The 48,405-nt window shown below is 42.1% G+C and carries 19 protein-coding genes; all 19 read left to right on the forward strand.

The genetic code is table 11. The features are described 5' to 3' along the window. The first annotated feature begins 84 nt into the window (after positions 1-84). Positions 85-519 (forward strand): AMP-binding enzyme, encoded by a 435-nt coding sequence (locus tag QUA02_RS23485; RefSeq protein WP_333031222.1) that lies wholly within the window; start codon positions 85-87, stop codon positions 517-519. A gap of 32 nt (positions 520-551) precedes the next feature. Beyond that, positions 552-1,925 (forward strand): salicylate synthase, encoded by a 1,374-nt coding sequence (locus QUA02_RS23490; RefSeq protein WP_333031225.1) that lies wholly within the window; start codon positions 552-554, stop codon positions 1,923-1,925. Between the two features lie 79 nt (positions 1,926-2,004). Further along, positions 2,005-3,513, forward strand: a complete 1,509-nt coding sequence (locus QUA02_RS23495; protein ID WP_333031228.1) for a 3-oxoacyl-[acyl-carrier-protein] synthase III C-terminal domain-containing protein — start codon at positions 2,005-2,007, stop codon at positions 3,511-3,513. A 61-nt stretch (positions 3,514-3,574) separates the two neighbouring features. Further along, a complete protein-coding gene (locus QUA02_RS23500) occupies positions 3,575-7,045 on the forward strand; it encodes a non-ribosomal peptide synthetase (protein ID WP_333031230.1) in 3,471 nt (1,156 codons plus the stop codon). Between the two features lie 130 nt (positions 7,046-7,175). Beyond that, positions 7,176-12,101, forward strand: coding sequence for a type I polyketide synthase (locus tag QUA02_RS23505; protein ID WP_333031233.1), 4,926 nt, complete (start codon positions 7,176-7,178; stop codon positions 12,099-12,101). Further along, the gene (locus tag QUA02_RS23510; protein WP_333031237.1) at positions 12,088-13,713 is read left to right on the forward strand and encodes a zinc-binding dehydrogenase; all 1,626 of its coding nucleotides are present in this window, start codon (positions 12,088-12,090) and stop codon (positions 13,711-13,713) included. Before QUA02_RS23505 ends, QUA02_RS23510 begins: the two co-directional genes overlap by 14 nt. Further along, positions 13,710-17,987 (forward strand): non-ribosomal peptide synthetase, encoded by a 4,278-nt coding sequence (locus QUA02_RS23515; protein ID WP_333031238.1) that lies wholly within the window; start codon positions 13,710-13,712, stop codon positions 17,985-17,987. The genes QUA02_RS23510 and QUA02_RS23515 overlap by 4 nt, the downstream gene beginning before the upstream one ends. Positions 17,988-18,045: 58 nt before the next feature. Beyond that, a complete protein-coding gene (locus QUA02_RS23520; protein WP_333031241.1) occupies positions 18,046-22,722 on the forward strand; it encodes a type I polyketide synthase in 4,677 nt (1,558 codons plus the stop codon). A gap of 17 nt (positions 22,723-22,739) precedes the next feature. Further along, positions 22,740-23,615, forward strand: a complete 876-nt coding sequence (locus QUA02_RS23525; protein ID WP_333031243.1) for a 3-hydroxyacyl-CoA dehydrogenase family protein — start codon at positions 22,740-22,742, stop codon at positions 23,613-23,615. A gap of 19 nt (positions 23,616-23,634) precedes the next feature. Continuing rightward, positions 23,635-23,886 (forward strand): acyl carrier protein, encoded by a 252-nt coding sequence (locus QUA02_RS23530; protein ID WP_333031244.1) that lies wholly within the window; start codon positions 23,635-23,637, stop codon positions 23,884-23,886. Positions 23,887-23,931: 45 nt separating this feature from the next. After that, on the forward strand, positions 23,932-25,116 hold the full coding sequence (locus QUA02_RS23535; protein WP_333031247.1) for an acyl-CoA dehydrogenase family protein: 1,185 nt from the start codon (positions 23,932-23,934) through the stop codon (positions 25,114-25,116). A 4-nt stretch (positions 25,117-25,120) separates the two neighbouring features. Then, entirely contained in the window at positions 25,121-26,191 is a 1,071-nt protein-coding gene (locus QUA02_RS23540) for an HAD-IIIC family phosphatase (RefSeq protein ID WP_333031249.1), read from the forward strand. A gap of 67 nt (positions 26,192-26,258) precedes the next feature. Then, positions 26,259-29,633 carry a non-ribosomal peptide synthetase gene (locus QUA02_RS23545; RefSeq protein ID WP_333031251.1) on the forward strand — a complete coding sequence of 1,125 codons (3,375 nt, stop codon included), beginning with the start codon at positions 26,259-26,261 and terminating at the stop codon, positions 29,631-29,633. Positions 29,634-29,707: 74 nt separating this feature from the next. Next, positions 29,708-32,551, forward strand: a complete 2,844-nt coding sequence (locus QUA02_RS23550) for a type I polyketide synthase (RefSeq protein WP_333031267.1) — start codon at positions 29,708-29,710, stop codon at positions 32,549-32,551. A gap of 53 nt (positions 32,552-32,604) precedes the next feature. Continuing rightward, complete coding sequence (locus QUA02_RS23555; protein ID WP_333031253.1) at positions 32,605-37,875, forward strand: non-ribosomal peptide synthetase; 5,271 nt, start codon at positions 32,605-32,607, stop codon at positions 37,873-37,875. Between the two features lie 61 nt (positions 37,876-37,936). Next, positions 37,937-39,607, forward strand: coding sequence for a pyridoxal-dependent aspartate 1-decarboxylase PanP (panP, locus tag QUA02_RS23560; protein WP_333031257.1), 1,671 nt, complete (start codon positions 37,937-37,939; stop codon positions 39,605-39,607). Between the two features lie 43 nt (positions 39,608-39,650). After that, positions 39,651-40,103, forward strand: a complete 453-nt coding sequence (locus QUA02_RS23565) for a class I SAM-dependent methyltransferase (RefSeq protein WP_333031261.1) — start codon at positions 39,651-39,653, stop codon at positions 40,101-40,103. Positions 40,104-40,480: 377 nt separating this feature from the next. Beyond that, on the forward strand, positions 40,481-43,753 hold the full coding sequence (locus QUA02_RS23570; RefSeq protein ID WP_333031262.1) for a type I polyketide synthase: 3,273 nt from the start codon (positions 40,481-40,483) through the stop codon (positions 43,751-43,753). Positions 43,754-43,930: 177 nt separating this feature from the next. Next, positions 43,931-48,025, forward strand: coding sequence for a non-ribosomal peptide synthetase (locus QUA02_RS23575; protein ID WP_333031266.1), 4,095 nt, complete (start codon positions 43,931-43,933; stop codon positions 48,023-48,025). Positions 48,026-48,405 lie beyond the last annotated feature (380 nt).

Consider the following 48,405-nt stretch of genomic DNA (forward strand, 5'->3'; position numbering starts at 1 on the left):
AGCTGGATGCACGGAAACGGGCACGTCCAGTTCTAACTGAGAGGTGCTGGGGATAATACCCCACATCGACTCAACCAAAGCCTCATGCTGGGGTATTGGAATCGCCTGCGGGAAACGCGACAAGCTCTTTACGGGAACGCGATGCGAACGGGGGATAAATATCTGCGCGATGCGGATGGTTATTTCTGGTTTATGGGACGTAAGGATGATTTCTTCAAAGTAAATGGGATGTGGGTATCGCCGTTTGAAGTGGAAGATGTCTTACTCCAGCACGAAGGAGTTCTTGATGCGGCGGTAGTTCCAGAATGCGATCGCGGCGAACAATTAACTGAGATTATCGCTTACGTCAGCCTTAAACCCGGCTTTGAGAAATCTCCCGATTTAGAAGAGAAGATTCGACAATTAGCTAGGGCTCGATTACCCCATTTTAAGGCTCCTAAAATAATCCACTTTTTGGAAACATTACCGCGCACGCCCACCGGAAAAATTCATCGCAAATCATTGCTGAAAACGCATTAATGTTTAACTCTCTTCACCAAAAATTTTACCCCATGTATCAGGTAGCGAGCAACTTATTAACTTATCACGAACTATTCATACCAGGTCAGAGAGATGCTCTGGTTGTGTTGCAGAATCTATTAGATGCTGGGATTTTTGCCAAATACGTAATGTACAAAAGTGAAAACGAAGTACGTATTGCTGGGAATGTTTTAGCGGAAATATCGGTAAGTTCTCACGATGTTTCGCTCGCTTTTCAGGGTGAGATTAAGTCAGAACCGATTGTCGATCCGCTAAAGCAAGTAGAATCAGCCTTAGCATCTTTGCCGATCGAGAATTGGACTGCTTATGGTTACATCGGCTTTGATGTGGCTCGCTTCTACTACTCCTACTCCAAGGCAATTGAACAACCGCTGCTCTATTTTTTAGTTCCAGAAATCGAACTTTTTATCGCTCCTAGAGGAGTTCATATCAGAAGCATAAAGTCGCCAACAAAAGTTCTGGAAGCGTTATCAATAAATAGCGAATTGAGAGACTATGTAGCGACACCGCCAGTTGTAGATTTCGCCGATCGAGAACAGTATCAAAACCAGGTAGGCGAGCTGATTCAAGCCATCCAAAGCGGCGATTTACATAAAGCGATTATTTCCCGTTCCGTGAAAGTGAAAGCGGAGATGGATTTGCTGGGAACTTATGCTTTAGGAGCCAAAAACAACAATTCAGCGCGATCGTATTGTTTGCACGCTGGCGAAGTAAGTGCGGTAGGCTTCAGTCCAGAAATTTTAATGGAAGTTAGTGCTGATGGCTTTGTAGTTACTAATCCATTGGCGGGAACTAGACCGAGATCGGAAAATTTGGCAGAAGATTTACAATTGGAAAGTGAGTTATTTACCGATGCTAAAGAGGTAAAGGAACACGCGCTTTCGATCTGGCTGGCGCAAAGCGAGATGGCTGACGTTTGTCTGCCAGAAACTATTCGGATTTTTGACTTCATGCAGGTGAAGCAATACAGGTGCGTGCAGCATCTATCATCGCGAATTGGCGGTCAGCTAAAAGGAGAAAAAACTTTATGGGATGCTTTGAAAGTGTTATTTCCGGGTGTCACCGTATCCGGTATTGACAAACACAAAGCTCTCCAATGGATTGAGCGACTGGAAAAAGAACCGAGAGGAATTTATGCTGGGGGGATCGGTTGGGTTAATAGCAATGGCATGGCAGATATCGCTATCGCAATTCGCTCGGCTTACCAATATGGTGATTGGGTTTACTTAAATGCTGGCGCAGGAATTGTCGCCGAATCTATTCCCGAAAATGAGTATGTGGAGTCTGTTAATAAGATGAATACGATGTTAACAAATTTAGTTTTAAAGGCTCCTTTGGCGGTTGAAACCGCTACTACACAAACGAAGTCCGCCTGCGCGGACTAAGAGATAACAGGGATATTTAACGACCTTTAGCGCTTTAGCGCAACTACGTACCTAAGAATCACTCCTAGTTTTAATGGTTATGATCAATCCTTCAGTCGGTATTCGATCGCTTGCACTCAGTTTTCCCAGCCTAATTCGGACAAATGATTATTGGTTGGAAAAGTTTCCTCATTTGTTTGCTGTAACTTCGCCCAGAAGAACGAGGTTATTTCAGTCTAATGAATTCACCTCTAACGATGATGGACTTGCTATCTGGTCGCAAGAGGTAGCACCATATTTATCAGACCCTTTTCGGGGTAATGTGGAGCGACGGGTGCTGGGTACAGGCGAGTCGTCGCTGATGCTGGAATGTCGCGCCGCTAGGGAGGCGCTGGATGCAGCAAAACTTTCTACTGATGAAGTGGAATTGGCGATCGTTGCTTCTATTTTTCCCGAACAATTGGTTCCTGGCAATGCCTCTTATCTCGCAGGTGAATTGCAATTGAAATGTCCGGCTTGGAATCTGGAATCAACTTGTTCGAGTGCATTAATTGCGCTGCAAAATGCGCGTGCTTTGGTGCAGATGGGAGAGTATCGTAATGTTTTAGTAGTTGTTTCCCATATCGAATCTAACTCTATAGATGATGAAGATACTTTATCGCGGTCTATGGGAGACGGTGCTGGAGCTTTTGTGGTGGATTCGCTCAACTCTAATCAAGGAGTTTTGGGCACTAAAATAATTAACACTGCTGCTACTTGTGGTGCGTATTTACACGAACTGATAACAGACGCGCAAGGTAAGCCTGGAATGCGTACTCGGACGGGTGAGAATGCCAGCAGTTTTGCCGAAACAAGTGTGGAGTTTGTTCGTACTTGCTGTGAGGGGGCTGTAGCGGCGGCTGGCGTGAGTCTCGAAGAAATTGACTTTTTTGCCTTCAATACTCCGACAGCGTGGTATGCGAGGCTGTGTGCTAGGGCTTTGGGTATAGATTTGGAGCGGACGATCGATCTTTATCCTTGGTATGCGAATATCGGTTCTGTATTTGCGATCGCTAATTTATACCATGCCGCTCTTGCAGGTAAAATTCGCGAAAATGATTTAGTTCTTGTTTACACCAACGGCGCGGCTGCAACTGCGGCTGCAACGGTAATGCGCTGGGGTGATGTAGCGCTAGGAACTGCTCCTGCTCCCCCAATTAATGTTAATCGAGAAGAAGAAAAGAGCGCAGTCAATCTTTTTGATGTCCAAAAAGCTGTTCTATCCAAGGAAAAACTATTCGCCGCTGCACCGAGAGAACAGCAGCAAATATTGGAAACTTATCTAATAGAATGGCTAACCAACTCTTTACAATTGCCTTTCGATCGTCTAACTCCGCAGCATTCTCTGGCTTTACTGCTTGATTCCTTAATGGCTTTTGAACTCAGGAGTCGAATCGAGACGGATCTACAAGTGCGAGTGCCAATAGAAAGATTCTTTGGCGACAACAACATAACTCAATTAGCAGAACTGGTGCTTAATCAATTAGCTTTGGCAAACTTAACCGCATCAGAATCGGTTTTTGTTACAGAATTTAAAGCAGAGGAAGAAAGGGAAGTATTAAGTATTTGATTTGAACACCTAAGAAAAAAATAATTGTCAATTGGTGCAATACTAACTTCAAGCTAAAAATATGAATCTACATTTACTTTTAAACACTTTATCTAACCAAGGCGTAAAACTTTCTACCAATGGAAGTTCGCTAGAAATTGATGCGCCGAAAGGAGCAATTACTCCCGAATTGCGTAACTCATTAATTGAACATAAAGCAGAACTGATCCTGTTATTGCGCCAGAACAGCATGAGTGCTAGTTCTACTTCTTTACCAGTAATTAAGCCAGCACCAGACTTGCGCTATGAACCTTTTCCTTTGACTGATATGCAGCACGCATTTTGGGTAGGGCGTAGTGGGGTATTAGACTTAGGAACTGTCGCCAATCACGGTTACTACGAGATTGAATGTCACGCCTTAGACGTGGAAAAATTGAACGAGGCGTTGCCCAAATTAATCGATCGCCACGATATGCTGAGGGCAATAGTATTGCCAGATGGTCAGCAACAAGTTCTCAAACAAGTTCCTGTATATCAAATGGAGGTTTTGGATCTTAGGGGACAGGAGAAAGAAGTTGTAACCTCTCAGATTGAAGCAATTCGCGATCGCCTATCCCATCAAGTTTTACCTGCTGACCAATGGCCTTTGTTTGAGTTTAGAGCAACGCGGTTAGATGGGGATGTAGTTCGGCTGCATATCAGCTACGATTTGCAAGTATTTGATGCTTGGAGTTTGTTTCGTTTATTTGATGAGTGGTTTCACCTGTATCAAAATCCTGATGCGATATTGCCACCGTTAGAAATAACATTTCGAGATTATGTTTTGGCAGAACAAGCGTTGCAAGATACGGAATTATATAAGCGATCGCACGAATATTGGTTGAGTCGTCTGGATAGTCTATCTCTAGCACCGGATTTACCTCTCGCCAAAAATCCTAAAGAACTCAAAGAGCATCGCAACAGGCGCTACGAAAGCGGACTGGAACGAACTGATTGGCAACAGTTAAAGTTGCGATCGGCGCAAGCGGGTGTGACTCCTTCTGGGCTATTACTGGCCGCTTTTGCTGAAATTATCGCGCTTTGGAGTAAAAGCCAAAAATTTACAATTAATCTGGCTTTATTTAATCGTTTACCGCTACATCCTCAAGTTCATGACATCTTAGGAGACTTTACGTCCGTCACCCTTTTAGCAGTAGATAATTCCGCTCGCGAATCGTTTATCGATCGAGCCCTTCGCCTTCAGAAACAACTTTGGCAAGATTTAGAACATCGCTATTTTAGTGGAGTCAGCGTGACGCGGGAATTGGCTCGTCAGAGAGGAACAACTCCTAGCGCAATGCCGATTGTTTTTACCAGCACTCTCGGCTTCCGTTCCCTGGGACAAGAAACTTTAACGTTCAGTCATTTTGGGGAATTGGTATATGGAATTAGTCAAGCATCCCAAGCTTGGATGGATATTCAAGTTTGGGAAGAAAAAGAAAGGTTGACATTTAATTGGGATGTCGTTGAAGAACTTTTCCCGTCTGGTGCGATCGCAGATATGTTTGAATCATATTGCAGTTTTCTCAAGCAACTTGCTACTTCTGAATCTGCCTGGGTGCAAACGAATCGGCAACTTTTACCTTCGGCGCAATTAGCGCAAAGAAATGCTATTAATTCTACAGACGCGCCGATTCCCGACGATTTACTGCATAGTTTGTTTGCCGCGCAAGTCAGGGAGAGAGGAGGTGAAAAGGCGGTCATTTCATCCGAACGAACATTAACTTATCAGGAATTATTCGAGCGATCGAATCAAGTCGGTCATCGACTGCGCCAATTAGGGGTTATTCCCAATCAGCTAGTCGCTATAGTAATGGAGAAAGGATGGGAACAAATTGTCGCAGTTATGGGTATTTTGGCTTCCGGTGCTGCTTACGTTCCCATCGATCCCGGATTACCTGAAGAACGCTTATCTTATCTGTTAGAGAATAGTGAAGTTCAGATCGTTCTAACTCAATCTCGGTTGAAAGAAAAGCTTACTTGGCGATCGGGAATTCAACTAATATGCGTAGATAGTGAAGACTTAGCCCGAGAAAGCAAGCAAGCATTAAATCCAGTTCAAACAGCCGACGATTTAGCTTATGTTATCTATACTTCTGGGTCTACGGGATTGCCGAAAGGGGTGATGATTACTCATCGCAATGTGGCGAATGTTGTTGTTCATACGAATCAGCGTTTTAATGTTACTTCGCAAGACCGAATTTTAGCTTTGACCGCTCTCAATCACGATTTGTCAGTTTACGATATCTTCGGTATTTTGAGTGCTGGCGGCGCGATCGTTTTGCCGGATGCTGTTGATGTGAAAGATCCCCGTCATTGGGTAGATTTAATGGTAAGAGAAGGAGTGACATTATGGAACTCAGTTCCGGCAATGATGGAGATGTTGGTAGATTACATGGAGGGGGAATCTGGAGCGCTACTAAAAAGTTTGCGTCTGGCAATTTTAGGAGGAGATTGGCTGCCGATTTCTTTGCCCGATCGCATAAAATCCCTAGTACCAAATACCCAAATTCTCAGCATTGGCGGCCCGACTGAAACGACTATTTGGAATATTGGCTATCTCATTGAAAAAGTCGATCCAAGTTGCAAGAGCATTCCCTACGGTCAACCGATGGCGAACTCGAAATATTATATTTTGAACGACGCTTTAGAAGACTGTCCGGTGTGGGTTTCGGGACAAATGTACTGTGCTGGAGTGCAGTTGGCAAAAGGCTATTGGCGCAATGAAGAAAAGACTGGCGACAGTTTTATTAATCATCCGCGCACGGGAGAACGTCTGTATCGGACAGGAGATTTAGGGTGTTATCATCGTGATGGCAACATTGAATTTTTAGGACGAGTTGATTTCCAGATCAAGATTCGCGGACACCGCATTGAAGTGGGAGAAATTGAGGCTGCTTTGACACAGCATCCTAATGTGAAAGCTGCGGTAGTTGCAGCAATTGGGGAACAGCATAAAGAGCAGTTGGTAGCATACCTGGTTTCCGACAGAAAGCCAAACCCTACTATTGAAGAAATTAGCGAATTTCTTAAAAAGAAGTTACCCGATTACATGATGCCATCAGCCTTTACATTCATTGATGTTTTACCGCTTTCTGCTAATGGGAAAGTAGACCGCCGTACTATTCTTATTCAAGAGAGTATTTTCCAAAAAGTAGAAGTTGCTTACGTTCCCCCAAAAAGCGAAGTTGAACAAACAATTGCTACCGCTGTCAAAGAGATTTTGGGACTAGAAGAGGTAGGCATAAACGATAATTTCTTTGATTTAGGAGGAAATTCATTACTGCTAACAAAAATTTACAGGAGGTTGCTAGATTTATTGCCAGATATGTTACAATCTATTGCATTAACTGATTTGTTTAAACACTCAACAATTAGTGCTTTAGCAAAGCGCTTAGACCCAAAATCAGTCTCCTTATTGCACGAGTCAAAAGCTGAAGCTGAAGAGAAAATCCAACAAGGGAAAAATCGGCTCCAGCAAAGATTTCAAAAATCCAGACTTATGAATCTTTGAAAGTTATTTACTCCACTTTACGAGTGGAATAATAAGCATTGCCTTTATTTATGGTTAGGGATATTACCTAAGTGCTTAGTTTAAATTTTTACGACAGATGAACGCAGATGTTAGGAGGAAATAGAAGCCGATGAGTTACGAAAAAAATGGATTAGAAATTGCAATCGTAGGTATGTCTGGAAGATTTCCCGGTAGTAAAAGTCTTGATGACTTTTGGGAGAAGTTGAAAGAGGGGGTAAATTTAACTTCAACCTTTCCAAATTCAAGACCAAGTAAATTAGGCGATCGCACAAAAAAAGTAGGCTCTATTCTCGATAATATAGAACTATTCGATGCTTCTTTCTTTGGCTTTAATCCTAGAGAAGCAGAAACGATGGACCCCCAACACAAAATGTTTTTAGAGTGTGCTTGGGAAGCGCTGGAAAATGCTGGTTATGACTCTGAAATCGAACAAAGACCGATCGGAGTTTATGCGGGAACGGGAATTAGCACTTACTTGCTTTATAACCTTCATCCCAACCGAGAATTGATGGATTCAATGAGTTTCTTGCAAACTCTGGTTGGAGTCGATAAGGATTACGTTCCCACTCGCGTCTCCTACAAATTGAATCTGAAAGGGCCGAGTGTTAGTGTAGGAACAGCTTGTTCTAGTTCATTAGTGGCAGTTCATTTAGCTTGTCAAAGCTTATTAAGTGGCGAATGCGATATGGCTTTGGCGGCTGGTGTTGCTGTCAAAGTTCCTCAAAACGAACTAACACTATCGCCCGAAGGAATTATTTCTCCTGATGGAAAGTGCAGAGCTTTTGATGCCAAAGCAAACGGCACAATTGGCGGTAATGGAATTGGTGTTGTTGTTCTCAAGCGGTTGGATGATGCGATCGCAGAGCGAGATTGCATTTATGCTGTTATTAAAGGATCGGCTATTAATAATGATGGTGGATTAAAAGTTGGCTATACTGCTCCCAGTGAAGAGGGTCAATCGAGGGTAATTCGATCGGCTCAAATTATGGCGGAAGTTGAGCCAGAAACAATCAGTTATATAGAAGCTCACGGAACCGGAACTCCTTTAGGCGATCCGATCGAAATCGCGGCGCTGACACAAGCTTTTCGAGTCAATACTGATAAGAAAGGTTACTGTGCAATTGGCTCGGTCAAAACAAATGTCGGGCATTTAGATGCGGCGGCTGGAATTGTAGGTTTAATCAAAACAGTTCTATCACTCCACCACAAATTACTGCCTCCCAGTATCAACTTCGAGGCACCAAATCCGCAGATAGACTTTGAGAATAGTCCGTTTTATGTCAACAGTAAACTTTCGGAATGGAAAGCTAACGGTAATCCTCGCCGTGCTGGAGTGAGTTCTTTTGGGATCGGCGGTACTAATGCTCATCTAATTCTTGAAGAAGCTCCTGCACCAGAAGTGTCTAGTCCTGATCGCGCCAAACAATTATTAATACTTTCAGCTAAAACTAATTCGGGATTAGACACAGCTACCACTAATTTAGTTAACTATTTAGAGCAGTATTATGATGCCAATATTGCCGATGTAGCTTACACTCTGCAAGTTGGTCGTCGAGGATTCAATTATCGCCGGACGATCGTAGCAGATAACCTTGAAGATGCAGTAAAAACTCTCAGATCGAACAATCCCCAGCGAGTATTTACTAATTTTATCGAATCAAGCGATCGCGCCGTCGTTTTCATGTTTACAGGACAAGGCTCGCAATATGTCAATATGGCGCGGGAACTTTATCAGAGCGAATTAATATTTCGAGAAGAGTGCGATCGCTGTTTTAAATTACTTCAACCCCATTTAGGGTTAGATTTGCGCCAGTTGATTTACCCAAGTAAGGAAGAAACCGAAAAAGCAACGCAACAATTACAGCAAACTGCTATTACTCAACCTGCACTATTTGTTATTGAATACGCGCTCGCCAAATTATTGATATCCTGGGGAATACAACCCCAATCGATCATCGGTCACAGTATTGGCGAATATGTAGCAGCTTGTATCGGTGGCGTGTTCTCTCTCGAAGATGCTTTGTCCCTGGTAGCTACTCGCGGAAAAATGATGCAGCAATTACCTTATGGGACGATGATTTCTGTAAGCTTATCTGCGGAAAAAGTTAAATTATTTTTGAATGAAAACCTCTTTCTAGCCGCCAGTAATAGTCCATCTTTGAGCGTGGTTTCAGGAACGATAGAAGCGGTAGAAAACCTCGAACGTCAACTAGCAGAAAAGGGTATAGAATATCGCCAATTGCATACCTCTCATGCGTTTCATTCCGCAATGATGGATTCGATGATCGAACCGTTTGTGCTAGCACTTAAAAAAGTAAAATTCACTCCTCCTCAAATTCCCTTTATCTCCAACCTTACTGGTACTTGGATTACCGCTGCTGAAGCTATCGATCCGAATTATTGGGCGCGACATTTGCGGGAAACCGTGCGATTTTCTGAAGGAATTGCCGAGTTAATTAAAGATTCTCAACTCATTTTCCTCGAAGTTGGGCCAGGACGGACATTAACTACGCTGACTAAACAGCAAGCATCTGGACGAATCGTACTTTCTTCGCTTCCTCATCCCAAGGATAAAGAGTCAGATTCAGGATTTTTACTGAATACTCTGGGTAAACTTTGGCTAGCAGGAGTGCGGGTAGATTGGTCGGGATTTTATGCAAGTGAAAAACGCGATCGCATCCCCCTACCAACGTATCCTTTTGATCGTCAACGTTATTGGATAGATCCACCAGCAGAATCAGCTAGTAATCGCCAAGTAACGTTGGAGCGAAAACGCGATATTGCAGATTGGTTTTATATTCCATCGTGGAAACGTTCTCTGCTCTCAACGCCTAAATCGAATACCATGCAAGTTCAGTCATCCTATCTGGTATTTATCGATGAATGCGGTTTGGGTGTCGAATTATTGAAACGATTAGAGCGGCAAAATCAAGAAGTAATTACCGTCAAAATCGGGTCAGAATTTACCAAATTGGGGAAAGATATTTATACTGTCAATCCTCAACAACCAAATGATTACAAAGCTTTAGTTAAAGCACTTTTTGAGCGAGAGAAGATTCCCAAAACGATCGCACATTTGTGGACTGTTACAAAAGATAGTAAATTAGACTGGGAACTGATCGATAAAGCTCAAGAAACAGGATTTTATAGTCTACTATTTCTAGCGCAAGCATTGGGGGAAGAAAATTTAAGTGATGAGTTGCAAATTGTGGTTGTTTCTAATAACCTACAGGAAGTAACTGGAGATGAATTACTCTGTCCAGAAAAAGCAACTTTGCTGGGAACTGTGAAAGCGATCGCGCAAGAATATCCAAATATCAATTGTCGCAGCATTGATGTTGTTCTTCCATCTTCGGGAAATTGGCAAGAAAAACTCCTAGAACAATTATTTACAGAAATAATTGTTGACTCTTCTGATTCGATCGTTGCTTATCGTGGTAATAATCGCTGGTTACAAACTTTTGAACCAGTTAAACTAAATGAAGCACGAGAAGAAACACCAGTTTTGAGGGAAGGAGGAGTTTATTTAATTACAGGTGGACTGGGGGGGATTGGTCTTGTTTTAGCAGAGAATTTGGCGAAAACTGTCAAAGCAAAACTTGTTTTAGTAGGACGTTCTGCGTTTCCAGATCGAAATGAGCGATCGCAATGGTTAGCTACTCACGATCGGCAAGATAACATTAGCCGCAAGATTCGCAAACTACTCGAATTTGAAGAGTCTGGCGCAGAGATTTTGGTAGCTACTGCTGATGTTACTAATTTAGAACAAATGCAGGTTGCGATCGATCTTGCTCAGAAACAATTTGGTCACATCGATGGCGTTATTCACGCTGCGGGAGTCCCTGGAGGCGGTATAATTCAACGCAAAACGCGGGAGGAAGCTGAACGTATTTTAGCTCCTAAAGTAAAAGGTACTTTGGTGCTCGATATTCTCCTCAAAGATGTCGAGTTAGATTTCTTTGTCTTGTTCTCTTCTCTTGCTTCGGTGATAGGCGGAGTTGGACAGGTGGATTATGCTGGAGCAAATGCTTTTCTGGATGCTTTTTCTCACTATAAAAACTCCACAAATGGCACGTTCACCACTTGTATTAACTGGGATGCTTGGCAAGAAGTGGGAATGGCAGCGTCAACAGTGAAGCAGTTGCATCGAACTCCCGATATTGCTCAACAAAAATTAAGATCGGTAGAACATCCTTTGTTTGAAAACTGTTTAGTTGACAGTTCGGGAAAAGAAATATATATTTCCAAGTTTAACGTTCGCGATCGCTGGGTTTTAAACGAACACCGATTTAAAGGAAAAGCCATACTTCCAGGTACAGCCTACTTGGAAATGGCGATCGCGGCTGCGGAAATTCACGCTAATAATAGAATTGTTGAATTGCGACAAGTCTATTTTCTGTCTCCTTTAATTGTAGAAGGGGATGAGGAAAAAGAAGTTCAAACAATTCTTACCAAAAAAGAAGATGGCTTCGAGTTTGTGGTGATGAGCAAATCTAACTCTAAGTCAGATGAATGGCAGAAACATACTATTGGGGAAATAGCCTACAGGGAGTTAAAAATATCTGAAAAATTTGACATTCAAGAAATAGAACGAGAGTTTAGCGATCGAGAAATAATTATTCCCCAACAAGGGAGTGAAACAGTAAAAGGAGCGATTGAGTTTGGAGCGAGGTGGCACAACTGTAAATGGATAAAACTGGGCAGCAATCAAGGATTAGCACTTCTTGAATTACCCTCAGTATTTACTAGCGATTTAAAGTCATATAAATTGCATCCAGCTTTATTAGACTATGCTACGGGTTTCCTGATGATGCAATTAAAAGATGAAGGGGCGACTTACTTACCTTTTTCTTATAAAGCATTACGGATTCAAGGAGATTTATCTGGTCGGATATATAGTTACATCAGGTTGATAGAAAATAAGCAATCTCAAAAAGAAACGATGAAATTTAATATCACGATTTTGGATGAAATGGGTACGAGATTGATGGAAATTGAAGAATATACTTTGAGGTGTTTAAATGAAAACATTTAATGATACGATAAAGAACGATAAACCAAACCAAACTGCCACCAGTTCGGAAAGCCAAAACGTCTATTTAACTATCTCTTCTCCTGGCTTATTAGACACTCTAATATTTCGTCCTATTCCGCGTCAAAAGCCCGGTGTAGGTGAAGTAGAGATTGAGGTGATCGCAACTGGGCTTAACTTTAAGGAAGTGCTTCTTGCTCTTGGTTTGGTTCCCGTTCCAACTGATTTTAATTTCAAGTTTGGACTCGAATGTGTCGGCAAAATAACGGCTTTGGGGAAAGGCGTTGATGGCTTGGCACTTGGAGATGAAGTAATTGCTTTTGGTACTTCATGCTTTAGCCGATTTATCACCACTTCTGCTCAGTTAGTAGCGCCAAAAACAGCACATCTCAGTTTAGAAGAAGCGGCGACAATTCCAGTTGCTTTCGTAACCGCTTATTATGCTCTAATTAAATTGGGCAAATTGCGCCAGGGTGAAAGAATTTTGATTCATTCAGCCGCTGGCGGTGTGGGGATGGCTGCCGTACAAATTGCTCAGTGGATAGGTGCGGAAATCTTCGCTACGGCGGGCAATGATGAAAAACGAGAATTTTTGCGATCGCTCGGCATTCAACAAGTAATGGATTCCAGGTCTTTGACTTTTGCTGATGAAGTGATGAAACGCACAGAAGGCAAAGGCGTAGATGTAGTTTTGAACTCATTAGGAGGCGAATTCATACCAAAAAGTCTCGCGGTTTTAGGACGTTACGGACGGTTCTTAGAAATCGGTCAACGCGATATCCTTAATAATAGCCAATTAGGTCTGCAACCTTTTGAAAAACGGTTATCATTTTTTGCGATTCAAGTAGAGCCGGAACTACCTAATTTCAGCGAACTTTGGCGAGTAGTAGTGCAACACTTTAACAATAAAAATTTCACTCCCCTACCTCATCAAGTCTTTCCCATTTCGGAAATAGTTCGCGCTTTTGAATACATGACCGTCGGCAAACATATTGGCAAAATTGTGATATCATGGCAGGATAAAAGGGAAGTAGAAGTGGAAAAAAATAACGTATTAACTTCTACAAATTCCCAGTTTTCTGCAAAAAGTTTGCCAAGAAATTTTCTAGAAGATGGATTGTTACCGTCAGAAGGTATCAACGTTTTCAGGCGAATTTTAGAGAGTAAACTGCCCCAAGTTTTAGTATCAACCCGCGATTTGACGACCTTAATTGAGGGGCATAATTCGGATAGCATAATAAATTTCTCAGAAACCGGAGAAAATACTAATTTATCCCAAGCAACGCACCCCCGACCCGAATTAAGCAATGCTTATATTGCTCCCATCAACGATCTCGAAGAAACGATCGCTAACATTTGGCAGAAGTTTCTAGGTGTCAAGCAAGTGGGTATCCATGACAACTTTTTTGAATTAGGAGGACATTCCTTATTAGCCACCCAAGTTATTGCTCAGATGCGCCTAGCCATCAAGATGGATTTGCCGTTAAGCATCCTGTTTGATGCACCCACTGTAGCCGACATTTCCCAGTACATCGAGAAGATTCGTTTGACTACTCAAAAATTCCAAGCGCCTATTAATACTGAATTAGATGACAGAACGGAGATCGAATTATGAAACAATCTATTGACGAATTTTTATTCAACCTCAGCGAACTCGGTATCAAACTTTGGGTAGATAACGATCGCCTGCGCTGCAATGCTCCCACGGAAATTTTGACACCTGCGTTGCGCGAACAATTGACCGATCGCAAAACTGAAATCCTGACATTTCTAAATAAATTTAGCGAAGATTCCAGTATTCAAGACCAAACATTGCCTTTGATTTCACCCGACCTCAAAAATCGGTATCAGCCTTTCCCGCTCAACGATATGCAGCAGGCTTACTGGATCGGCAGAACGGATTATTTTGATATGGGGAATGTGTCCATCCACAGCTATACAGAAATCGAGATCGTCGATCTAAATATAGACCGATTAAATTTAGCTTGGCAGCAGTTAATTAACCGTCACGATATGCTGCGAGCGATCGTTTTGCCGGATGGACAGCAGCAAATTTTGCCGCAAGTACCGCCTTATGAAATTCAGGTATTAGATCTGCGGGGAAAAGACGCTGAGGCTGTAGCTTTTCAAATAGAAATGATTCGCGATCGCCTCTCGCACCAAATGTTATCTCTCGAACAGTGGCCTCAATTTGAAATCCTCGCCTCTCAATTAGATGAAAATAGCAGCAGGCTTCATATCAGCATTGATGGCTGGTGTCTTGATGGCAGGAGTTTACAGCTTTTATTTCGAGAGTTAAAAGAACTCTACGACAAGAGCGATCGACACTTACCTCCTCTAGAACTTTCATTCCGAGACTACGTTTTAGCTGCGATCGCTCTAGAAAATTCACCTATCTATGAAAAATCTTTAAAATATTGGCTATCTCGTATTCCCACGTTACCGCCAGCACCGGAATTACCCCTAGCGCAAAATCCCGGCAATCTCAAAAACCCTCGATTTGTTAGTCTCAAATACAAATTAGAATCTCAAACGGTACAAAGACTAACAAATAGAGCGGCTAAAGGCAGTTTAACCTTAGCTGGAACATTGCTTGCAGTCTACGCGGAAGTGATAGGACGCTGGAGTAAAACCCAGAGATTTACTATCAACGTGCCGCGATTCAATCGCCTACCATTGCATCCTCAAGTCAACGATATTATGGGAGAGTTGGTATCATTTACGCTTCTAGAAGTAGACAACTCAGGAAATGAATCATTTGAAGCGCGATCGCAGCGCATTCAGTCGCAACTTTGGCAGGATTTAGAACACGACTATGTAACTGGCGTGCGAGTCCTGCGAGAATTAGCTAAGGTTCAAGGCAAGGCGGGAGGAGTCGCAATGCCGATCGTATTTACGACTACTCCTCAAGATGTGGATGGTAATAATGCGATCGGAGATATTCCTCTGGGAAAAGTTGTTTATAACGTCTATCAAACCCCGCAAATTTGGATAGATAATATCTATTTTATGGAGTCTGATGGCTCTCTAATCTACACTTGGCAAGTCGTAGACGAACTATTCCCAGAAGGGATGATCGATGATATGTTCGACGCAGCTTGTAGTCTCCTGCAACGCTTAGCTGATGAAGAAAACACTTGGCAAGAAACAGCGCCGCAATTAATACCATCTGCACAATTAGAACAACGCGCAGCCATCAACAATACTGCGGCTGAAGTATCAGATACCTTACTTCACAGTTTGTTTGCAACTCAAGTTAAACAGCGACCGGAAAAAATTGCTGTGGTAACTTCCACTAGCAGCTTAACCTATCAGAAATTATTCGAGCGATCTAATCAAGTCGGTCATCGACTGCGCCAATTAGGAGTTCTTCCCGATCGGTTGGTCGCAATAGTAATGGAGAAAGGATGGGAACAAATTGTCGCAGTCATGGGTATTTTGGCTGCTGGTGCTGCTTACGTTCCCATTGACCCAGGATTGCCTGAAGAACGCTTGTTTTATCTCCTAGAAAACAGCCAAGTTGAAATTGTTTTGACTCAATCTTGGTTAAAAGAAAAACTTACTTGGCGTGAAGGAATTCAACTACTCTGTTTAGACAATGAAGACTTAGCAAAAGAAAGCAAACAAGCATTAGATCCAATTCAAAAACCAGACGATTTAGCTTATGTAATTTACACCTCTGGTTCCACAGGCAAACCCAAAGGCGTGATGATTACTCATCGCAACGTGGTGAATGTGGTTATCCACACTAATAGACGCTTTAATGTCAGTTACCAAGACTCTATCCTAGCTGTAACCGCGCTCAATCACGACTTATCTGTTTACGACATTTTTGGGCTTTTAAGTGCTGGCGGTAGCATTGTCATGCCAGATGCTGAAGCGGTGAAAGATCCCTCTCACTGGATAGATTTGATGTTGCGAGAAAGAGTGACTTTATGGAATTCAGTTCCGGCGATGATGGAGATGTTGGTTAGTTATGTCGAACAGCAATCGGCAACTATTCCTTTAAGTTTGCGTTTGGCAATTTTAGGTGGAGATTGGCTCCCGATTTCTTTGCCAGAGCGACTAAAATCTTTACTGCCAAATATCCAAATCCTTAGTATTGGCGGGCCGACTGAAACTACAATTTGGAACATCGGTTATCTCATCGAAAAAGCCGAACCTAACTGGAAGAGTATTCCTTACGGTCAACCGATGGCTAACGCAAAATATTACATTTTGAACGAATCTTTAGAAGATTGCCCGGTGTGGGTTCCCGGTCAAATGTACTGCGCTGGCGTACAATTAGCAAAAGGTTACTGGCAGGATGAAGAAAAGACTAAAACTAATTTCATCACTCATCCGCGCACGGGAGAACGGATTTACCGCACGGGAGATTTAGGTCGCTATTTACCAGATAGCAACATCGAGTTTTTAGGACGAGTAGACTTTCAAATTAAGATTCGAGGACAGCGCATTGAAACCGGAGAAATCGAAGCAGCATTAACCCAACATCCCAATGTAAAAGCTTCTGTAGTTACAGTTGTGGGTAACGAGTCTAACCAACAGCGCTTGGTAGCTTACATCGTTCCCAAACAGAAAATTTATACCGAAAATAAGCTGGCTGAAGCTTATGAGCCTGGTCAACTTGAAGGAGTGTTAATCGATCCGGTAGAACGCATTGAATTTAAGTTCAAACAACTAGGATTGCGACAGCTTCAACCCACTCAACCCAGTATTGAGTTGCCAAAACCTGAGTTTGATGAAATTATGAACCAGGCTTATTTGCAGCGTCAGAGTTATCGGCAATTTTTAGATAAAGCCATTTATTTGAAACAGTTAGGTGAGTTTTTAAGCTGCTTGCTACCCATAACGCTGGATAGTTCCCCTTTACCTAAATATCGCTATGCTTCCGCTGGTGGCCTCTACCCCGTGCAGGCATATTTGTATGTTAAACCCAACCGAGTGGAAGGGTTAGAAAGTGGATTTTACTATTACAATCCTACTTACCACCGTTTGGTATTTGTGAGTGCTGCTAGTGAGATTAACAGCAGGATCTATCAAAAAAATCAGCTAATTTTTGAGGAAGCGGCTTTTTCCCTATTTTTGATCGGGCAACTGAGTGCGATCGCGCCGATGTATGGAGAAGTGACGCGAGATTTTTGTATGTTGGAGGCGGGTTATATCAGTCAGTTACTGATGGAAACCGCGCCCAAGTATGAAATTGGTTTGTGTCCTATAGGTTCGATAGAATTTGACCAATTGCGAGATTTATTTGCACTCGAATCCAGTCAAATTTTACTTCACAATATGGTAGGCGGAGGAATAGATCCAAGTTGGACTAAGCAGTGGTTGGAGGAAAAACCTGCAACATTTCAGAACGATCGGTCAGAATCATTAACTGATGAATTACGCGATTTCTTGCAGCAAAAACTTCCCGAATATATGGTACCTTCTGGTTATGTGCTACTAGACGACTTACCATTAACACGGAATGGTAAGGTCGATCGCCTCGCCTTGTCTGCGCTAGAAAGTCTGCTTCCCCAACAGAGTACGGCTTACGTTGAGCCAGTAACAGATTCCGAACAACTCATTGCAGGGGTTTGGCAACAGGTACTTCAACTCGAAAAAATAGGAATTAATGATAATTTCTTTGAGTTGGGGGGTAATTCGTTACTCATGGTCAAGACTCAACTCAAATTGCAAGAAATATTGGGTAAAAAAATACCGATCGTTGATATGTTTAAAGCCCCAACGATTTCTTCTTTGCTCAAATACTTAAATCCAAATGAAACTACAAAAACCTCGACCGAACAAGGTCAAGAGCGAGGCTCAATACGGAGCGATCGCCAAACTTTACGAGGTCAACAACAACAATCCAGACAGAAGCATCGGGGGAAGAAATTTTAGATTTTGAAATTTGGATTTTAAATTGCTAATTGTCAATAATCAAAGGAGTTAAAATTAGATGAGCGCAGTGCATTTACAGAATGATATGAATGGGTCGGAAATAGCCATTATCGGAATGGCAGGTCGTTTTCCAGGGGCAAAAGATATCGATATTTTCTGGCAGAATCTGCGAGAAGGTGTAGAGTCAGTTGAATTTTATTCAGATGAAGAACTACTCTGTTCAGGTGTAGACTCAACTTTGCTGAACAACCCCAATTACGTCAAAGCTAATCCTGTTCTATCAGACGTTGAAGGATTTGACGCTGAGTTCTTCGGCTTCAGTCCGAAAGAAGCTGAAATTTTAGATCCCCAGCATCGATTATTTATCGAATCTGCTTGGGAAGCACTCGAAAATGCAGGTTACAATTCGGAAACTTACCAAGGTTCGATCGGTGTTTACGCAGGTTCAGAAACTAACACTTATCTGCTCAACAATATCTATCCTAATTTTGGTCTATCAGATTTACAAACGCTGCTAGGAAATGATAAAGATTATCTATCTTCCAGAGTTTCTTATAAATTGAACCTCAAAGGACCGAGTGTCAGCGTTCAAACCGCCTGTTCTACTTCATTGGTGGCTATTCATATCGCTTGCCAAAGTTTATTGAATGGCGAATGCGATATATCTTTGGCGGGTGGCGTTGCAGTTCGCGTTCCACAGAAGGTTGGGTATTTGTCTCAAGAGGGATTTGCTTCTCCCGACGGACATTGCCGATCCTTTGATGCTAAAGCGCGGGGAAGTATTTTCGGTAGCGGTGTAGGAGTTGTGGTTCTCAAACGGTTGGCAGATGCGATCGCAGATGGAGATTCCATTCATGCAATTATCAAAGGTTCGGCAATTAATAACGACGGCGCGTTGAAAGCTGGTTATACTGCTCCCAGTCCAGATGGTCAATCAGCAGTGATTTCCGAAGCTCAAGCGATCGCGGGAATTGAACCTGAAACAATAAATTATATTGAAGCTCACGGAAGCGGAACACCTTTAGGAGATCCGATCGAAATTGCCGCGCTGACACAAGTTTTTCAAAGTCGTACTGCACAAAAAGCTTTCTGTGCAGTTGGTTCCGTTAAAACTAATTTCGGACATCTCGGTGCTGCTGCTGGCGTAGCAGGTTTAATTAAAACAGTTTTAGCGATCGAACATCAGTTAATTCCACCGAGTTTGCATTTTGAAGCATCCAATTCTAAAATTGATTTTGCTAACAGTCCGTTTTACGTCAATACCAAACTTTTAGAGTGGGAAACGCAGCAAAATCCTCGCCGTGCTGGGGTTAGTTCTTTAGGAATTGGAGGTACGAATGCTCACGTAATTCTCGAAGAAGCGCCGCCTGCTCAAACTTCTGAAACGTCTCGGACTTGGCAATTACTAATGTTATCTGCCAAAACTAACTCGGCTTTGGAAACGGCGACGGCAAATTTAGCCGAACATTTAAAACAGCATCCCGACCTCAACTTAGCTGATGTCGCTTACACCTTGCAAGTAGGTCGTCGAGCTTTTGAGCATCGGCGAACGCTGGTTTGCAAAGATATTCAAGATGCGATCGCTGCACTTCAAAATCCCAAACGAGTTCTCAATAATATTCAGGATGGAATCGAACGTCCAGTCGCTTTTATGTTTACAGGACTGGGAACTCAATATGTCAACATGGGTTGGGAATTATACCAAGTTGAACCGACATTTCAAGAAACAGTCGATCGCTGTTGCCAATTTCTCAAACCTCTGCTGGGGTTGGATCTGCGAGATGTCATGTATCGCGATCGCAATGATATGAAAACTGCTTCAACATCAGGTTTCGATCTGCGAAAAATGCTCGGTCGCGGCGAACAAGAAGCGGGTGAAACTACTCAAAAACTGAATCAAACTCATCTCACTCAACCTGCTATTTTTGTACTCGAATATGCTTTAGCTCAGTTGTGGATTTCCTGGGGAATTCACCCTGTGGCGACGATCGGTTACAGTATCGGTGAATATGTCGCCGCAACCCTAGCAGAAGTCTTATCTCTAGAAGATGCTCTTACTCTCGTCGCCAAAAGAGCGCAGATGATTCAAGAGTTACCAAGTGGAGCGATGTTGGCGGTTCCTTTGAGTGAGGAAAAGGTGCGTCCTTTGCTGAATAAAAACCTCTCTTTATCGGCAATTAATGGTTCTGCTTTTTGCGTAGTAGCGGGAACTACAAACGCTATAGATGAATTGGCTGTTCAACTAACTGAAAAAGGTTTAGCTTGTCGGCGCTTGCAAAGTTCCCATGCTTTCCATTCCTACATGATGGAAGCGATCGCTCAACCCTTCACCGAATTAGTAAAAACCGTCAATCTTCAACCACCAAAAATTTCTTATATATCAAACGTTACCGGAACTTGGATTACCGCCGAACAAGCTACCGATCCTAATTATTGGACGAAGCATTTGTGTCAACCCGTGTTATTTGCTGATGGGATGCAAGAGTTGTGGAAAAAACACAAACCGATTCTATTAGAAGTTGGGCCGGGACAGACCTTGTGCAGCTTGGCGTTACAGTGTTTAGAAAATGTTGCGATCGCGGATAAAGTCGCGTTACCCTCGCTGCGAGATGCTTACAATCAACAGTCAGATTTGGCTTTCTTGTTCAATACTTTGGGTCAGCTTTGGCTTTCAGGAGTCAAGATAGATTGGTCGGGATTTTATACTAGCGATCGCCGTTCTCGAATTCCGTTACCGACTTATCCGTTCGAGCGTCAGCGTTACTGGATTGAACCTCCCAAAAATACGCCAAATCTCCATCACGTTCGGAAAAATTTAGAACAAAAACTTGATATTTCCGATTGGTTTTATATTCCATCTTGGCAACAATCCCCGTTATCAATATCGTTGGAAACGGAGAAATTAATTGCTCAAAAACAATCGTGGCTGGTGTTTATCGATCGCTGTGGGGTAGGATCTCAACTCGTAGAAAGACTCGCTCGCGAGAATCAAGATGTAATAGTGGTGAGAAGTGGCGAGCAATTCGATAAGATAGGCGATCGCGAATACGCGATTAACCCTGAAAAGAAAGAAGATTATGATACTTTATTGAATGAGATTCAAAGCTTGGGTAAACTTCCGCAAATTATTGCCCATTTGTGGAACGTAACACCAAGCGATCGCATCCCTAAAAGACTTGATGATTTTGATAAATTTCAACAGCTTGGATTCTATAGTTTGCTGTTTTTGGCAAAAGCATGGGGAGAACGTAATCTGACTGACTATATGCAACTTTGTGCGATTTCCAATAATATGCAGGAGGTATTTGACGAAGAGGAGTTGTATCCTGAAAAAGCCACGATTTTAGGAATATGCAAAGTAATTTCCCAGGAATATTCAAACCTTGCCTGTCGTAGCATTGACATCACGCTTCCCGGAACGGAAACTCGGAAATGGCAGCAATTAATAAACCAATTGTTAGTAGAATTGACTGCGGAAACTCCCGATCGCGTTATCGCTTATCGCGGCAATCATCGCTGGGTACAAGACTTTAAAGCTTTGCCCATGAAAGGTCAAACTCTACCTACAGTTAGATTACGGAAAGGAGGAGTATATGTAATCACAGGAGGATTGGGAAAACTCGGACTAATTGTAGCAGAATACTTGGCAAAAACCGCCCAAGCTAAGTTAGTATTAATTGGTCGCTCGGAATTACCCTCAAAAGCTGAATGGCAACATGACGAACAAAACAGATTGAAGGTTGAAAAAGTTAAGTTTTTAGAAGAATTGGGCGCAGAAATTCTCACGATCAAAGCAGATGTTTCTAACTTTGAACAAATGCAAGCGATGCTGAATCAGGTGCGCGATCGATTTGGTAAAATTAATGGAGTAATTCACGCCGCCGGAACTGCCAGTGCCAGTTTTATTCAGCAGAAAAATCCCGAAGCAGCCAAAAGTGTTTTTGCACCTAAAGTGAAAGGAACATTGGTAATAAATGAGGTATTGAAGGATGAAAAGCTCGATTTTCTAGTTCTATTTTCTTCAATTTCTTCAATTGTCGGTGGATTAGGTCAGGCAGATTACTGTGCAGCAAGTTCTTTTCTGGATGCCTTTGCCCATTATAATTTCTTCAGGCGTGAAATGCTGACAGTTTCTATTAATTGGGATGGTTGGCAAGAAAATAACTTGCAAGATGAATGGCTTTCATCATTGCCTCCAGAAGTACAAGTTCAGATTAAGCAGGCGCGAGAGAAATACAGCATTACCTCTCAAGAAGGTGTAAAAGCGTTAGACTATATCTTGTCTAATACATTTCCTCAAGTCATAGTCTCAACGCGAAATCTCCAAACAGTTATCGAACACGACCAGATTTCAACGCTAGCAAATGTACTGGAAAATTTAGAAACTTCTCGTACCAAATCAACGCACAAACGACCGATTCTAAAAACTGCATACGTCGAACCTAGCAATGATACTGAGTACAGAATTGCTGGCATTTATCAAGAGTTACTGGGAATCGATCGCGTAGGCATAAATGACAGCTTTTTTGACTTGGGAGGAAACTCTTTGATCGGGATTCAGTTAATTTCTCGGCTTCGCCAAGACTTCCAGATAGAACTATCTATTCCTTCCCTTTTTCAGTCACCATCTGTAGCTGAATTAGCTTTTGTTATTGAGGAAATCATCATCAACGAATTAGAAAGATTAACTGAAGATGAAGTTCGCGAACTTGAACCAGTTAATTCCATGATATGACCAATGACTAATGACCAATGACCAAAGGATTAAGTATGAACATTCAAACAGTCGGTGTAATCGGAGCAGGTGTTATGGGAGTTGGGGTAGCGCAAAATCTAGCGCAAACCGGACATCATGCAGTGCTTTTAGATATTTCAGATAATATTCTGGAACGAGCGAAGCAGGAAATCAAAAATAATATCCGTTTTCAAGGGTTTTTCAACAAAAATGAGAAAGCCGATAGTCCAAATGACATTTTGGATAAAATTACTTTTTCCAGTAACTATCAGTTTCTAGAAAAAGCGGAATTCGTCGTTGAAAATGTTACCGAAAAATGGGATATTAAAAAGGAGGTATACAGTAAAATAGACGCGATTTGCCCGGAAGAAACTATTTTTGCCGCCAACACATCAGCCATTTCCATTACTCGGATCGCTTCCGCTACCAAGAGGGCAGATCGAGTGATTGGCATTCATTTCATGAACCCCGTGCCGATGAAGCCGATGGTGGAAATGATTCGCGGATATCATACTTCTGAGCAGACGATCGAAACCGCCACAAAATTATTAGCGAAGATGGGAAAAGAATCTATCTTAGTTAATGATTCGCCTGGTTTTGTTTCCAATCGGGTGCTAATGTTAACCGTTAACGAAGCAATTTTTCTGTTGCAAGAAGGAGTAGCTTCAGCCGAACAGGTTGATAAAATTTTTAAATCCTGTTTCGGTCACAAAATGGGGCCCTTAGAAACAGCAGATTTAATCGGATTAGATACAATTCTCTTCTCGATAGAAGTCTTGTACGAAAGCTTCAATGACAGTAAATATCGCCCCTGTCCTTTACTCAAAAAAATGGTAGATGCGGGATTGCACGGGCGAAAAAGCGGAAAAGGTTTCTATACCTACAATCATTAGTCATTAGAAATTACAGAACATGAAAGCAGCTAAAGACCAAATCAAAAAATTCCTTTGTCAGTTTTTCGGCAACCATGACTTGCAGGATGATGAAGACATATTTGCTTTGGGATTCGTCAATTCCATGTTTGCCATGCAATTGGTGTTGTTTATAGAAAAAGAGTTTGAAGTGACGATCGAAAATGAAGACCTGGAATTTGCTAACTTCAGGAGTGTCAACTCGATGGCGGCGTTACTAGAACGGAAAACTACCGTACTGGCGAGAGAGTAAAAAATAGGATTTTAATGTTGACATTTGGAGGAATTAAGTGATACAATGAAAATAGAATTAAGTTCTCAGCAAAAAGACAATCGCTCCACTTTTAGAGCTTTCGTAGATGAAGAAATAGTTCCTCATGCCGATCGCATCGATCGCGAAGAAAGAACTCCCCCCGAAATCATCCAAAAACTAGCTCAAAAAGGATATTTAGGAGCCATATTACCCGAAGAATGGGGCGGCATTGGCATGGATGCGATCGCCTACGGTCTCCTAAACGAGGAAATCGGACGGGGATGTTCTTCGCTAAGGTGTTTGCTAACAGTTCATTCTATGGTCGCGCATGGTATTCTCAAATGGGGCAGTAAATTTCAAAAAGAACATTGGCTGACTAAATTAGCATCCGGCGATGCGATCGCAGCTTTCGCATTGAGCGAACCTAACGTAGGTAGCGACGCCAAAGCCGTAGAGACGACAGCAACACTTTCTGGCGACTCTTATATCTTAAACGGGCAAAAAAAATGGATTACTTACGGACAAATTGCCGATGTTTTCTTAGTTTTTGCCAAGTGGGAAGGTAAACCCTCTGCTTTTTTAGTCGAAAAAAACAGTCCGGGACTCTCAATTAAACCAATTTTTGGAATGTTAGGTGTCAGAGGTTCGATGTTAGCAGAACTGCACCTAAATAATTGTCAAATTCCCCAAGAAAATCTCGTGTGCAGACAAGGTTTTGGTTTCTCCCACGTAGCATCTTCTGCACTTGATTTGGGACGGTACAGTGTCGCGTGCGGTTGTGTTGGTATTGCCCAAGCTTGCTTAGAAGCCTGCATTGAATATACAAGTAAACGCAAGCAATTTGATGTTTATCTCAAAGAGCATCAACTAATTCGACAAATGATTACTGAGGCGCTCGCGAATATCAAAGCCGCCCGATTACTATGTTATCAAGCAGGTTATCTCAAAGATATTGGCGACCCCAACTCAATTATGGAAACCTCGATCGCCAAATATTTTGCTTCTACGATCGCAACCAAAGTAGCTAATGATGCCGTCCAAATTCACGGGGGAAATGGTTGCAGCAGCGAATACCCAGTTCAACGGTATTTACGGGATGCAAAAATCATGGAAATCATCGAAGGTAGTACCCAAATTCAAGAGATTACCATCGCTGAATACGGTTATCAAGAATATAAATTCTCACAAAATCGCAGTTCGATAGCTCAAGAATTAGTAGCAAGGACGTGAAAACATGATTAGTTTAAATTCTGCGCCAACAGACAACAAACAAGAAAAAACACGCTCCATCAAATGTGTCGTTTGGGATTTAGATAACACCATCTGGAACGGCATATTGTTAGAAGGAGATCGAGTTTGCTTGCGACCCGATATACTCGACATCATCAAAACTTTGGATAGTCGAGGCATCTTACAATCGATCGCTAGCAAGAATGAATATAGTAGTGCGATCGAAAAACTTGAAGAATTAGGATTGCACGAGTATTTTATCTATCCTCAGATCCATTGGAATTCTAAGGTTTCTTCGATTAAAGAAATTGCTAAATTAATTAATATCGGGACGGATGCGATCGCTTTCGTTGACGACCAAATTTTTGAACTTGAAGAAGTAAATTTTTCACTCCCTGAAGTCCTTTGTATTAATGTCGATCGCCTAGAATATCTACTAGAAATGCCAGAAATGAATCCTCGTTTTATCACAGAGGATTCCCAAAAAAGAAGGCAGATGTATATCAGCGATATCCAGCGAAATCAAGCTGAATCAGAATTCATCGGTTCGCAAGAAGAATTCTTAGCTACCCTAAATATGCACTTGACCCTTTCTGATGCTAAAGAAGAAGATTTACAGCGAGCCGAAGAATTAACAGTACGCACCAATCAACTAAACACAACAGGTTACACATATTCCTATGACGAACTGAATATGTTTAGTCGATCGGATAACCACAAATTGCTCATCGCCAGTTTAAATGATAAGTATGGAAATTATGGAAAAATCGGCTTAGCTCTCCTCGAATATTCCGACAGCTTCTGGACTATAAAACTCTTCCTGATGTCCTGTCGCGTCATGTCTAGAGGTGTCGGCACAGTTATGCTAAATTATCTGCTCGAACTCGCTAAAGACAATAACGTTCGATTGCGTGCAGAATTCCTTTCAAACAATCGAAATCGGATGATGTACATCGCTTATAAATTTTCGGGATTCAAAGAAATCGACAAGAATGGCGATCTGGTAATTCTCGAAAACGATCTAAAAATAATTCAACCTTACCCCAAGTATATGAATATCCAAATCCTAGATTAAAAACTTAAATCTGCGTTTATTGGCAATAACTAACGGTCAGAAAAATCTGTCAGCATCTGCAAAAAAAATGGACATAAACAAAGAACAAATACTAGCAAGACGCCATCAACTTTCCGCCAGCAAACAAGCAATTCTCGCCAAACGCTTGCGGGGTGAAATTCAGTCTGATTCCCCCATAAACCTTATTCCCAGACGCGACAGTACCGACCCTGCACCGCTATCCTTTGCTCAACAAAGACTGTGGTTACTCCAACAAATAGATCGCACCAATCCTTCTTACAACGAACACGGAGCAATACAACTCAAAGGTTTGCTTAATATACCAGCACTAGAGCGCAGCCTCAACGAGATCGTGCAACGCCACGAATCCCTGCGAACTACTTTCAAAATGATGGAAGGACAACCCGTCCAAATCATTTCCCCATCGCTAACTCTAAAGTTACCAACAGTCAATTTATCCGACTTGCCTTTATCAGAACAAAAAAACCAAATCCAGCGAATTGCGATCGAACAAAGCCAATCCCCTTTTGACTTAGATCAAGGGCCATTATTGCGTTGGATGCTGTTACAAATCGGCGAACAAGATTACGTGCTGCTAGTTACCATGCACCACATTATTTATGATGGCTGGTCTTATGGCGTACTGATGCGCGAATTAGCAGCACTTTACGAAGCATTTTTTAATAGCAAATCATCCCCTCTTAGCGAACTACCCATCCAGTATGCAGACTTTGCTTTATGGCAGCAACAGTCCCTAAAAGGAGAGGCGCTGGAAACACAAATTGCTTATTGGAAGCAGCAGTTGGGTAAAACTCCTCCCGTGCTACAATTACCAACAGATTATCCTCGACCAGCCGTACAAACCTTCCGAGGTGCGAGAAAAACCTTCTCTCTGACGGCGGAATTAACTAAAGCACTCAAGGCGCTAAGTCAGAACGAAGATGCGACTTTTTTCATGACCTTGTTAGCCGCTTTCAAAATCTTGCTGTATCGCTACACGGGAATTGAAGATGTCGCGATCGGTTCCCCCATTGCTAACCGGAACATGAGCGAAATAGAACAATTAATTGGCTGTTTTGTCAATACTTTAGTGTTGCGAACTGACTTATCTGGCAATCCTACTTTTCGGGAGTTGTTAAGTCGAGTACGTCAAGCGTGTGTAGGAGCATACGCTCATTGCGATGTGCCATTTGAAAAATTGGTAGAGACACTGCAACCGCAACGCTCTTTGAGTTACACCCCACTATTTCAGGTGATGTTCGCACTTCAAAATACTCCGATGTCAGCGTTAGAGATATCGGGGTTGACGGTGAGTAGTCTGGAGAGCGATAGCGGTACTGCGAAATTCGATTTGAGTTTGTATATCGAAGAAATAGGAGAGGAATCGATCGGAATTATAGAATACAATACCGACATATTCGAGGCAGCTACGATCGCCAGAACGAGCGACCATTTTCAGCAGTTACTCGCAGGAATTGTCGCCAATCCCGATAGTCGTCTGAATGAATTACCACTATTAACATCATCTGAAAAACAGCAGTTGTTAGATTGGAATTGCACTCAAACAGATTACCCCAAAGATGCTTGTATTCACCAGCTATTTGAAGCGCAAGTTGAAAAAACGCCAGATGCAGTTGCGATCGTATTTGAAGATAGACAGCTAACCTATCAAGAATTAAATCAACAAGCCGATCGCTTGGCGGATTATCTGAGAGAATTAGGAGTGCGATCGGAAGTTTTGGTAGGGATTTGTGTAGAGCGATCGATCGAAATGGTAGTCGGACTTTTAGGCATTCTCAAGGCTGGTGGAGCTTACGTACCATTAGATCCCGCCTATCCCGAAGAGCGTCTGAATTTTATATTATCCGATGCTCAAGTGTCAGTATTATTAACTCGCGAAACTTTAATTAAAAAACTACCAACTTTGAGTGCAAACGTAACTCCAGTAGTTGTTTATTTCGATCGCGAATGGGACACGATCTCTAATCCAAAATCCAAAATCCAAAATCCAAAATTGTCAGACCACCTCGCCTACGTCCTCTACACTTCAGGTTCTACCGGGACACCCAAAGGCTTACTCGGTCGCCATCGCAGCGCGGTCAATCGCTTGAATTGGAATCCTTATCCTTTTGAACAAGGAGAGATTTGCTGTCAGAAAACATCATTAAATTTTATAGATTCAGTTTGGGAAATTTTTGCCCCATTGCTGCACGGACTGCGAACAGTCATCATTGCCGATGAAATAGTAAAAGACCCTTATCGGTTGGTTCAAACTTTATCTCAGCAACAGGTGACGCGCCTTGTTTTAGTGCCATCATTGTTGCGCGTCTTATTAGAAAATTTTCCAGATTTACAAAGCAGACTTCCCAAACTCAAGTATTGGGTTAGCAGTGGAGAAACTTTATCCGTGGAACTATGTCAGCGCTTCCAAGAAAGGATGCCTCAAAGTATTTTAATTAACCTTTATGGCTCCTCCGAAGTATCCGCAGATGTGACTTGGTACGACACGAGCAAAAACCAATCTCTTTCTTCAATTCCGATCGGTCGTCCCATTTCTAATATGCAAGTATACGTGCTGGACGCGCACCTGCAACCCGTTCCCATCGGCGTTCCGGGCGAACTGTGTATTGGCGGCGATGGTTTAGCGCGAGGCTATCTCAATCGTCCAGAATTAACAGCAGAAAAGTTTATTCCCAATCCGTTTAGCAGTGAAGATGGCGCTTATCTTTATCGAAGTGGAGACATCGGTCGTTATCGATTTAATGGGGAAATCGAGTATTTGGGACGTAGCGATCGCCAAATCAAACTTCGCGGTTTTCGCATTGAATTAGGGGAGGTTGAAAATGTACTTACCCAACATCCAGCAGTAAAACAAGCTGTGGTTATTCTCAGAGAAGATGAAGTAGATAACAAACGCTTAGTTGCTTATATTGTCTCAGATAATATAAGCCTAGAACTACGCAGTTTTGTAGCAGAAAAGTTACCGGATTATATGGTGCCATCCGTTGTCGTACAGTTGGAGGCATTACCTTTAACACCTAACGGTAAAGTAGACTATCTCGCCCTACCAGTACCGAAAAATCGCCGGGATTTTAAACGGGATTACGCGATGCCTAAAACTGAAGCAGAGCGACTGATTGCTGAGGTTTGGCAAGAGATATTGCAATTGGAAAAAGTGGGGATTAATGATAATTTTTTTGAAATTGGCGGGCATTCTTTACTTTTGGTCAAAGTTCAAGCAAAATTGCATAAGGTTTTAGATAGAAATATTTCTGCGATCGACTTATTTAAGTATCCTACTATAAAAATGTTGGCGGAATATTTGAGTCGAAAACAGGATGGGGAGCAACCGATGTTTAGAGAAGTTAATAGCTATGTCAGGAAACAGGAAGAAGCGGTAGCCCGACAAAAAGAACTGTTGAAACAAGCTAGGAATCGGTAATATAAATGAACGTTTTTTACAACAGACTAACACAGATGAACACAGATGTAGATGGATTTTTAGGAGAGAGCGAAATGGATAACTGGGAAGAACAAAGTGTGCTGGAACCAATTGCTATTATTGGGATGGCGGGTCGTTTTCCTGGGGCTAAGAATGTTGATGAGTTTTGGCTAAATTTGTGTGATGGAGTGGAGTCTATTTCATCGTTTAGTGATGAAGAATTGAGGGCTGCGGCCGTAGAAGAGAGTTGGCTGAATGACTCAAACTATGTGAAAGCTGGGTTCGTGTTGGATGATATCGAAATGTTTAATGCTTCGTTTTTTGGTATGCTGGCAAATGAAGCTGAAATTACAGATCCGCAACATCGTCTTTTTTTAGAGTGTGCTTGGGAAGCTTTGGAAAATGCGGGGTATGACCCGGAACAATACGAAGGTTTGGCTGGTGTTTATGCAGGTGCTAACCTGAGTACATACCTGTTGAATAATATTCTTTCAAATCGCGATTTATTGCAATCAATGGGTTATTTGCCGCTGGGAATTGGCAATAATCAAGACTTTTTAGCTACTCGAATTTCTTATAAGTTGAATTTGAAAGGGCCGAGTATTAATGTTAATACGGCTTGTTCTACATCATTAGTTGCCGTTCATTCGGCCTGTCGGGGATTGTTGAGTTACGAATGCGATATGGCTCTAGCTGGTGGTGTTTCAATTCAAGTTCCCCAAAAACAAGGTTATTTTTATCAAGAAAGTGGGATATTTTCTACCGACGCTCGCACTCGCGCTTTTGATGCAAAAGCAGGAGGAACTACTTTTGGCAATGGGGTGGGTATTGTTGTACTTAAGAGATTAGAAGATGCTTTGGCGGATGGCGATCGCATTTATGCGTTAATTAAAGGTTCAGCTATTAATAATGATGGTTCTGCGAAAGTTAGTTATACAGCGCCCAGTGTTTCGGGTCAAGCTAAGGTAATTGCTCAGGCGCAAGCGATCGCTCGTTTCGCTCCTGAAACTATCACTTATATAGAAACTCATGGAACTGGTACTTCTTTGGGAGATCCGATCGAAATTAGAGCGCTGCAAGAAGTGTTTGAATCGCAAACTAAGAAAAAGGGTTTCTGTGCGATCGGATCTGTAAAAACTAATGTCAGTCATTTGAATACAGCCGCCGGAATAACGGGATTAATCAAAACAGTTTTGGCGCTAAAACATCAGAAAATACCAGCCAGCTTGCACTTTGAAAAACCCAATCCCGAAATTGATTTTGCCAACAGTCCGTTTTATGTCAATACCACCCTCCGTGAATGGAAAACAGACGGAATGCCTCGTCGTGCGGGAGTCAGTTCTTTCGGCATTGGCGGTACTAATGCTCATGTCGTTTTGGAAGAATTTCCAAATCTAAAGGTAGCAGAGAACAAAGGGAGAAAGTATCAATTGTTGATTCTTTCTGCTAAAACAAGTTCGGCTTTGGAAACAGCAACGGCAAATTTAGGGGCACATTTAAAACAGCATCCCGATGTTAATTTAGCTGATGTGGCTTACACCCTGCAAGTCGGTCGTAAGGTATTTGATTATCGCCGAATGTTGGTATGTCAAAATATTGACGATGCTGTACAAGCGCTGACTATAAAAACTGAGGAAAAAGGCAATAAAAAAATATTAATTCCCGATATTTCCCACTCCCATCACGAGGAGTCTGGTAATCGTTCTGTCGTGTTTATGTTTTCCGGCCAAGGGGTGCAGTACGCGAACATGGCGCGGGAACTTTACCAGACGGAACCTACTTTTACTCGTGCTATTGATGATTGTTGCGAACTCCTAATACCGCACTTGAAAATAGACTTGCGTACAGTGCTTTATCCAAGTGAATTAGGGGAAGAAGAAGCCGCACAACAACTGAAACAAACTTATATTACTCAGCCAGTATTATTTATAATTGAATACGCTTTAGCTCAGTTGTGGATGTCGTGGGGCGTGCTTCCTGAAGCTGCGATCGGTCACAGTATTGGAGAGTACGTTGCAGCAACTCTTGCTGGTGTGTTTTCCCTGGAAGATGCGTTGATATTAGTTGCTACTCGCGGGAAATTGATGCAGCAGCTTCCTGCTGGTGCAATGCTGGCTGTACCTCTATCGGAACAGGAAATCGAACTAAGTGAAGAACTTTCTCTGGCTGTAATTAATGCACCATCTTTGTGTGTAGTTTCTGGTTCTCTAAAAGCTGTTGACGAGCTGCAAAATCGTTTGATTGAGCTCGGTTTAGATTGTCGTCGTTTGCATACTTCTCATGCTTTTCATTCTGCCATGATGGAACCCATTATCGAGCCTTTCATCGCCGAAGTTAGAAAAGTCAAACTAAAGGCTCCTCAAATTCCTTTCATGTCCAATGTAACTGGCACTTGGATTACTGAAATGGAAGCAACTGATCCGAATTATTGGGGGAAACATCTACGCCAAACGGTGCGTTTTGCTGACGGGATTGCTGAGTTGGTAAAAGAACCAAAGCGAATCCTATTGGAAGTTGGCCCTGGACGCACTTTGAGTACCTTTGCTAGAGATTGTTTGGAGGAAAATACTCAAACAATTGTACTTTCTTCGTTGCGTCATCCGAAAGATCGACAGTCAGATATAGCATTCTTGCTGAACGCATTGGGAAGACTTTGGCTAGCTGGCGTGTCGGTTAATTGGTCGGAATTTTATCGCCACGAGCGACGCGATCGCATTCCTTTACCCACTTATCCCTTTGAGCGAAAAAGATATTGGATTGAACCTTTTAATCCAGCAGTTCGTGACAACAAATTCACAGAAGAAGTAGATCATACAATCGAGGAGGAAAATGTGGGCGATCGCGAGATTGAAGAGATCATGGCTCAACAAATGGAGATCATGTCTCAACAATTGGAGATACTGAGAATGTATGGCTAGCATTCATGCTTCATGGTTCATCTGACTAATGACTAATAATTAAGGAAATTCCCATGTCTGACTCCCAACTCAACCAAAAACTGAATTCATCAATACATCCCTCACAGACTGACAAAATTCTGTCAGTATTAAAAGAAATTGTCGGTAAAGCAATGGGAGTAAGCTCCTCTGAAATAGACGATCGGACTAATTTTCTAGAACTCGGTTTTGAGTCCGTGCAATTACTCCAAATAAATGGCGCAATTAAAAAAGCATTTGGTCTCAGTATTTCTTTAAAATTATTAATTGAAAATAGCTCTACGATTAACGAATTAGCCGTCTACATATCTCAGCAAATCCCGCCGGTAGAGCCAACATTAGCGCCCGATCGGCCCGAAACAAATAACTCAAAACCAAAGAAAAAAGCATCGCTATTGCCAGAAAAGAATCTCGATCGACAAACCGATAATACAGCGATCAAACGTTTGATGGCACAGCAACTTGAGGTGATGTCCAAACAACTGGAATTTCTGCGCGAAAACATTTCATCAAAGAAGAAAAAACCTACACGCATACCTACCGAAACTATCGAACAGGAACGCCAGAGAGAAATTCCCATCCAAAATCCAAAATCCAAAATCCAAAAATCCCCCAGTTCCGCCAATTTAACTCCACGCCAACAAGAACATTTAGACGTATTAATCGCACGGGCGATCGAACGAACTCAAGCATCGAAAAACTTGACGCAAAGCGATCGCGTTCATCATGCTAATTCCAGATCGGTATTGGGGTTTCGTCCTTCAATCAAAGAAATGGTATATCCCATCTATCCCCAAAGAAGTTCGGGTGCGAGAATTTGGGATATTGATGGGAATGAATATATAGATATGTCAATGGGATTTGGCGCACTTTTATTCGGTCATTCTCCATCTTTTATTATTAATGCAATTCAAGATTATGTTCACCAAGGAATACAACTTGGACCACAATCAGCAATGGCCGGTAAAGCTGCTCAGTTAGTTTGCGAATTAACAGGTCAAGAAAGGGCTTGTTTTTGTAATGACGGCAGCGAAGCGGTAATGGGAGCAATTCGCATCGCTCGCGCCATTACAGGGCGCGAAAAGATTGCTTTTTTTGGAGGTTCCTATCACGGAACTTTGGATGAAGTTTTGGTCGCCGGAGTAGCGAGTGAAGAGGGAAATTTGCGTTCGATCGCGATCGCTCCTGGTATTCCGCAACATAAAGTCGAACAAGTAATAGTTCTCGATTACGGAAATCCCAAATCGCTAGATATTATCAGAGCTCACGCCAGTGAATTAGCTGCTGTTTTGGTAGAGCCAATCCAAAGCGCCAAACCGGATTTGCAACCTAAAGAATTCTTGCATGAATTGAGACAATTAACTCAAGAAATGGGAATAGTTTTAATTTTCGATGAAGTGATTACCGGATTTCGGATGCACCCAGGCGGGATGCAAGCGTTGTGGAATATTCGAGCCGATATCACAACTTACGGTAAAGCAGTTGGTGGTGGGATGCCAGTCGGAGTAATTGCTGGTAAGGCTGCTTTTATGGACGCATTAGATGGTGGATTTTGGAGTTATGGAGATGCGTCTTATCCTGAAGCCGAAGTTACTCACTTTGCAGGTACTTTTTTCAAGCATCCTCTCGTGATGGCTGCTACTTTGGCTGCACTCACCCACCTTAAAAATAGCGGTGCAAAACTGCAAGAAGAGTTAAATGCGAAAACCCTAAAATTAGCAAACACGCTCAATACTTACTTCGAGCAAAAACAGTTACCGATTCAGATAGTTCATTTTGGTTCTCTCTTCCGATTTGCTTATTCTCCCACCCTCAATTGGATGGATTTGTTTTTCTATCACCTGCTAGAAAAGGGAATCTTTGCTTTAGAAAACCGGAGACTTTTCTTATCTACCGCTCATACTGATGCAGATATCGATCGGATGATTCAAGCAGTCAAGGAAAGTATAAGCGAAATGCAAGAAGGTGGATTTTTACCAGGGGAATCGGGAGTGGAGAATGGGAAAAAATCTTCCCGATCGCCGATCGCCAATCGCCAGTCTTCAATCCCCCTAACAGAAGCGCAAAAAGAACTTTGGGTAATGGCACAAATGGGAGAAAATGTCTCCCGCGCCTATAACCAATCAACGACAATTCATCTGCGCGGTTCGTTCAATTTGACAGCAGCGCGTAAAGCAATTCAAGAAGTAGTCGATCGCCACGAAGCATTGCGAGCAACCTTTAGTCCGTCAGGAGATTATCAACAAATTAATTCGACTCTGACTATCAATATTCCGGTAGTGGATTTCTCGACTTTAGATAACAGCGATCGCGAAACACATTTAGCGGAATTTTTAACAACAGAAGCGCGACAAACTTTCAATCTTGAAACGGAGAATTTAGTCCGCACCCAGATCGTCAAATTAGAAGAACAACATCATCTTTTAGTGCTGACTGTTCATCACATTATTGCTGACGGTTGGTCGTTGGGAGTTTTGCAACAAGAACTAACTGCAATTTACACAGCAGAATGTGAAGCGATCGAGCATCAACTCCCACAACCAATGCAGTTAAGCGAATACGTTCAGTGGGAAGCAAGCCAGCAGGAAAGTCCAGAAATGGCAAAAGCTGAGGCTTATTGGTTGCAGCAATTTTGCAGTTCAGTTCCGGTATTAGAATTGCCCACCGATCGCCCGCGACCATCAGTTAATCGCTACGTCGGTACTCGACAAACTTTCACGCTAGATAAAACTTTTTATGGCGCTTTGAAACACGAAACTATCAAGTTTAAAAGCACCTTATTTACAACAGTTTTGGCAGGATTTTTGGCGTTAGTTCACCGATTGACAGGTCAAGACGATATCGTTATTGGTATCCCTTCAGCGGGACAATTATCTGTTGAAGGTGAATATCTTGTCGGTCACTATGTGAATTTATTGCCAATCCGCAGTCAACTTGTGGAAAACCAGACATTCACGGAATATTTAAGTTCATTAAAACAGGTGTTATCCGATGCTTATGACCATCAAATTTATCCGTTTATTAGGTTGGTTAAAAAACTAAATCTGTCAAGAGATACAAGTCGTCCACCTTTAGTGACAATACTGTTTAATTTAGACAGACCTCTGGCTACCTCAGAGTCTTTTAGCCGAAAATTCGAGTTTGTCAGAAATCCTACCAATTCTTCCATCTCGGATATTTTTCTGGATATTCACCAACAAAATGACGAACTTGTAGTCGATTGTGAATACAACACCGACTTATTTGACTCGCAAACTATTGAACGGTGGATGAAACATTGGCAAACTTTGTTAGAAAGCATTGTTGCTAATCCAGAACAGCGAGTTTGGGATTTACCTTTACTGAAGCCAGCCGAACTAAAAGAGTTGTTGGTGGAATGGAATGATACCGAAACTGACTATCCTCAACACTACTGCATTCACCAACTTTTTGAAGCGCAAGTGGAACGCACGCCTGATGCTGTGGCGGTAATGTTTGGAAACCAAAGTTTGACCTATGGGGAACTGAATGCTAAGGCTAATCAGTTAGCGCATCACCTGCAAAAGTTGGGGGTAAATTCAGAAGTAATGGTGGGAATTTGTTTAGATCGATCGCTCGATTCCATCGTCGGAATTTTGGGAGTTCTCAAAGCAGGTGGCGCATACCTACCCCTCGATCCAAATTATCCCCAAGAACGACTGGCTTTCATGTTGTCGGATACTCAATTGTCGGTGGCGATTACTCATTCGTCATTAGTTAAAAACTTTGCCCAAATGACTGTCATCTGCTTGGATACTGACTGGGAAATTATCCAGCAAGAAAGCCGAGAAAATCCTGTCAGTCGTTCTACAATTGATAATGTGGCTTATGTCATTTATACATCTGGTTCGACGGGGAAACCTAAAGGAGTTTTGGGTCTGCATAGAGGCGCTGTCAATCGTTTTCAGTGGATGTGGCAAACTTATCCTTTTAAAGGAGAAGATGTTTGCTGTCAGAAAACATCGTTAAACTTTGTAGATTCTGTTTGGGAGATTTTTGGGCCGTTACTGCAAGGAATACGGACGATTATTGTAAGCGATCGCATTCTCAAAGACCCTCACCAGTTCGTAGAAACTCTCGCTAACAATAAAGTGACGCGACTTGTCTTGGTTCCTTCTTTACTGCGGTTACTTTTAGATACGTTTGCTGACTTGCAAAAACGGCTACCAAAATTGAATTTTTGGGTAACGAGTGGAGAGGCACTTTCGGTAGAAGTATTGCAAAAGTTTCGGCAGATTTTACCTGAGAGTACGCTGTTAAATCTTTACGGTTCCTCGGAAGTTTCTGCTGATGTCACTTGTTATAGGATCGATCCGCAAGATAAAGTTAATTCGCAAGTTTTAATAGGTCGTGCGATCGCTAACACCCAAATCTACGTCCTCGACCGAAACTTACAACCTGTTCCCATTGGCGTACCTGGTGAACTGTATGTCGGTGGCGCAGGATTGGCGGGAGGTTATCTCAATCGTCCTGAATTAACATCTGAGAAATTCATTCCTAATCCATTAGCAAGCGTTTATACTGAACTATCGACGAAGCTGTACAAAACTGGCGATTTGGTTCGCTATTTACCAGATGGCAATTTGGAATTTCTCGGACGAATCGATAACCAAGTCAAAATTCGCGGTTTTAGAATCGAATTAGGAGAAATTGAAGCGGTACTAGCTCAACATCCATCTGTGCGACAGGTAATCGTTTTGGCTAGGGAAAATGACCGCGATAATCAGCAATTGGTGGCTTATATCATATCCGATCCAGAACAGGCGATCGCAGTCAGCGAACTTCATGGCCTCGTGCAAGAAAAGCTGCCTAACTATATGATACCCTCTGCTTTCGTGATGTTAGAAAATCTGCCATTACTACCCAATGGTAAAGTAGACCGTCGAGCGCTACCAGCACCAGAACAAGCACGTCCTAAATTGGAAGCAGCCTATCAATCACCCCGAACGGAAATAGAACAAAGCATTGCTGCTATTTGGCAAGAATTCCTTCATTTGGAGGAAGTAGGTATTCACGATAACTTCTTCGATTTGGGTGGTGATTCATTGCTCTTAGTTCGCGTTCACAGCCAAATGCAAAAAATATTTCAGCAAGAGTTTTCTTTAGTTGGAATGTTTCAATATCCAACCATCGGCTACTTAGCTGAATATTTAATTCAGGAGGAAAACAAACAGCGATCGCCTGCAAATAATTCTCAACCATCTATAACCCCAACAGATTCCATCAACCGCCGCCGACAAGTCAGACAAGAACATCGAGCAGCAAGACAAAGCAGAGAGCAGTCTTAGAAGCTAATTTTAGATGTCGAATTTCCAATATTTTTCAACCCAAATAAAGTAGGAAAAAGTGATGTTAAACCAACAAAAAATGCTGAAACTCAAAACCTCCTTTGACACCGAAAACACGAGCCAATACAGTATCAAACAAAAAACGATCGAACTATTTGCTCCATCCACGCTGACTACCTCTCTAGAAGAAACGATCGAGATGCAAATTAACGCTGTAACTCGCGATTTCTTAGCCGACATCAAAACCAACAGCGATATTGATTTGCAAGCGTTAACACAAAACTTTTGCGATCCTCAAATTCCCATTGAGCCAGCTAATTTTGAAAGCTACCTGGAATATTTATCCAGCAACGTAATTAGCCATTCAATTCACACATCATCGCCGCGATTTATCGGTCACATGACTGCCGCACTTCCCTATTTCGTGCAGCCTCTAGCTAAACTGATGACGGCGATGAATCAAAACGCCGTAAAAATAGAAACTGCTAAAGCTTTCAGTCCTTATGAACGTCAAGCTTTGGCGATGATTCATCAACTGATTTACAACTTTGGCGATCGCTTTTACGCCCAGCATATTCAAAACAGCGAGAGTACATTAGGAATTTTGCTTTCTGGAGGTACTACAGCGAATATCACCGCACTTTGGTGCGCTAGAAATACTTCTTTAGGGCCAAAAGATGACTTTCCCGGTATAGAAAAGGAAGGTTTAACAGCCGCCTTAGATTATTATGGCTACAAAGGTGCGGTAGTAATCGGTTCGGACTTAATGCACTACTCGTTTGAAAAAGCCACCGACTTGTTAGGTATCGGTACGCGAGGTTTGATTAAAATTAAGAGCGATCGCAACAATCGGATTGACATCGAAGCGCTTCGTCAAGCCGTTGCAGATTGTCGCCACCAAAACAAACATATAATCGCGATCGTGGGCATTGCTGGCACTACAGACTCAGGTGGAGTCGATTCTCTTTCCGATATGGCGGAGATTGCGCGAGAAGCGAAAGTTCACTTCCACGTAGATGCCGCTTGGGGTGGGCCAGTGATTTTTTCCCAACAGCATCGGCATAAACTTATTGGGATCGAACGGGCTGATTCAGTGACGATTGATGGACATAAACAAATGTACCTGCCAATGGGTATTGGGATGGTCTTTTTGCGCGATCCGATCGTGGCACAAGCAATCGAAAAAAATGCCAGTTATACCATGCGTAAAGGTTCATTCGATTTAGGTAAACGGGCTTTGGAAGGTTCTCGCCCGGCAATGGCATTATTCCTTCATGCTGGGCTACACTTAATTGGGGTAAAAGGATATGAATTTTTGATTGATGAAGGAATTCGGAAAACTCAATATATGGCCGATCGCATCCGCACTCTACCTGAATTTGAGTTGTTAGCACAACCGGATATTAACCTTTTAATTTACCGTTATATACCGAAGTCATTGCGAGAGAGTGTGGCTAAAAATCAGTTAACTGAAAGTGAAAATCAGGTAATCAATCGATTTAACGAACGACTTCAAAAAGCCCAGCGCCAAGCAGGTCGTACTTTTATCTCGCGGACAACTAAAAACACCATCTGTTCTGGAAAAGAAATTCCGATGATCGCATTGAGGGCGGTGATTGCTAATCCACTTACCACTGAAGATGATATCGATGCTGTTTTAAACGACCAGATCGAGATTGCTTTAGAGATTTCGATGTCTAATTCTCTAGAAACTACAGAAAATGTAGCCTAGAAATTGTTTGAAAATTCATTCCAAATAGAACACCAATCAACTTATGTATTCAGCAAATTCACCTTTGGCAGAAAATTCTCGCTCTCTTTATAATAATTGGGCTTTTGCTTACCCAGTAAGCAAAGAGGGAATAGAACTGTGGCTAGATTTTATGCAGGAACATATCCTCAAGCATCTTCCAAAGGAAGCGCACATTTTAGACATTGGCTGTGGAAAGGGAGAAATAGTAAAAAGTCTGATTGAAAAAGGTTATCAAGTAACCGGATTAGATATCTCCGAGGAAATGTTACGTTATGCTAGCGAGAATGTACCTAATGGTAAATTTATCCGAGATGACATCCGCTTCTGTAAATTGCCTCCTAACTTTGATGCAGTTCTTTCCTCAAATAATGTCTTCAGCTATATATATATTGAGTTTGGAGGATTTGACAAAGGCTTTCCAAAACGTTTATTCGGCACTTGGAAAAAACGGTTGGTTCGGGTTCGATTTGAGTGAGGGAGAACAAGCTTCAAACCCTAGTAATTCAGTTGAAGATGAATTTACTGGCGAAATAGCAGATGATTATGTTTGGCTTCAGCATTCCAGTCATTCGACCGATGGTAAATCATGCCAAGTCAAGCACGTCACATTCAGATTACTGAATGGAAACTGGGAACGTTCAGAGGTAAATTTTGCACAACAAGGCTATTCCCGCTCGGAAGTTCAATCTGCTCTAGAAAAGGTAGGGTTTGAGAAAGTTACAATCTACGATCTAACCAAAGACTTTCCAATAAATGTAGTCGAAGACTCAAGGATAATATACGTTTTTCGTAAGCCCTAGTTTCAGAGCGTCTTTTTTAATTTACCTGGGATAATGAGGAGCAGTAATATCGATGAATAATTCAACTGAAATCAATCGTTTTGATGGCAAAGATGAAATCGCAATCGTCGGCATGGCAGGTCGTTTTCCTGGTGCAAAAGATGTCGAGATTTTTTGGCAAAACCTGCGTGACGGCGTGGAATCAATTTCTTTTTTCACAGATAAAGAACTCATATCTACAGGTACAGAACCAGCCGTATTCAATGATCCTAAATATGTCAAAGCAGGAACCGTACTGGAAGATATAGAACTATTTGACGCGGCATTTTTCGGCTTTACACCTAGAGAAGCTGAAATAGCAGATCCCCAACAACGTCTGTTCCTAGAATGTGCTTGGGAAGCACTAGAAAATTCTGGCTACAATTCAGACACTTACCCCGGTCAAATCGGTTTGTTTGCGGGTGTAACTCTGAGTAGTTACTTATTTTCCAATCTATATCCCCATCGAGATTTAATAGGCTCGGTGGATTTATTCCAAGTATTGATAGGAAATGATAAAGATCACATAGCCACGCAAACTTCTTACAAATTAAACCTTAAAGGGCCGAGCATTAATATTCAAACCACCTGTTCCACCTCATTAGTTGCTGTTCACTTAGCTTGCCAAAGTTTGCTGAATGGCGAAAGCGATATCGCGTTGGCTGGTGGTGTTTCAATTCAAGTGCCACAAAAAACAGGTTATCTCTATCAAGAAGGAGGAATAAATTCTCCTGACGGACATTGCCGAGCTTTCGATGCAAATGCTCAAGGAACTATTTTTGGTAGCGGTTTGGGTATTGTTGTCTTGAAACGATTAGAAGATGCTGTAGCGGACGGAGATTGTATTCAAGCAGTCATTAAAGGTTCCGCGATTAATAATGACGGTTCTTTAAAAGTTGGTTACACAGCGCCCAGCGTAGAAGGTCAAAGGGAGGTGATTTTAGAAGCACTGGCTTTAGCTGGAGTGGAAGCTGAAACTATTAGTTATATTGAGGCGCATGGAACGGGAACTTCCTTGGGAGATCCGATCGAAATTGCAGCTCTCACCCAAGCTTTTCGTACCAACACTAATCGGAATAATTTTTGTGCGATCGGTTCGGTTAAAACTAATGTCGGGCATTTGAATACCGCTGCCGGTATAACAGGTTTAATCAAAAGTATCCAAGCACTTAAACACAAACAAATACCTGCCAGTTTGCATTTCCAAGAACCCAATCCTCAGATAGATTTTGCCAACAGTCCCTTTTACGTTAATACTACGTTGTCGGAATGGAAAACTAACGGCAATCCGCGTCGTGCTGGAGTCAGTTCTTTCGGAATTGGTGGAACAAATGCTCATATAATTTTAGAAGAAACTCCTGCCCTTGAAGCTTCTAGTTCCTCACGTCCTTGGCAGTTATTGCTACTATCAGCAAAAACAAATACAGCATTAGAGATAGCAACTGCGAATTTAGCCAAACATTTACAACAGCATCCCGACTTAAATATTGCTGATGTTGCCTACACATTGCAAGTCGGTCGTCGGACTTTTGAACATCGCCGAATGGTAGTTTGTCACGATATTGAAGATGCCCTGAATGCGCTAACTAATGTAGATACGCAACGAGTTTTCACGCACTACCAAAAGCCCTCTCACCGTCCGAGCGTATTCATGTTTTCTGGACAAGGCGCACAATATGTAAATATGGGGCGAGAACTTTACGAAGTTGAGCCGACATTTAGAGAACAAATAGATATCTGTTCGGAAATTCTCAAACCTCATTTAGGTATCGATCTGCGTTCAATTCTATATCCCAGCGAAGCACAAATCGCAGAAGCTTCTCAGCAATTACAACAAACTGCAATTACCCAACCCGCTATGTTTGTTGTTGAATACGCGATCGCCAAGTTGTGGATACAATGGGGAGTGAATCCCGTAGCGCTAATTGGACACAGTATTGGCGAATATGTAGCTGCTACTTTAGCAGGCGTTTTCTCTCTAGAAGATGCCTTATTTCTAGTAGCAATTAGAGGTAAATTGATGCAAAAATTGCCCTCGGGAAGTATGCTCGCCGTGCCGCTTCCAGAACAAGAGGTTCAGCCATTCTTGGGCAAAGAACTTTCTTTAGCAGCAATTAACACCCCCTCCTCGTGCGTCGTTTCAGGCTCGACTGAAGCGATTGAAACATTGCAAAATCAGTTAAATTCCCAAGCTATAGACTGTCGCCGCCTTCATACATCTCATGCCTTTCATTCTGAGATGATGCAACCGATTGTGGAACAGTTTGCACTTGCTATTAAAAAAGTGAAGCTGAATCCGCCCCACATTCCCTTTATTTCCAACGTAACTGGCACCTGGATCGCAGAAAATGAAGCCACAAATCCCCGCTATTGGAGCAAACATCTTCGCCAAACAGTGAGATTTTCTGCCGGAATTTCCGAGTTGTTGAAACAGTCGGAAGCAATATTTTTGGAAGTTGGGCCGGGACGGACTTTAAGCTCGTTAACTAAGCGGCATTTAGAACCAGATGCCAAACATCTCGTGCTAAATTCCTTACGCCATCCTCAAGAACAACAATCCGATGTTGCCCTATTATTAAACGCATTAGGTCGGCTTTTGATGGCAGGTGTAAAGATAGATTGGTCGGGTTTTTCCAGCCACGAATCGCGTCATCGTCTCCCCCTACCGACCTATCCTTTCGAGCGCCAACGTTACTGGATCGATGCCAAATCGCCATCCTTATCTGGGAGTAACAACTCAACAACATCCGACAAAAAAGATCGATGGTTAGTGTTTGTTGATGAATCTGGTGCAGGTTCCCAATTACTTAATAAATTGGAACAAAAAGGTCAAAATGTAATTACGTTAAAGTTAGGAGAACAATTTGCTAAACTCAGCGAAGGAATTTATACCATTAATCCCCAAAAGCAAGAAGATATTGATGCTTTACTTGCAGAACTAATCCCGGATACAAAACCATCTCAACAAACAGATTCCTCCCCACGCTATTTAAGACCCAGCCTCGGTAATTCATATATTCCTCCTACTAACGACTTAGAACAACAAATTGCCGAAATGTGGCAAGAAGTTATCGGCATTAAACAAGTCGGTATTCACGATAATTTCTTTGAGTTAGGAGGAGATTCACTCATCGCCACCCAATTAGTTTCGCGATTGCGATCGAACTTCCCAGTCGAACTACCACTGCGCGACCTTTTACTTCAAGCATCCACTGTCGCCAAACAAGCAGAAACGATCGACCAACTTCTTCTAGAAAAAATTGCTGACTTATCTGACGAAGAAGTTGAAGCTCTTTTGGCTAATTGATAAAAGTCTATACAGCCCTTCTCAGGTATATAAGGTATGACTGGTAAATTGGTAATTGGAGTTGTGAGGCGCTTACCTCATTTACTACATGAGCACGATAAGAGGGCTAAAGCCCAACTACGTACCTTTCTAAACATCTGCGTTCATCTATTCTTCATCTACGCTTAAATAAAAATCATGGAAAACCAAACCTCTAATCTATCAGCAACCAAAAAAGCCCTTCTGGAAAAGTGGAAGACAGGAAAATCTAGAAGTTCTGCTATTCCTAAGCGATCGGGCTCTAATCGTATTCCCTTATCTTTTTCCCAGCAAAGACTCTGGTTTATCGATCGACTTTATCAAGGAAGTTCCTTCTATAATATTCCGACAGCCATTCATTTAAAGGGAATGCTTGATGTGACGGCGCTTAAGCAAAGTCTTAACGAAATTATGAAGCGTCACGAAGCTTGGAGGACGAGTTTTGTAATAGTAGATAAGCAACCATTTCAGGCGATCGCATCTGAATCAACCTGGAAGTTACCTATTATCAACCTCGAACATTTATCGAGCCAAAATTGGGATGTAGAAGTTCAAAAAATAGCGATCGAGGAAGCTAAAAAACCCTTTGATTTATCCCAAGCGCCTCTGGTACGGGCAACTTTGCTGCGTCTAAGCGAAACAGAACATATTTTCCTTTTGACGATGCACCACATCGTCTCTGATGGATGGTCTATATCAGTGTTCGCGGGGGAATTGGCAGCGCTGTACGCGGCGTTCTCAACAGGTCAATCTCCGTCATTACAGGAACTCCCTATCCAGTATGCAGATTTTGCAATTTGGCAGCGCGATCGCTTGCAAGGTGAAATACTCGCTACCCAACTCAATTACTGGAAGCAACAACTAGGCGGTGATTTACCTGTATTGCAATTGCCTGTAGATCGTTCCAGACCTACCATTACCACATTTAATGGTGCAAAGCAATACTTTACTTTTTCCAAAACTCTAACAGAGGCACTAAGTAAATTAAGTCAGCAAGAAGAAGTTACTTTATTTATGACTTTGCTGGCGGCTTTTAATACTTTACTTTACCGCTATACAGAGCAAGAAGATATCCTCATCGGTTCTTCAATTGCTAATCGCAATCAAGCAGAATTAGAAGGAATACTTGGCTTATTTGTCAATACATTGGTAATGCGAAATGACCTCGGCGGCGACCCAAGTTTTCGCACGCTTTTGAGTCGGGTACGCGGGGTAACTCTCGACGCTTACGCACATCAGGATTTGCCTTTCGAGAAGCTAGTAGAGGAATTGCAACCCGATCGAGATTTAAGCCGAAATCCTTTGTTTCAGGTCATGTTTGTGCTGCAAAATACGCCGAAGTCCGAGCGAGAGATTGCTGGGTTAACTTTGCGTAGTTTAGAGTTCGATAGTGGCACGTCTCAGTTTGACATTTTCCTGTCAATCGGTGAATCTAAAGAAGGATTAACTGGATTTTTAGAGTACAGTACCGACTTATTTGATGCGGCAACAATTACAGGACTAATCGACAATTTTCAAACCTTACTGGAAAGCATCGTTGCTAATCCCGATCGCCAAATTTCTGAATTACCAATCCTAACTGCAAAACAGCGAGAACAACAGTTATTAGAGTGGAATAACACTCGAACAACTTATCCGCAAGATGCCTCTCTCCATCAATTATTTGAACGGCAAGTAGAGCATTTTCCCGATAGTTTAGCATTAATCGATCGCTCGGAAAAAGTAAGCTATCGAAAACTTAACCAAAAGGTCAATCAACTTGCCCATTATTTACAAAAATTGGGAGTAACAACCGAAACTTGCGTCGGCATTTGTCTGGACAGATCGGTGGAAATGATAGTTGGAATTCTGGCAATTTTGAAAGCGGGTGGTGCTTACATTCCTCTCGATCCAAATTATCCAGTCGATCGTCTTTCTTTCATGGTTTCTGATTCCCAATTTTCATTAGTCATCAGTCATTCATCATTAATCGATCGCTTTCAACAAATACAGGTTATCTGTCTAGATAGTGACTGGGAAATTATCAATCGAGAAAGTCAAGAAAATCCTGTCACCACATCTAGAAGTGACAATCTTGCTTATGTAATATACACTTCTGGTTCGACTGGAACTCCCAAAGGCGTTCTCGCCACTCACCGAGGTACAGTTAATGGGTTACACTGGTTGTGGAAAACTTATCCGTTTGAAAGTGAAGAGATTTGTTGTCAGAAAACAGCTATTAGTTTCGTAGATTCAGTGTGGGAAATTTTTGCTCCCTTACTCCAAGGAATTCCAACCGTTATCATCCCAGATTCAATTGTCAAAGACACTAAACTATTTCTAGAAACGCTCGATCGCCATCACGTTACCCGAGTCATACTTGTTCCTTCCTTGCTGCGGTTAATTCTAGATACTTACGGTAATTTAACCCAAAAATTGTCGAACTTGAAACTTTGGATAATCAGTGGAGAAGCACTACCTCTCGACTTAGCGCGATCGTTCCAAAAATTGCTCCCATCTGCCAAATTGATTAACCTTTACGGTTCATCTGAAGTTTCTGCCAACGCTACTTACTACGATACGAGTTTATTACCAGAAAAAGCAACTAGCGTTCCGATCGGTCATCCAATTGATAACACTCAAGTTTACATATTCGATCGTCATTTACAACCAACGACCGTAGGAGTCTGCGGTGAATTGTACATCGGTGGCGATGGATTGGCGAAAGGTTATTTGAATCGTCCCGAACTAACCGAGGAACGGTTTATTTTAACTCCCAATTCAAAACTATATAAAACTGGCGATTTAGCGCGTTATTTGCATGATGGCAATCTCGAATATTTAGGTCGCCGTGACGAACAAGTAAAAATCCGAGGTTTCCGAGTAGAATTGGCCGAAATTGAAAGTGCGATATTGCAACATCCAGATATTCGAGAATCTGTTGTCATTATCCGCGACGATACACAAGGCGATAAACATCCGATCGCTTACATAGTAACAGATGAACCAAACTTAGTTTCACAATTGCACGGTTACTTACAAGAGAAACTACCGGATTATATGATACCGTCTGCTTTTGTGGTGTTAGATGCGATACCGCTAACACCAAATGGGAAAGTAGATAAGCGATCGCTTCCAACTGATAATCTGATCCGATCGAACTCCACAAAATCCTTCGTTTCGCCCAGAAATGTTTCCGAATTAGGTTTGGTAAAAATTTGGGAAAATCTTCTAGCTATTAACTCAATTGGAGTTACAGATAACTTCTTCGAGTTGGGAGGTCACTCTTTTTTATCTGTACGTTTAATTGCTCAAATTTACGAGCGGTTTGGACACAACCTTCCCCTATCTACTTTGTTTGAAAACCCGACTATTGAAAAACTAGCTAAAATTGTCAGCCAGCCAACAAATTTGAGTTCAGGTTCCCCGCTGGTAGCCCTTAATTCTTCCGGTTCGAGGACTCCTTTCTTTTGCGTACACGCCGCCGGAGGAGACATCCTTGCTTACCTGAACTTGGCAGAAAAAATCGGTGGAGAACAACCATTTTACGCTTTGGAACAGTCTCCCACCTCACTCGAAATTGAAGCTAAGTCAGTAGAAGAAACAGCAGCTTATTACCTCCAAGAAGTTCGCGCAGTGCAACCGGAAGGGCCATATCTTTTAGGAGGTTGGTGTTTTGGTGGTGTGGTTGCTTTTGAAATGGCGCAACAACTACAAAAACAAGGTCAAAAAGTAGACTTGCTAGTGGTAATTGACGCTATATTGCCAGAAATAGTTATTCAACCAACAAAGGATGATGATGCTAAATTTTTACTCCGGTTAGCTGAATCAATTAAAAACTGGTTCGGCATCGATTTTTCAGTCTCCTACGACGAAATGCGATCGCTACCGTTGGATGAGCAATTTCAGCTATTGAATAAAAAGGCAAACTTCATCGTCAGCGACACGGAGATGGCGCAGTATATTCGCGATTACAAGGTTTTTAAATCTCACGTTCAAGCCATGCGAGATTACGTTCCCCAGGTTTATCCCCACAAAATTACACTGTTTCGAGCTAGCGATAAAATTGCTCATGATTTTGAGAGTATGGAGTTTCATAGCGATGACTTATTGTTAGGTTGGGGCCAATGTTCCCAGCAAGGGATCGAAGTTATTGAAGTTCCGGGCAATCATTTCTCCATGTTTACTGAACCTCACATACAAAAATTAGCCCAACATTTGAAATGTTGTTTCGATCAAATGGTTAATGGCGAAATTAACTTTAATGGGACTTAAAAAAATGCTGTATAAAGCTATGATTTTTTTAGGCTTGCTATAAAAAATCCACTGACGGGGTGACAACCCCGTCAGAAACCCCACCCGTGGCGGATTTACCGAACTTAAGCTAAAAAAAGATGGGGTCAAAATTGTTAAGTAGCCCCACCAAGAAATAATATTTCCTCAATTTTACCAGCTCCATCTCATTTGTGACAAGTTAAGAAAAAGTGCAAATTGTCAAGGGGGTAAACCAAAAAAGGTAAAATAGGCTGAAACATCTATCTGGCAATCAGTTTAGCCATAGTTGAACCAGTTATGAGTCAATACGGTTCAGTTAAGGCTCAAATAATGGTAAATTAGGTATGGTGTCCAAAAATGGAGAGCAAGTAAGGTGCATC

It is taken from the genome of Microcoleus pseudofavosus SVA1_A4 (assembly GCF_036700565.1).
Classification (GTDB): domain Bacteria; phylum Cyanobacteriota; class Cyanobacteriia; order Cyanobacteriales; family Microcoleaceae; genus Microcoleus.

What these genes read in the sequence shown, in the direction of transcription:
- QUA02_RS23485 (WP_333031222.1), top strand. Translation starts at nt 85, where the DNA reads ATGCTGGGGTATTGGAATCGCCTGCGGGAAACGCGACAAGCTCTTTAC.
- QUA02_RS23490 (WP_333031225.1), top strand. Translation starts at nt 552, where the DNA reads ATGTATCAGGTAGCGAGCAACTTATTAACTTATCACGAACTATTCATA.
- QUA02_RS23495 (WP_333031228.1), top strand. Translation starts at nt 2,005, where the DNA reads ATGATCAATCCTTCAGTCGGTATTCGATCGCTTGCACTCAGTTTTCCC.
- QUA02_RS23500 (WP_333031230.1), top strand. Translation starts at nt 3,575, where the DNA reads ATGAATCTACATTTACTTTTAAACACTTTATCTAACCAAGGCGTAAAA.
- QUA02_RS23505 (WP_333031233.1), top strand. Translation starts at nt 7,176, where the DNA reads ATGAGTTACGAAAAAAATGGATTAGAAATTGCAATCGTAGGTATGTCT.
- QUA02_RS23510 (WP_333031237.1), top strand. Translation starts at nt 12,088, where the DNA reads ATGAAAACATTTAATGATACGATAAAGAACGATAAACCAAACCAAACT.
- QUA02_RS23515 (WP_333031238.1), top strand. Translation starts at nt 13,710, where the DNA reads ATGAAACAATCTATTGACGAATTTTTATTCAACCTCAGCGAACTCGGT.
- QUA02_RS23520 (WP_333031241.1), top strand. Translation starts at nt 18,046, where the DNA reads ATGAGCGCAGTGCATTTACAGAATGATATGAATGGGTCGGAAATAGCC.
- QUA02_RS23525 (WP_333031243.1), top strand. Translation starts at nt 22,740, where the DNA reads ATGACCAAAGGATTAAGTATGAACATTCAAACAGTCGGTGTAATCGGA.
- QUA02_RS23530 (WP_333031244.1), top strand. Translation starts at nt 23,635, where the DNA reads ATGAAAGCAGCTAAAGACCAAATCAAAAAATTCCTTTGTCAGTTTTTC.
- QUA02_RS23535 (WP_333031247.1), top strand. Translation starts at nt 23,932, where the DNA reads ATGAAAATAGAATTAAGTTCTCAGCAAAAAGACAATCGCTCCACTTTT.
- QUA02_RS23540 (WP_333031249.1), top strand. Translation starts at nt 25,121, where the DNA reads ATGATTAGTTTAAATTCTGCGCCAACAGACAACAAACAAGAAAAAACA.
- QUA02_RS23545 (WP_333031251.1), top strand. Translation starts at nt 26,259, where the DNA reads ATGGACATAAACAAAGAACAAATACTAGCAAGACGCCATCAACTTTCC.
- QUA02_RS23550 (WP_333031267.1), top strand. Translation starts at nt 29,708, where the DNA reads ATGGATAACTGGGAAGAACAAAGTGTGCTGGAACCAATTGCTATTATT.
- QUA02_RS23555 (WP_333031253.1), top strand. Translation starts at nt 32,605, where the DNA reads ATGTCTGACTCCCAACTCAACCAAAAACTGAATTCATCAATACATCCC.
- panP (WP_333031257.1), top strand. Translation starts at nt 37,937, where the DNA reads ATGTTAAACCAACAAAAAATGCTGAAACTCAAAACCTCCTTTGACACC.
- QUA02_RS23565 (WP_333031261.1), top strand. Translation starts at nt 39,651, where the DNA reads ATGTATTCAGCAAATTCACCTTTGGCAGAAAATTCTCGCTCTCTTTAT.
- QUA02_RS23570 (WP_333031262.1), top strand. Translation starts at nt 40,481, where the DNA reads ATGAATAATTCAACTGAAATCAATCGTTTTGATGGCAAAGATGAAATC.
- QUA02_RS23575 (WP_333031266.1), top strand. Translation starts at nt 43,931, where the DNA reads ATGGAAAACCAAACCTCTAATCTATCAGCAACCAAAAAAGCCCTTCTG.